We start from the raw sequence: 54993 nt of genomic DNA on the forward strand, positions 1-54993 counted from the left end.
CGGGTCAACTACGTGAAGGGCGCGAATATCGCAGGCTTCGTGAAAGTCGCGGACGCAATGCTGGCTCAAGGCATCGTCTAAGCCTCGGGCTCGATGCGCAGGATCTCGATCAACTGATCGCCGACGGGGCGCTTCCACAGCACCTCGTCACCCACCTGAGCACCCAGCAGCGCCCGGCCCAGGGGCGAACCCCAGTTGATCAGGCCTACCGTGGCGTCGGCCTGGTCTTCGCCCACCAGTTGAATCCGCTGCTCTTCGTCCTGTTCATTGGCAAACGTTACCCAACTGCCGATCTGCACCTTCTCCGTGGAGGTCGCTGGCGCCACCACCTGAGCGCTTTGCAGGCGCTGGTTGAAGTAACGCAAATCCCGCTCAAGGTCGGCCTGGCGCTGTTTATCGGCCTGCTCACCCTTGGCGGACTCTCCGCTGTGTTCGCTTTGCAACTGCGCCACCTTGGCCTGCAACTGCGCAAGCCCGCGGGCAGTGAGGTGATTGGGTTGCTCGCTGACCTGGCGTTCCACCGGTTGGCTGGCCTGGGCAGCGGCGCTGTCTTCGTTGACGAAAGCTCGACTCATGGCGTTCTCCTGCTATGGAGTTTGGGCCATGGTCGCAGGGGTTAAGTTTCGCTGGATGTCTGAAAGCGACCTATGGCGAGCGATAGGCTCGTGCGGCGTCGCGGTCCTTTTCCTGCTGCCAGGCGCGTTCGCGGTCGTCCCAGTGACGGTTCTTGTAGTCGTTCAGGTCTTCGTTCTCGCGCATGGCCTTGCACTGGCGGAAGCCATCTTCCCAGCCTTCGGCGTAGGTGCGGTCTTTCAGGTAGCGGGGGACATTCTTGCGAAATTCCCCAGTGATCACCCCGGCGGCTTGGCGGCCGCTGCTGCAACCATCGTCGTAGCCGTCGGCGAACGCGGGCGGGTAACCCTTGGCCAGCAAGTCTTCATGGGTTGATTGGCAACCCGACAGCAGGGCCAACAGGCCCAGCATTACAGCGTACCGCCACATCTCTTGCTCCCTGGCCGTTGAACGGCTGATAGGGGAAGTGTAGGAGTGGATTCGTTCGGGGTATGTGAAACGGATGTGAGAAATCTGTGTGACGCTGCTTCTTCGGGCGATCACGCATCCCCTGTGGCGAGGGAGCTTGCTCCCGTTGGGGCGCGAAGCGGCCCCTGTTCAGGGTATTGAGATATTCCAGAAAGGGTGAGGTGTCTGGTTTTGGGGCTGCTGCGCAGCCCAGCGGGAGCAAGCTCCCTCGCCACAAGGTTATTTTGTGTGGTTCAGTCTGGTGTCAGCGCGGCGTGCTCTGCGAGTTCTTGCTGGATGAACGCTGCAATCATCGCCCGATAGACGTGCTCCGTGACGTCCGGGTTTGCGCCTACGGTGTGAGAGAGATCACGAACCTTGGCAATCACCTGCTCAACCCGCTGCGGGGCTTTCACGCCGTCACTGTCTTTTTTGAAGCGCGCAGCCTGTGAGACAAAGCCGCCCCGTTCGGCCAGCAGCGTAACGATCTGGTGATCAAGGCGGTCGATGTTTTCCCGGACTTGCTCGAGGCTGGTGCAATTAACGGCCATGTTGGTTGAAGCTCCTTTTAGTGATCGTTCCCACGCTCTGCGTGGGCATGCCGCCCTGGACGCTCTGCGTCCGCTTTTAAAGGTCGTGACGCGGAGCGTCACAGGATGCATTCCCACGCGGAGCGTGGGAATGATCTACGGCTCAGGGATTAATAGTGATACCACTTCACCTCTAGCATCACCTCATTCACCGGTGTCGCCAAGTGGCTGTATTCCCGCTGCGCACTCAGCCTCAAGCCCAGGTTGCGCGACAGTTCCCACTGTTGATTCAGACTGATACTGCGCCGTACTTCGCCATTGGTGAAGAAATCACCCTTGGCTTCCAGGCTCAGGTTGCCCAGCGGGTTTCGCCACAGCACGCCGGTGTTGAAGCCGGCCGCCGGGGAGATGGCTTCGCCAAAGTCGCTGTTGTGTTCCACGCGCACGGTGCCAAGGGCGAAGCCGAGCATGTCGTCACGCAGTTGCCAAGTGCCGCCGGCGCCGCCATTGACGTGGCTGACCAACGTCTCGTCGTCATGCTTGCCCGGTACGCGTTCAAGGCCACCGGTCACTTGCCACGACCAGGGTTGCAGCAGCTCGTTACGCGGGGTCAGTGAGCGAATGGTCGCAAGATCCAGTTGCTGCAACTGCCAGTGGTTGCCTTCGTACTGGCGCAGTTTCATTTGCAGGATTTCGATCTGCGCGCCCAAGGGGAAGCCTTCGGCGTTGTCATTCAGGTCGTGGTAGGCCATGCGCAGGCCGTATTCGCCGAAGGCCTTGTCGCCCCGGGTGCCGATGCCGGCTTGCCAGGTGCGGGATTCGTGGCCGTCTTCGGGCAGGCCGGGGCGTTCGATTTTCAGGTCTGGTGCCGGGTTCTGGTTGATCGCCCGCAGCAGTTCGAAGCTGCGCTGGGAGCGTTCGGTGTCGCGCTCCAGGCCGTTGGCGCGGTAGCGGCCAAGGCGATAGGCGGCATCGATGATCAGGGCCTGGCGGTCTTTGGCGATGGCCTTGAAGGTCGGCACTTGCAGTTGTTTCTGGTCGTCGCTGATCTTCAGCACCCATTGCTGCTCGTCACTGTCCAGCGGTTTGGCGCGCTCCAGCAGTTCCCGTTCACGGGACGGGCGATAGTCGATTTTTTCTACCAGGCCGGCTTCTTTCACGGCTTTTACCGTGTCGGTAGGAATGGCGGTCAGCGGGAACTGTTCGGTCAGCCGCAGGCTTGGGCGGGCCACTTGCAGCAATTCCAGCAGACGATAAGAGCAGTTTTCGTCGAAGAAGAAGTAGTCGAACTGGATCTGCTTGAGCTCCCACACGTGCTCAACCATGCGCTCGGTCTCGACCTGGGTCAGGTTCAGGCGGTATTCCCACAGGTCGCGGTTCTCCAGGCTACGGTATTCCGAGAGCTTTTCCTGGTAGGGCACCAGTGCAAACAGGCCGGGATAACCGCCCATCAGGCCTTTCCAGGCGTAGAGGATGCTGTTGTCCGAGCCTTCGATATAGGCGCCAAAGTTGATCGCGTAGCTGAGCAGGGCGGTGTTGTTGCTCTGCACGTCAGCCTGGTCGATGCGCAGCAGGGTGTGGCCGAACATTGACGACGGGCTGTTGAGGTAAGCCGCCGGGAAGATCATCACCGCACTGTGGGGTGCAACGTCCTTGAACCATTGCTTGAATTCCTTGCAGTCCAGCGTTGGCAAGTCAGTCAGGTGCAACTGGTCCTTGAGCCAACGGGTACGTGCGGGATAAACGCATTGGACGTGTTTTTCGCCGAGGCTGACCGGGGCATACAGTGCCTCCACCGTGGCCTTCAGCTCCTGGTCCGGATGGTGGGCGCCATCGGGGGCGAGGAAGAATTTCTTGTCGCTGACATAACTGCGCCAGCCTTCGAATTTGCCGGATTCGTAATGCCCCAGCGAGAGCCAGAACGGGTCGTTGGCCAACTGCTGCAAACGTTGATCATCAAGGTGCGGCGCCGCATACAGCGGGGCGCAGGCGAAGAGTGCCAGGTAGGCAAGGCGTTTGAGCATGTGGGCAACTTAAGTCGAGATAAAAAGACCCAAAGGGGAGGCAGGTCCAAAAATAATAAAACCCGTGCCTCGAAAGGCACGGGCGGGTCGAGCTTAAGCCTGGGTAGCGTATTTCGCCAGACGGGTGTCGCTTTTCAGTACAGCCAGGGTGTTGTTGTGCACGTCATCAGCGGTTACGTCAGCCTTGCTGAAGATTTGCTGGAAGTGCTCGTGAGTCACAGCGGCAAAGTGCTCGCGGTCTTCAGGAGCAACGCCCAGTACTACAGCGTAGGTAGTCAGCGCTTCGCCGTTACCCTTGGCCATGTCTTCGGACAGCTCGTTCATCATGCCATTCATGGCAATCCACGATTTGCCACCGTAGGTCAGTGCGCTGTTGGTGCTACAGCCGTTGGTGCCCGAGGTCATGCCGAATGTGGCGTTACCGGAGGTACCGTTGGTGGTGGAGGCCAGGAAGTGAGCCGGAGTGCCGCGTTGGCCTTCGAACAACATGTTGCCCCAACCGCAGTTCGGGCCACCTGGCGCTTCAGCCATTGCATTGAGGGAGACGACGGTGAAGAGAGTACCGAGAAGGATCCGTTTCATAGCTTTGTTCTCTTTGTGTGCAAACCAATGGACAAGGGTTCAGGTGCCTGACAGCACCCTAGGGGTCGGTTATTAGTCCAACCCGCAGCAGGTTGGAGTTTAGGCATGATCCAAGGGTTCCGTGACTTTTTATGAAACAAGCCGGAAACACTCGGTTTTTTTACAGCCTCAAACCTGGGTCTATGCTTTCCCTAAGCCGTCCTTGCCAGCCGGCCCAACCCGGCGCCAGAATGCCGTCATCTGCCCCGCCTGATGTAAGGAAGCCCGATGCCTGATCCTGTTGCTGCCAGCTTGCGTCTAGCGCCCGAAGCGCTGACTCGTCCTTTTTCCGCTGAACAGTTCAGCTTCTCGACCACCAATGATTTGGAGCCCTTTCGCGGTGTGCTTGGCCAGGAACGTGCGGTCGAAGCCTTGCAGTTCGGTGTGGCCATGCCACGCCCCGGTTACAACGTGTTTGTCATGGGCGAGCCCGGTACCGGCCGCTTTTCGTTCGTCAAACGTTACCTCAAGGCCGAAGGCAAGCGCCTGCAGACCCCGGCCGACTGGGTCTACGTCAATAATTTCGATGAGCCTCGCGAACCCCGCGCGCTGGAGCTGCCCGCGGGCGGTGCTGCCGCGTTCATCTCCGATATCAACGGCCTGATCGACAACCTGGTCGCGACCTTTCCGGCCGTGTTTGAACACCCGACTTATCAACAGCGCAAAAGCGCCATCGACCGCGCCTTCAACCAGCGCTACGACCGTGCGCTGGACGTCATCGAGCGCCTGGCCCTGGAAAAGGACGTGGCGCTGTACCGTGACAGCACCAACATTGCGTTCACCCCGATGCTCGACGGCAAGGCTCTGGACGAGGCTGAATTCTCGCAGTTGCCGGAAGCTGACCGCGAGCGTTTCCACACTGATATTTCCGAACTGGAAGAACGCCTCAACGAAGAACTCGCCAGCCTGCCCCAGTGGAAGCGCGAGTCCAACAACCAGATGCGCCAGTTCAACGAAGAAACCATCACGTTGGCCTTGCAGCCACTGCTGTCGCCGCTGTCCGAGAAGTATGCGGAGAACGCGGCAGTCTGCGGCTACCTGCAGGCAATGCAGGTCTACCTGCTGAAAACCGTGGTCGAGCAACTGGTGGACGACGCGAAAACCGATGCCCAGGCCCGCAAGTTGCTGGAGGAGCAGTACTGCCCGAGTCTGGTGGTAGGCCATCCGGTCAACGGTGGCGCGCCGGTGGTATTCGAGCCGCATCCGACCTACGACAACCTGTTCGGCCGTATTGAATACAGCACCGACCAGGGCGCGCTTTACACGACTTACCGCCAGTTGCGGCCGGGTGCGCTGCACCGTGCCAATGGCGGTTTTCTGATCCTCGAAGCCGAGAAAATGCTCAGCGAGCCGTTTGTGTGGGACGCCCTCAAGCGTGCCCTGCAATCGCGCAAGCTGAAAATGGAGTCACCGTTGGGCGAACTGGGCCGCCTGGCCACGGTGACCCTCAACCCGCAAGTGATCCCGTTGCAGCTCAAGGTCATCATCATTGGCTCCCGCCAGCTGTACTACGCGTTGCAGGACGCAGATCCGGACTTCCAGGAGATGTTCCGGGTGCTGGTGGACTTTGACGAAGACATTCCGATGGTGGATGAAAGCCTGGAGCAGTTCGCCCAGTTGCTGAAAACCCGCACCTCGGAAGAAGGCATGGCGCCGTTGACCTCGGATGCCGTGGCACGGCTGGCGACCTACAGCGCGCGGCTGGCGGAGAACCAGGGGCGCTTGTCGGCGCGTATCGGTGATTTGTTCCAGTTGGTCAGCGAGGCGGACTTCATTCGTCACCTGGCGGGTGATGAGCGCACCGACGCTGGGCACATCGAGCGTGCGCTCAAGGCCAAGGCCACGCGCACCGGGCGGGTGTCGGCGCGGATTCTCGACGACATGCTCGCCGGGGTGATCCTGATCGACACCGCCGGTGCAGCGGTGGGCAAGTGCAACGGGCTGACGGTGCTGGAGGTGGGTGACTCGGCGTTTGGTGTACCGGCGCGGATCTCTGCCTCGGTGTACCCGGGCGGCAGCGGCATCGTGGATATCGAGCGTGAAGTTAACCTCGGCCAGCCGATCCACTCCAAGGGCGTGATGATCCTCACCGGTTACCTGGGCAGCCGTTATGCCCAGGAATTCCCGTTGGCGATCTCGGCGAGTATCGCCCTGGAGCAGTCCTACGGTTATGTCGACGGCGACAGCGCCTCCCTGGGCGAGGCCTGCACCTTGATCTCGGCTTTGTCGAAGACGCCGCTCAAGCAGTGCTTTGCCATCACCGGCTCCATCAACCAGTTTGGTGAAGTGCAGGCGGTGGGCGGGGTCAACGAGAAGATCGAAGGCTTCTTCCGCCTCTGTGAAGCCCGCGGGCTGACCGGCGAGCAGGGGGCGATCATTCCCCAGGCCAACGTTGCGACGCTGATGCTCGATGAGAAGGTGCTGCAGGCTGTGCGCGACGGGCAATTCCATGTCTATGCCGTGCGTCAGGCCGACGAAGCTTTGAGCCTGCTGGTGGGTGAGCCTGCGGGTTCGCCCGACGAGGAGGGGCAATTCCCGGAAGGCAGCGTCAATGCACGGGTGGTGGAGCGTTTGCGGGCGATTGCCGAGATGATCAGTGAAGATGATTTGAAGGAAGCCGAGAAGGAGCTGGCGCAGGAGGCGTTGGCAGAAGCCAAACCGGTGTAATAACTACCGAAGGGGCCTGTTTTCAGGCCCCTTCGGCATATTTTTGACGCCGTCGTGACGGCAGTCGTCCGTTGGTCCCCCGGCCTTGGTTTGTACCGGGTTTCTTCTATTCTCAGCTCAAGGGATATCCACAGGAGTCGCTGGATAGAAACAGTCTTGCCCTGCGAGGCTGAATACCGGATCTACCGAGGGTCGCCGCCATGTCGCGCAACCTCTGCCTCACCCGCCAGTGCCTGGGCCTGGTTACTCGTATCGAATGTTCCATTCGCCCTCTCGCCGGGGATACCGGGATGTGGACCTTGTTGTTTGCCGCCGGAATGACGGGTGAACAGCCTTCCACCATCAAATCCCAAGGCCCGTTTCATGGACCTTTCGTGGCACAAACCATCCTTGATTCGATTGTCGAAAGCCTGACCCTGCACGGGTACGAGCTGGCCGACGACCCGCAAATCTGGTGCCTGCACCTGCAGGCGCACTTGCGACAGCTCAATGGCGGGCGGCAGACCGCGCTGAGCGATATCCGCTAAGCACGGAAAGCCAAATGTGGGAGCGGGCTTGCTCGCGAATGCGCTGTGTCAGTCAATATATCTGTGACTGATGCACTGCATTCGCGAGCAAGCCCGCTCCCACATTCGATCTTCAGCGCCAGTGGAGCTTATATTATGGCTTGGGCGCTGGGGTCGCCTCGGGTTTGTCCAGCTTCACCTCAAACCCATACTGCACCGTGTCCAGACCGGTGCGCTGGTAAGTCTCCAATGTAGTCGGCTGGCCGTAGAAGTAATGCACGTCGAACAGCGCCGTGCCGTATTCCTCGGCACGGTGGCTGACCCCGAGAATTTCCTTCAGGTAGTTGCCGCTGGCGTCCTTGGTATAGAACCGCCAGCTGTCGGACGGGAAAAGTTTCTGGTCGACAATCAGCGCGTTGTCTTTCAACTCCAGGCCTTTGGGCAACTGCCCGGCCGTGAGGCTGCCTTTTTCGATGGTGGCCAGGAACAGTGGCATTGATCCCACGGCAAAACCCGGATTCTCGGGGAACAGGTTCAGGTCATAGGTGATGGTGCCGCGCCCTGGGTCGACTTCGTAGGCTTCGGCGGGCAGTTCGATCGGCTCGCCGAGCTTGCCTTCGTCGTTGGCAGTGAGGAAGGTCACGGGAGCATCGCCACCGCCGCGGTCGTCGCCCAGCAGGTCGTCGTTGAAGGTGTAGGGGTGATCGAACTCGACGTGCGCCGCACTGGCGTCATCCACCGATTGGTTGATGGTGACACTTTTCTTTAGCTGGTCTTCGGACAGGGTGGCGTCCTTGAGCCAGTCCGCGGCTTGGTCGTCATACACGGTGACCGGCATCGGCAGGGGCTGTACGGTTTTCTCCAGGCTGTTTTTGTCGAAGCGCCTTACGGGCAGGTCCAGGTCCTTGCGGGTCACGGTGGCCTGGGAAAAGTCGAGCACGCTGACTTGCACATTGTCGATCAAGCCATTGAAGTACACCTTGGTGTAGTGGCTGCCCTGCTTGAGTTCGAAGGCTTTCTGCTCGTCTTCCATCTGCTTCTCGAAGGCGTCGGACCAGGCCGTCTGCTTTTGCATCTCCGCCAGTTGCTTCTCGTAGAACGCCAGTTGCGCGGCGTTCTCGTTGATTGAGCCTGAGCGCGAGAGAAATTGCCCGGTGGTGTCGCGAGCCTGCACCAGCAGCGGGTTCGGCGATTCGTCCGCAACTTCCGGCGCCAGCGGGGCGCTGTTGGTCAGTTCGATCTCGGCGTAGTTCTTTTCCAGGGTCAGCAGGGTGACCGTGACGTTTTCTTCGGTGCGTTTGCGGCCCACGTCCTTTTTCGACAGGTCGAAGGTGAAGACTTTACGCGGCGCGATCACTTCCACCTTGCCCTTGAGGGTGACGGGCTGCGGCTGGCTTTTGTTTTCAGTCTCGATGCCTTCGACGAACGGGTAAGTCACCGTCAGGTCATCGGGGTTGGTCAGATTGGAGCTGGTAGGGCTCAACTGGATGCCCGGGTCGGTTTCCGACCACTCCGGCTGGAAGGGGATGACCTTGTTGTTGCTCAAGGTGACCGACTGCCATTCCAGGCCATGGGGGAAGGGGAACTGGTCGGGCATGTTGAAGTTGAACGGGAAGATCGGTTGCAGGTCCGTCAGGTAGTCCGAATGGGATGCCTTGCGCAGGACAAACAGGCCGTTGATGTAGGTATCAACCAACGCCTGGGGCGTGGGGTAGTGCTTGAGCAGTGCCAGGGCGTCTTCGCTGTACTCGGCCTCGATAGGCTTGCTGGCCAGCTTGGCCCGTGCCCGTTCCAGCAGCAACAGCGAGCCACCGAGCTCGGATACGGCGTCCTTGAGCTTGGGATCCTGGATGGCGTCCAGGGACTGTTCGAACTTGGCGGTTTTCTCTTCGAGGCTGGCTTGCTTGTGTTCATCGCTTGGGGAGCAACCGCTGCCCATCAGCAACGCCGCGCACAGGCCAATGCTGGCCAAAGGGGATCGCACATCCATTATCTGAGTTTTCCTGTCCGACATCATCGAGCCGAGTTGATGAGCCCGACACTAGCAGAAAAATTCTTTTACAGATGCCGTACAGATCAGTTTTCTCGACGGTTTCTGGCGTTTGTGTGCGGCTGATATACTCGGCGCCATTTTTAGCCACGCTGTGTGAGATTCAATGGAACGCTTTATCGAAAATGCAATGTATGCCTCACGCTGGCTGTTGGCACCGATCTATTTCGGGTTGTCCCTTGGGCTCTTGGCGCTGGGGCTGAAGTTCTTCCAGGAAGTGTTCCATGTGATTCCCATGGTGTTTTCCATGAGCGAGTCGGATGTGATCCTGGTGCTGCTGTCGTTGATCGACATGGCACTGGTGGGCGGCTTGCTGGTGATGGTGATGATCAGCGGCTACGAGAACTTCGTTTCCCAGCTGGACATCGACGAAAGCAAAGAGAAGCTCAACTGGCTGGGGACCATGGATTCCTCGTCGCTGAAGATGAAGGTCGCGGCGTCCATCGTGGCGATTTCGTCGATCCATTTGCTGCGGGTGTTCATGGACGCCAAGAACGTCGATCCCGAGCATTTGAAGTGGTACGTGATCATTCACATGACCTTCGTGGTGTCTGCGTTTGCCATGGGTTATCTGGACAAGTTGACCAAACATTGATCAGCGCCCGGCGGGTGTGCGCCTGAGGCTCCAGGGCTCATCAAGAGCGGGGCTTGTGTGCTAGTCTGCTCGCCCTTTTAGTTTGGACGACACGTGTGTCGTCCTACAGCGGAGCCTTTCCATGTCCGAAGTTAATCTGTCCACCGACGAAACCCGCGTGAGCTACGGCATTGGCCGTCAGTTGGGCGACCAACTGCGCGACAACCCGCCACCGGGCGTGAGCCTGGACGCGATCCTGGCTGGCCTGACCGACGCTTTCGCCGGCAAGCCTAGCCGTGTGGACCAAGAGCAAATGGCCGTCAGCTTCAAGGTCATCCGCGAAATCATGCAAGCCGAAGCCGCTGCAAAGGCTGAAGCTGCTGCTGGCGAAGGCCTGGCTTTCCTGGCTGAAAACGCCAAGCGTGACGGCATCACCACCCTGGCTTCCGGCCTGCAATTTGAAGTGCTGACTGCCGGTACCGGCGCCAAGCCGACCCGTGAAGACCAAGTGCGTACTCACTACCACGGCACCCTGATCGACGGCACTGTGTTCGACAGCTCCTACGAGCGCGGTCAGCCTGCAGAGTTTCCGGTTGGTGGCGTAATTGCCGGCTGGACCGAAGCCCTGCAACTGATGAATGCCGGCAGCAAATGGCGCCTGTACGTGCCGAGCGAACTGGCTTACGGCGCTCAAGGCGTTGGCAGCATCCCGCCGCACAGCGTTCTGGTGTTCGACGTCGAGCTGCTCGACGTTCTGTAAGACCGCTGACTAGGTTGTAGGAGCGAGCTTGCTCGCGATGAACGTCAACGATGACGCGCCCATGCTGAATGAACGCGGTGTCTTTGAGTTCTTCGCGAGCAAGCTCGCTCCTACACGGTTTTGCAGGTTGCTCATGGATGAAACTTGCCATTGAGATCCGTCACCGGGCGCAACGCCCGGGCATAGCAGAACAGAAACAGATTTCTCACCACTTCCTTCAGCACCCCAGGTTCACTGGAACTCAGGCCATTGACGTCCAGGTCGCCCTGATCCTGCAGTTCGCTTAACGCTTCTTCTTCCAGTACTGCGCAGACTTCCCCGGTTTCCCGATGGAGGATCCGCAGGTAAGGGTGTGGACGGTCCAGCCAGGCATCGATCAAATAAGTCATGGGAAGCATCTCCTTGATGGGTTTCAATGAGAATAATTCTTATTCAAGGAATAGCAAGTCCCTATTGGCGATTTCCGGACTTTTCTGTGTGGATATTGTTTTTGATCAAAAGGCCTGGCCTTTTGCCGCTAGTGCGGAAGTGACGCGGGGGAGGGTGAAGCGCCATCCCGTGCCGGGCACGAGATGGAGGCAGCCGGTTCAGACCTTGCGGACGAACTCGGACTTGAGTTTCATCGGGCCGATACCGTCGATCTTGCAGTCGATATCGTGGTCGCCATCGCACAGGCGGATGTTCTTGACCTTGGTGCCGACTTTGACCACCAGCGACGTGCCCTTGACCTTGAGGTCCTTGATCACGGTGATGGTGTCGCCGTCCTGCAGGACGTTGCCCACAGAGTCTTTCTTGACGGATTCATCGCTGGCAGCCTCGGCTTCGCCACCGACGGCCCACTCATGGGCGCATTCCGGGCAAATCAGCTGGGCGCCGTCTTCGTAGGTGTATTCGGAATTGCATTTCGGGCAGGGTGGCAACGTGCTCACTAAAGCTCCTTTGGTTTCAGGATGGCTAAAAAGCGCACATTATATAGGGTTTTAGCGGGGGGAGGGGGCACCGTCCCTTGTAGGAGCGAGCTTGCTCGCGAAAAACTCAAGGACGCCGCGTGTAATCAGGTGTACGCGTTATCGTTGTAGACCTTCGCGAGCAAGCTCGTTTCTACAGGAATTGCTTAGTGAGTGCGGGCGACCGCGAACTCACTCAGCTCAACCAGGGCGTCCCGGTATTCGCTGGCTGGAAGGGCTTCCAGGCATTGGATGGCGCGAGCGACGTAGTCACGTGCCAGTTGCGCGGTGTATTCGAGGGAGCCCGAGGCTTCCACGGCTTCGCGGATGCTTTCCAGGTCTTCGATCCCGCCTTTCTGGATCGCCTTACGCACCAGGGCGGCCTGTTCAGGCGTGCCTTCGCGCATGGTGTAGATCAGCGGCAAGGTCGGCTTGCCCTCGGCCAGGTCGTCACCGACGTTCTTGCCCAGGGTTTCGGCGTCGCCGCGATAATCCAGCAGGTCGTCCACCAACTGGAAGGCTACGCCCAGGTGATCGCCGAAGGTGCGCAGGGCTTCGCTCTGCTCGGGCGTCGCTTCGCACAAGGCGGCAGCGCTGTGGGTCGAGGCTTCGAAGAGCATCGCGGTTTTGCCGCGAATCACTTCCATGTAGGTTTCTTCGGTAGTGCTGGCGTCGCGAACCTTCGACAGTTGCAACACTTCGCCTTCGGCGATGATGCGCGTGGCCTGTGAAAGAATCTTCATCACCGGCATCGAGCCCAGCTCGACCATCATTTCGAACGAGCGCGAATAAAGGAAGTCGCCCACCAGCACGCTCGGCGCGTTGCCCCACATCGCGTTGGCCGTCTCGCGACCACGGCGCATGCCGGACATATCGACCACGTCGTCATGCAGCAGGGTGGCGGTGTGCAGGAACTCGATGGTCGCGGCCAGCAGGCGCAGGTCATCGCCTTCGCGGCCGAGGGCCTTGCCACACAGCAACACTAATAAAGGACGCAGGCGTTTACCGCCGGCCGACGTAATGTAGTCGCCAATTTTGGAGACCAGCGGCACTTTAGAAGTCAGCTGCTTCTTGATGATGCCGTCGACGGCGCTAAAATCGTCCGCCACCGCGCGGTAGAAAGCTTGGGGTTGCATCAGCGACAGTCGCTCCAGAAGGGTTGCGCGGCATGCTAGGACCCACGCCCCGTAGTGTCAAGGCGCGATAGACGGCCACTTGCAACGCCTCCTTAGCTTGCGTACAATCGCGCACCCTGAACTTCCTGGGCAGCACCTGCCTTACGCAATTGCATTCGGGACGTCCATCCCATGCAGCCATGCCAGCCAATACCTCTTCTTATAAAGCGCTGGGTGAGCAGGATTATCGGAGAAATACCATGTCGTACGCAGTAATTGTTACTGGTGGCAAGCAATACAAGGTCGCCCCAGGTGAATACCTGAAGATCGAGAAGCTGGAAATCGCTACTGGCGAATCCGTTACTTTTGATCGCGTTCTGTTGGTCGCCAATGGCGATGACGTGAACATCGGCGCTCCAGTTGTTGCAGGCGCTACCGTTGTGGCTGAAGTGATCTCCCAAGGTCGTCACGATAAAGTCCGCATCATCAAGTTCCGTCGTCGTAAGCACCACATGAAGCGTATGGGCCACCGCCAGTGGTACACCGAGATCAAAATCACCGGTATTCAGGCTTAATTTCAGCCTAATTCCTCACTAGGAGAATTGACTCATGGCACACAAAAAAGCTGGTGGTAGTACCCGTAACGGTCGCGACTCAGAAGCCAAACGCCTTGGCGTGAAGATGTATGGCGGCCAGGTTATCATTCCGGGCAACATCATCGTGCGTCAGCGCGGCACCCAATTCCACGCCGGTTACGGTGTTGGCATGGGTAAAGATCACACTCTGTTCGCTAAAATCGACGGCGTGATCAAGTTTGAAGTAAAAGGCGCTTTCAACCGCCGTTACGTGAGCATTGTCCCGAAGACTGAAGTCGTCGCGGCATAATTACGTAGTTGCTGGAAAAGCCCTGTCTCGCGACGGGGCTTTTTCGTTTGTGGGGTGAGTCTCTTGCAAAGCTGTTTGTGATGGGCGAAAGCAGCTGGATTTGCGGTCGTTGCTTGAGGTCGCTGCGCTCATTTTTGCAAGAGTCTTATGTCTTGGTTTCTTAAGCTCGTCCGTGTGGCGAGAGGCGTTTTGTTATGAAGTTTGTTGATGAAGTTTCGATCCGAGTAAAAGCTGGCGACGGCGGTAACGGTTGCATGAGTTTCCGTCGGGAAAAATTCATCGAAAACGGTGGTCCTAACGGCGGTGATGGCGGTGATGGCGGCTCGGTCTACATGATCGCCGACGAAAACCTCAACACCCTGGTGGACTACCGTTACACCCGGCACTTTGATGCCGAGCGTGGCTCCAACGGCGGCAGCACTGACTGCACCGGTAAAAAAGGCGAAGAGCTGGTTCTGCGGGTTCCAGTCGGCACTACCGTGATCGACTCCGCTACCCAGGAAATCATTGGCGACCTGACCAAGGCCGGTCAGCGCCTGCTGGTGGCTCATGGTGGCTGGCACGGTCTGGGTAACACCCGTTTCAAGTCCAGTACCAACCGTGCGCCACGCCAGACCACGCCGGGCAAGCCTGGCGAGCAGCGTGACCTCAAGCTGGAAATGAAGGTGCTGGCTGACGTAGGTCTGCTGGGCCTGCCGAACGCCGGCAAAAGTACGTTCATTCGCTCGGTGTCTGCTGCCAAGCCGAAAGTTGCCGATTACCCGTTCACTACCTTGGTGCCAAACCTGGGTGTGGTCAGCGTTGATCGCTGGAAGAGCTTCGTGGTTGCGGACATTCCGGGCCTGATCGAAGGGGCTTCCGACGGCGCGGGCCTGGGGATTCGTTTCCTCAAGCACTTGTCCCGTACCCGTTTGCTGTTGCACCTCGTCGACATGGCGCCGCTGGATGACACCAGCGCACCAGACGCTGCTGAAGTGATCGTCAGTGAGCTGACCAAGTTCAGCCCGTCCCTGGCTGAGCGTGATCGTTGGTTGGTACTGAACAAGTGCGACCAGATTCTCGAGGAAGAGCACGAAGAGCGCGTCAAGGAAATCGTTGATCGCCTGGAATGGACTGGTCCGGTCTACGTGATCTCGGCCATTGCCAAAGAAGGCACTGAGCGCCTGACGCGCGACATCATGCGTTACCTCGAAGATCGTGCCGACCGCCTGGCTGCCGACCCTGTCTACAAGGCAGAGCTGGCCGAGCTGGATCAGCGCATCGAAGACGAAGCTCGTGCCCAGTTGCAGGCGCTGGATGACCAGCGTGCCCTGCGTCGCAGTGGTGTCAAGTCGGTCCATGACATCGGTGACGATGATTGGGACGAAGAAGACGTGGATGATGAAGATGGTCCGGAAATCATTTACGTGCGCGACTGATTCGTTGCAGTAAACTTAAGCGCCGCTCAATCGAGCGGCGTTTTGGTATCTGGAAATCGGTAGTCACGAATAACGTTATGGGCGGCGCTGGGTCGCGCGGCCCTCTATCTAAGGTTGAAGATGATGCGGAGCAAGGTGACAGGTGCGCAGCGTTGGGTCGTTAAGATCGGTAGCGCGCTGCTGACGGCGGATGGCAAGGGGCTGGATCGTGCGGCCATGAGCGTCTGGGTGGACCAGATGGTGGCTTTGCATGAGGCCGGTGTCGAGTTGGTGCTTGTGTCGTCCGGGGCGGTTGCCGCAGGCATGAGTCGCCTTGGCTGGACCGCGCGACCCAGCGCGATGCACGAGCTGCAAGCCGCTGCCGCCATTGGTCAGATGGGGCTGGTGCAGGCTTGGGAGTCCAGCTTTGCCGAGCATGGTCGCCACACGGCGCAGATTCTGCTGACCCATGACGACTTGTCCGACCGCAAGCGCTACCTGAATGCCCGCAGCACCCTGCGTGCCCTGGTTGAACTCAAGGTGATCCCGGTGATCAACGAGAATGACACCGTGGTGACCGACGAAATTCGTTTCGGCGATAACGACACCCTGGCGGCCCTGGTGGCTAACCTGGTTGAAGCCGATTTGCTGGTGATTCTCACGGATCGCGACGGCATGTTCGACGCTGATCCGCGCAATAACCCTGAGGCGCAGCTGATTTACGAGGCGCGTGCCGATGATCCGGCGCTGGACGCGGTGGCTGGGAGTGTCGGTGGTGCCCTGGGGCGTGGCGGTATGCAGACCAAGCTACGTGCGGCGCGGCTGGCGGCGCGTTCCGGCGCGCATACCATCATCGTTGGCGGCCGGATTGAACGGGTGCTGGATCGTCTCAAGGCGGGCGAGCGCATCGGTACGCTGCTGTCGCCTGAGCGCGGCATGCTGGCGGCGCGCAAGCAGTGGCTGGCGGGGCATCTTCAGACGCGCGGTACCTTGGTGTTGGATGCTGGGGCTGTGTCGGCGTTGTCCCAGGGCAACAAAAGCCTGCTGCCGGTGGGCGTAAAATTGGTCCAGGGCAGCTTCCGCCGTGGCGAGATGGTGGTGTGCGTGGCGCCGGACGGTCGCGAGATTGCCCGTGGCCTGGCCAACTACAGTGCCCTTGAGGCGCAGAAAATCATTGGGCAATCGTCTGATGCGATTGTCGGTCTGTTGGGTTACATGGCTGAACCGGAGCTGGTTCACCGGGATAACCTGATTCTGGTTTAAGTAAAAAGGAATTCTCGATGCGCGTGATGAAGGGGTTGCTCGGTGTACTGCTGGCGATGCCGTTGCTGGCATCGGCCGAAGAGATTGGCCAGGTGTCGACGGTGTTCAAGTTTGTCGGCCCCAATGACCGGATTGTGGTCGAGGCCTTTGATGACCCGAAGGTCGATGGCGTGACCTGCTACCTGTCCCGCGCCAAGACGGGTGGGGTGAAAGGTGGTCTGGGGTTGGCTGAGGATCGCGCTGAGGCGTCTATTGCCTGTCGTCAGGTGGGCGCGATTCACTTTAAGGGTGAGCTGAAGGACGGGGATGAAGTGTTCAAGGAGCGCACGTCCCTGGTGTTCAAGACCATGCAGGTGGTGCGTTTCCTCGACAAGAAGCGCAATACCCTGGTGTATCTGGTCTACAGCGACCGCTTGATCGAAGGCAGTCCGCAGAATGCGGTGACGGCGATTCCGATCTTGCCATGGCCTGCCCAGTAGGCGCGAGCTCACTCGCGAAAAGCCAGAGGGCGCCGCGTTTATTCAGGCGGCGCACATAATCGTTAACCACCATCGCGAGCAAGCTTGCTCCAACAGGCAGGCAATAAAAAACCGACCCTAGGGTCGGTTTTTTAACAAGCTTATCGCTTAGGCTGCAGCAGCAAGGTTCAGAGCCTTGATGTGGCCATTCAGACGACCTTTATGGCGAGCAGCTTTGTTCTTGTGGATGATGCCTTTATCGGCCATACGGTCGATAACTGGCACAGCCAGAACGTAAGCAGCTTGAGCTTTTTCAGCGTCTTTTGCGTCAATGGCTTTAACTACATTCTTGATGTAGGTACGAACCATGGAACGCAGGCTGGCGTTGTGGCTGCGACGCTTCTCAGCCTGTTTTGCACGTTTTTTGGCGGAAGGTGTGTTGGCCACCGTCGAGCTCCTCGAAAGACTTTTTAGGAAATAGCAAACAAAATAGGCCGCGAATCATGCCGATGAGTTGAAGTCTTGTCAAGGGCGGGTGATGCGAACTGCTGAGTGGTCGATCTTAAGAGGCGGGTGATTTATTTCCGGCGCTTGACCTGTAAACTCGCGAGCTTTGGCTCTGTGCTTGTTGCAGGCGCGGAGTATCGCATATGTGGGCCGTTTGTTCGCCTGCTCTTTATCTATAGGCAAAAACTCTTTCAATGAATCTGCTCAAATCGTTGGCCGCCGTCAGCTCTATCACGATGATTTCCCGGGTTCTAGGGTTTGTACGTGACACGCTGCTGGCACGTATTTTTGGCGCCAGCATGGCCACGGATGCCTTCTTTATAGCCTTTAAACTGCCCAACCTGCTGCGGCGGATCTTCGCCGAAGGGGCTTTTTCCCAGGCTTTCGTACCGATTTTGGCGGAATACAAGGCCCAGCAAGGCGAGGAGGCGACCCGCACCTTTATTGCCTATGTGTCGGGCTTGCTGACGTTGGTGCTGACGTTGGTGACGATCGCCGGGATGCTCGCCGCGCCCTGGGTGATCTGGGCCACGGCCCCCGGTTTTGCCAATACGCCGGAAAAATTCGCCCTGACCACTGATCTGTTGCGGGTGACCTTTCCTTATATATTGCTGATTTCCCTGTCGTCCCTGGCCGGGGCGATCCTCAATACCTGGAACCGCTTCTCGGTGCCGGCCTTCGTGCCGACCCTGCTTAACGTCAGCATGATTATTTTTGCGCTGTTCCTGACGCCGTACTTCGATCCGCCCGTGATGGCTTTAGGCTGGGCGGTGTTGGCCGGTGGCCTGGCACAACTGCTGTACCAACTGCCGCACCTGAAGAAGATCGGTATGCTCGTGCTGCCGCGCCTGAACCTCAAGGACACCGGCGTGTGGCGCGTTATGCGCAACATGCTGCCGGCAATCCTCGGGGTTTCCGTCAGCCAGATCTCGCTGATCATCAATACCGCCTTTGCCTCGTTGCTGGTCTCGGGCTCCGTATCGTGGATGTACTACGCCGACCGTCTGATGGAGTTGCCGTCCGGCGTGCTGGGCGTGGCGCTCGGCACCATCCTGCTGCCGACGCTGTCCCGCACATACGCCAGCAAGGACCGTCACGAATACTCGCGAATCCTCGATTGGGGGCTGCGCCTGTGCTTCGTCCTGGTATTGCCGTGCTCCCTGGCGCTGGGGATCCTGGCGGAGCCATTGACCGTTTCTCTGTTTCAGTACGGCCAGTTCAGTGCGTTTGATGCCTCGATGACCCAGCGTGCGCTGATCGCCTATTCCGTCGGGCTGCTGGGCATTATCGTGATCAAGGTCCTGGCGCCCGGCTTTTATGCCCAGCAAAACATCCGTACCCCGGTGAAGATTGCGATCTTCACCCTGGTGGTCACGCAACTGCTCAACCTGGTGTTTATCGGCCCGCTGGCTCATGCCGGCCTGGCGTTGGCCATTAGTGTCGGCGCCTGCATCAACGCCGGCCTGCTGTTCTATCAACTGCGTAAACAGAAAATGTTCCAGCCGCAGCCGGGCTGGGGCATGTTCGCGCTCAAGTTGCTGGTGGCGGTGGCGATGATGTCTGCGGTGTTGCTGGGGCTGATGCACTTTATGCCTGCCTGGGATCAGGGCCATATGCTGGAGCGCTTCATGCGCCTCGGTGCGTTGGTAGTGGCTGGTGTGGTGGTGTACTTCGGCATGTTGCTGCTGATGGGCTTCCGCTTGCGGGATTTCAATCGCAAGTCGCTGAGCTAGAGACTTTTCGTCGATAAGGCGGTTGTTTTATCGATTCGCGCAAATGGCCTGCGCTGTTGCCTGTCGTCCGGGGCTGGGTGTGGTTATAATCGACCACTTTATGAGCAAGAAGCGCGTTATGCAGCTGGTTCGAGGTCTCCACAACCTGCGCCCCCAGCATCGGGGCTGCGTCGCCACTATTGGCAACTTTGACGGTGTTCACCGTGGCCACCAGGCTATCCTGGCCCGCCTGCGTGAGCGTGCGGTTGAGTTGGGCGTGCCCAGCTGTGTGGTGATTTTTGAACCACAGCCGCGCGAATTCTTTACCCCGGAGACGGCGCCGGCGCGTCTGGCCCGTCTGCGGGACAAACTGCAACTGCTGGCTGAAGAAGGCGTGGACCGCGTCCTCTGCCTGGCTTTCAACCAGCGTTTGCGCAGCCTCAGCGCCGCCGAGTTCGTCGACCGTATCCTGGTGGACGGCCTGGGCGTGCAGCACCTGGAGGTCGGCGACGACTTCCGTTTCGGTTGCGACCGGGTAGGGGATTTCGATTTCCTGCAACAGGCCGGCGTCACCCAGGGTTTTACCGTCGAAGCCGCGCAAACCGTCGAACTGGACGGCCTGCGCGTGAGCAGTACCCAGGTGCGTAACGCCTTGGCCGCTGCCGACTTCGCCTTGGCCGAGCGCTTGCTCGGTCGCCCGTTCCGGATTGCCGGGCGGGTGCTGCACGGCCAGAAGCTGGCGCGCCAACTGGGCACGCCAACCGCCAACGTGCAGCTCAAGCGCCGTCGTGTGCCACTGACCGGGGTTTACCTGGTGAGTGTCGACATCGACGGCCAATCGTGGCCCGGAGTCGCCAACATAGGCGTCAGGCCCACGGTTGCAGGTGATGGCAAAGCCCACCTGGAAGTTCACCTTTTGGATTTTGCCGGTGATTTGTATGACCGGCGTTTGACGGTGGCTTTCCACCAAAAGCTGCGTGAAGAGCAGCGTTTCGCCTCCCTGGAGGCGTTGAAAACGGCGATCAATGCGGATGTCGCCGCCGCCCGTGCACTAGCCGCACCTAGCGCCCATCGCTAATGAAGAGCCTTAAATGACCGACTATAAAGCCACGCTAAACCTTCCGGACACCGCCTTCCCAATGAAGGCCGGCCTGCCACAGCGCGAACCGCAGATCCTGCAGCGCTGGGACAGTATTGGCCTGTACGGAAAGTTGCGCGAGATTGGCAAGGATCGTCCGAAATTCGTCCTGCACGACGGCCCTCCTTATGCCAACGGCACGATTCACATCGGTCACGCACTGAACAAGATTCTCAAGGACATGATCATCCGCTCGAAAACCCTTTCGGGTTTCGACGCGCCTTATGTCCCGGGCTGGGACTGCCACGGCCTGCCGATCGAACACAAAGTCGAAGTGACCTACGGCAAGAACCTGGGCGCGGATAAAACCCGCGAACTGTGCCGTGCCTACGCCACCGAGCAGATCGAAGGGCAGAAGTCCGAATTCATCCGCCTGGGTGTATTGGGCGACTGGGCCAACCCGTACAAGACCATGGACTTCAAGAATGAGGCCGGTGAAATCCGCGCCTTGGCCGAAATCGTCAAGGGCGGTTTCGTGTTCAAGGGCCTCAAGCCCGTGAACTGGTGCTTCGATTGCGGCTCGGCCCTGGCTGAAGCAGAAGTCGAGTACGAAGACAAAAAGTCCTCGACCATCGACGTCGCCTTCCCGATCGCCGACGAAGCCAAACTGGCTGAAGCCTTCGGTCTGGCGAGCCTGGCCAAGCCAGCCTCCATCGTGATCTGGACCACCACCCCGTGGACCATCCCGGCCAACCAGGCGCTGAACGTGCACCCGGAATTCACCTACGCCCTGGTGGACGTCGGTGACAAGCTGCTGGTGCTGGCTGAAGAGCTGGTCGAGGCGTGCCTTGCCCGCTACAACCTGCAAGGCTCGGTAATCGCGACCACCACCGGCTCCGCGCTGGAGCTGATCAACTTCCGTCACCCGTTCTACGACCGCCTGTCGCCAATCTACCTGGCCGAGTACGTTGAACTGGGCGCCGGCACCGGCGTGGTTCACTGCTCGCCTGCCTATGGCGTAGACGACTTCGTGATCTGCAAGCAGTACGGCCTGGTCAACGACGACATCATTAATCCAGTGCAAAGCAACGGCGTGTACGTGCCGTCCCTGGAATTCTTCGGCGGCCAGTTCATCTTCAAGGCCAACCCGGCGATCGTCGACAAGCTGGCTGAAGTCGGTGCGCTGCTGCACACCGAAACCATCACCCACAGCTACATGCACTGCTGGCGTCACAAGACCCCGCTGATCTACCGCGCCACCGCGCAGTGGTTTATCGGCATGGACAAAGAGCCGACCAGCGGCGACACCCTGCGTAACCGCGCGATCAAGGCGATCGAAGACACCAAGTTCGTTCCGGCCTGGGGTCAGGCGCGCCTGCACTCGATGATCGCCAACCGTCCGGACTGGTGCATCTCCCGCCAGCGCAACTGGGGCGTGCCGATCCCGTTCTTCCTGAACAAGGAAAGCGGCGAGCTGCACCCACGTACCGTCGAACTGATGGAAGTGGTTGCCCAGCGTGTTGAGCAAGAAGGCATCGAAGCCTGGTTCAAGCTGGACTCCGCCGAGCTGCTGGGCGAAGAAGCGCCGCTGTACGACAAGATCAGCGACACCCTCGACGTCTGGTTCGACTCCGGTACCACTCACTGGCATGTATTGCGCGGTTCGCACCCGATGGGTCACGAGACTGGCCCGCGTGCCGATCTGTACCTGGAAGGTTCCGACCAACACCGTGGCTGGTTCCACTCCTCGTTGCTGACCGGCTGCGCGATCGACGATCACGCCCCGTACCGCGAGCTGCTGACCCACGGCTTCACTGTCGACGAGAACGGTCGCAAGATGTCCAAGTCCCTGGGCAACGTGATCGCGCCGCAAAAGGTCAACGACACCCTGGGCGCCGACATCATGCGCCTGTGGGTTGCCTCTACCGATTATTCGGGCGAGATGGCCGTGTCCGAGCAGATCCTGCAGCGCAGTGCCGATGCCTACCGCCGGATCCGTAATACCGCACGCTTCATGCTATCGAACCTGACCGGTTTCAACCCGGCCACCGACATCCTGCCGGCCGAGGAAATGCTCGCCCTGGACCGTTGGGCCGTGGACCGTACCCTGTTGCTGCAGCGCGAGCTGCAAGAGCACTACGGCGAATACCGCTTCTGGAACGTCTACTCGAAGATCCACAACTTCTGCGTGCAGGAGCTGGGTGGTTTCTACCTCGACATCATCAAGGACCGCCAGTACACCACCGGTGCCAACAGCAAGGCCCGCCGTTCGGCGCAGACCGCGCTGTACCATATCTCTGAAGCGCTGGTGCGCTGGATCGCCCCGATCCTGGCTTTCACCGCCGACGAGTTCTGGGAATACCTGCCGGGCGAGCGTAACGAGTCCGTCATGCTCAACACCTGGTACGAAGGCCTGACCGAATTGCCGGCCGACTTCGAGCTGGGCCGCGAGTACTGGGAAGGCGTGATGGCCGTCAAGGTTGCCGTGAACAAGGAACTGGAAGTGCAGCGCGCGGCGAAGGCCGTTGGCGGCAACTTGCAGGCCGAAGTCACGCTGTTTGCCGAGGAAGGCCTGACCGCTGACCTGGCGAAGCTGAGCAACGAACTGCGCTTCGTCTTGATCACCTCGACCGCCAGCCTGGCGCCGGTTGCCCAGGCACCTGCGGATGCCGTCGCGACCGAAGTCCCGGGCCTCAAGCTCAAAGTGGTCAAGTCGTCCTTCGCCAAGTGCGCCCGTTGCTGGCACTGCCGTGAAGATGTCGGCGTGAATCCTGAGCATCCGGAAATCTGCGGTCGTTGCGTCGACAACATCTCTGGCGCTGGCGAGGTCCGTCACTATGCCTGAAGCCAGTCGTTTTGGACGCCTGGGCTTGCTCGTATTGAGCGTGCTGGTGCTGGTCATTGACCAGCTCAGCAAGGCTCACTTCGAAGGCGCCCTGGAGATGTACCAGCAGATCGTGGTGATTCCCGACTACTTCAGCTGGACCCTGGCCTATAACACCGGTGCTGCGTTCAGCTTCCTGGCTGACAGCTCCGGCTGGCAGCGCTGGCTGTTTGCCCTGATCGCCGTGGTGGTCAGTGCCGTGCTGGTGGTCTGGCTCAAACGCCTGGGGCGCGATGACACCTGGCTGGCCGTGGCACTTGCCCTGGTGCTCGGTGGTGCATTGGGCAACTTGTACGACCGCATTGCCCTGGGCCATGTGATCGACTTTATTCTGGTGCATTGGCAGAACCGCTGGTACTTCCCGGCGTTCAACTTTGCCGACAGCGCCATCACCGTCGGTGCAATCATGCTGGCGTTGGATATGTTTAAAAGTAAGAAAACCGGAGAGACCGTTCATGACTGAACAGGTATTGGCTGAGCAACGCATCGGCCAGAACACGGAAGTCACCTTGCATTTCGCATTGCGCCTGGAGAATGGCGACACGGTCGACAGCACGTTCGACAAGGCCCCGGCGACCTTTAAGGTCGGCGACGGCAACCTGCTGCCGGGTTTCGAAGCGGCACTGTTCGGCTTCAAGGCCGGCGACAAGCGCAACCTGCAGATCCTGCCGGAAAACGCCTTTGGCCAGCCCAACCCGCAAAACGTACAGATCATCCCGCGTTCGCAGTTCCAGGACATGGAACTGTCGGAAGGCTTGCTGGTGATCTTCAATGATGCGGCGAACACCGAACTGCCGGGTGTGGTGAAAGCTTTTGATGACGCGCAAGTGACCATCGACTTCAACCACCCGTTGGCCGGGAAAACCTTGACCTTTGATGTCGAAATCATCGACGTTAAAGCGCTGTAACTAACGAAATCGGCCTACTGTAGGAGCGAGCTTGTTGTGGCGAGGGAGCTTGCTCCCGTTGGAGTGCGTAGCACTCCCAAACTGTTCTTCGAGATACACCTGATGTGTCTCGATTGCCCAGGTTGGGGCTGCTTCGCAGCCCAGCGGGAGCAAGCTCCCTCGCCACACAAGCTCGCTCCTCAGGGCAAGACACGAGGCACAGCATGCAAATCAAACTCGCCAACCCCCGTGGCTTCTGCGCCGGCGTGGACCGGGCGATTGAAATCGTCAACCGCGCCCTGGAAGTCTTCGGGCCGCCGATTTACGTGCGCCATGAAGTCGTCCACAACAAATTCGTGGTCGAAGACCTGCGCAGCCGCGGGGCCATCTTCGTTGAAGAACTGGACCAGGTGCCGGACGACGTTATCGTTATCTTCAGCGCCCACGGCGTTTCCCAGGCCGTGCGCACTGAAGCAGCAGGCCGTGGCCTGAAAGTGTTCGACGCCACCTGCCCGCTGGTGACCAAGGTGCACATCGAGGTCGCGCGCTACAGCCGTGATGGTCGTGAATGCATCCTGATTGGCCACGCCGGTCACCCGGAAGTCGAAGGCACCATGGGCCAGTACGACGCCAGCAATGGCGGCGCGATCTACCTGGTGGAAGACGAAAAAGACGTCGCCGCGTTGCAGGTGCACAACCCTGAAAAGCTGGCCTTCGTTACCCAGACCACCCTCTCCATGGACGACACCAGCCGCGTCATCGATGCGTTGCGTACGCGCTTCCCCGCGATTGGCGGGCCACGCAAGGACGACATCTGCTACGCCACGCAAAACCGTCAGGATGCGGTCAAGCAATTGGCCGACGAATGCGACGTGGTGCTGGTGGTGGGTAGCCCTAACAGCTCCAACTCCAACCGTTTGCGTGAACTGGCCGAGCGCATGGCCACTCCGGCCTATTTGATCGATGGTGCCGAAGACATGCAGCGCAGCTGGTTCGATGGCGTCGAGCGCATCGGCATCACGGCGGGTGCCTCGGCCCCGGAAGTGCTGGTTCGCGGCGTTATTCAGCAACTGCAGGCCTGGGGCGCCACAGGCGCTGATGAGCTGGCTGGCCGTGAAGAGAACATCACTTTCTCCATGCCCAAGGAGCTGCGGGTTCGCTCGCTGCTCTGAGTCCCAAGGTGCCGGCGTAGCCCCGGCACAGCGCCTGCTCGGTTTTGTTACTGCGCAGGCTGATGCGCCCGCTGGCTGCCAGCACCACTTGATACAGGCTCAGTTGCTGGTCCGTCGCGCACACGTGAACGGTGCCGGCGCTGAAAGCCCCTGCTGACAGCAGCGGTTCGCCCAAGCCGCTGAAGCGTATCTGGGTTCGCACTGGCGTATTGCCCACAATGGGTATCTGGCCACTGTCCTGGCGCTCCAGCAGCACCGGGTTTTTGTCGTCCAGATGGCCGCGGCCGTTCAGGTCCAGTACCACCCTCCATCCCCGGCTCCAGTCATCCTCCAGTGCATGGATAACCACCGTGCGATTACGCGCGATGGCTTCCGTGCGGGCGTAACGCACCCCGCTGGCGAGTGATTCTGCGGCGCTCTGGCGACGTTGCGATTCAAGCAGCCCCTTGAGACTCGGCACTGCCAGATTGGCCAGGATGCCGCTCAGGAACAGACCCAGAACTAGCTCAATCAGAGAGAAACCTCGTTGTTTCATGTGCCGTCCCTCCGTGGACGCGGTGTGCTTTTTCAGTGGATGCCGAATGGCAGACTTAGTTATAGCGGCCAGTCCGGCGTGGCGAATGATGGCCATCCTGTCCAAAGTATTTCGCTTTGTTCCGGGGTGCAGCGCTCAGGCAAGACCGGCGCTAGTCTTGCATCGCACGGCAGATTTTCCGCTGCTTTTTGATGACCTTCGACATGGATGACGATGGTAATGATCGCTTTCCCCGTAACGAATCACCCTCAATTGACCCAGGCCGGGATGACCCTGATCGAGGTCCTGGTATCTGTGTTGATCCTCGCCGTCGGCCTGCTGGGGGCTGCGGTGATTCAGCTCAATGCCTTGAAGTACACCGACAGTTCCAGGATGACCAGCCAGGCCAGTTTTATTGCGTACGACATGCTTGACCGCATCCGCGCCAACTCGGGCGCTGATTACTCATGGGGGCAGAGCGAGCGCGCGCCCTCCAGCACTTCGGTCGCGAGTGTCCGTGATCTGGACCTGCACGATTTCGAAGCCAACATCGCGGGATTTGCGGGGGAGAGCGCCAAGGGTTCGGTTGCGGTCAATCAGCGAGAGGTGACCATCAGCATCAGTTGGGATGACTCCCGTGGGGCGAAGGCTCAAGGCGCCCGGGAAACGTTCACCCTGACCAGCCGGGTTGCTGTTGACCCGAGGGGGTTGCCATGAGCGGCCCCGCTCGCGGTTTTAGCCTGGTGGAGCTGTTGCTGGCGTTGGCGCTAGGATTGTTGTTGATCATGGGTGTGACCCAGATCGCCCTCAGCTCCCGAGCCACCCGTGACAACCAAAGTGCAGCTTCGCTGTTGCAGGATGATGCACGGTTCGTCTTGGGCAAGCTGGTTCAGGAAATACGCCAGGCGGGCATGTTTGGTTGCCTTTCCACCGCATCAATCAGCAACGCTCCCGTAGGGTTCGACCGCCCCATCGGTTGGAGCTCTACCGGCAATTCTCGGTCCCTGACACTGGTGACCGCTGACGTCGGAGAGGGCGGCAGCAAGCCTGACTGGACGGTGCTTTCCGATTGCACCGGTTCTGCCCAGGCCTATGGAGGAAGCCCGCCGGCAGGGGCGCCCGGGCAGATTCGCTTTCCACTGCGCAAGCTGACTTACACCTTCGAAGGCGGGCAATTGAAGCTCAGCACACTGGCAGCCCCGAGCAAGGCGGTACTGGTGGATAACGTGCGTGCTTTCGATATCAGTTTCGGGGTGGCCGGGAAGGCGGGCTCGACAGGTGTCAGCCGATACGACCCTAGCCCCGGCGAAGAGTCGCTTATACGCAGTGTGCGGATTCTGCTGACACTTCAGGATCCAAATGGGCGGGTGAAAGACCAGACCTACAGCGTTGTAGCCGCGCTACGTAATCGTCTGGAGTAGCTTGCCCATGGGTTATTACCGTTCTTGTTCGAGGCAGGCAGGTATGGTTTTGCTGATCAGCCTGGTATTCCTGCTGTTGTTGGCGCTCCTCGGGTTGTCTTCGATGCAGGGGGCAATCTCGCAAGAAAAAATGACCGGCAGCGTTCGGCAGCGCAACCAGTCGTTTCAGCTGGCTGAAAGCGGCCTCAGGCTTGGAGAGTCTGTGGTGCAGGCACCTGGTTTTGGCTTGCGTCCTTGTCAATCGACTGTTGCGTGTGCGCCACCTCCCGAGTCGGTTTCGGTAGTAGGGCCTGGGACGAACCCTGTGTCGGCTGTCACTTGGGTGGGGATGAAAGATGGCGTCTACGGTATTCAGAATCTTGGGCCGGGAATGGGCTTGGCTCACCTTCCGGCAGAGACCCAAGCCACCCTCTATCGAGTGACTTCGGTGGGAATCAGCGGTCATTCGCGTTCCGTCCTGGAGACGGTGTATGCGCGCGTGGGCAGCGGCGCCGGTGAGCGTTTTCGACGAATCATGTGGCGACAACTTCAATAGGTAAGCGGCACGATGAGCAAGGATTGCACTGGTTTCACCCTGATCGAATTATTGATCGCCGTGGCGATCATCGGCCTTCTGGTTGGCGTCGCCTATCCCGGCTATACGAGCCATATGAAAAAGGTCTATCGCGGCGAAATTGCCGGGTTGCTGACCGAGCAAGCTCAGCACCTGGAGCGTTATTACGCGAGGAACGGCACTTTTATTGATGCGACTGGCGTCATCGCCGGCAATGATCGCTATAGAATCACCCCTGCATTGAACCCTCAGGATTTCGTTCTGCTTGCCACGCCCGCAACTGATTCGGTGATGGCGGGCGATCCCTGTGCAGCCTTCAGCCTGACCAGTGCCGGTGCGCGAAGCAATCCGGGCGCCGTGCCTGACATGACGCGCAAGGCGTGCTGGGGGCAATGATGAGGAAGCTGGACGATTGGGCGCCGGGCGTGCCTTTTTCTTTTTATCGGCTGGATCGAACAATGGCTAAGCAACAGCAAGTAGTGGTTGTGGGTGGCGGGGTAATTGGCTTGTTGACGGCGTTCAACCTGGCGACCCAGGGGCAGACGGTGGTGTTGCTGGATCGCTCGGCGGTCGGGCAGGAGTCTTCCTGGGCTGGTGGCGGCATTGTTTCCCCGCTGTACCCATGGCGCTATAGCCCGGCGGTGACGGCACTGGCGCACTGGTCCCAGGATTTTTACCCGCAACTGGCAGAGCGTTTGTTCGCCGCTACAGGCGTTGACCCGGAAGTTCACACCACGGGCCTGTATTGGCTGGACCTTGACGATGAGGCCGAGGCGCTTGCCTGGGCGGCGCGCGAAGGGCGCCCGCTGAGCAAGGTGGATGTTTCAGCGGCCCATGACGCTGTGCCGGTGCTGGGTGCCGGGTTTTCCCAGGCGATCTATATGGCGGATGTGGCCAATGTGCGTAATCCGCGGTTGGTCAAATCCCTCAAGGCAGCCTTGTTGGCCCTGCCGGGCGTGACGATTCACGAGCAGTGCGCGGTTGAAGGGTTTATTCAGGAGGGCGGTAAGGTTGTCGGGGTGAATACAGCTCTTGGGCCGATCCGTGGCGATCAGGTAGTGCTCGCTGCCGGGGCCTGGAGCGGTGAGTTGCTGGGTAGCCTGGGGCTGGCATTGCCTGTTGAGCCGGTCAAGGGGCAGATGATCTTGTACAAATGCGCGTCGGACTTCCTATCGTGCATGGTCCTGGCCAAGGGGCGTTATGCGATTCCGCGGCGAGACGGTCACATCCTGATCGGCAGTACGCTGGAGCATGAGGGGTTCGACAAGACGCCCACCGATTCCGCCCTGGAAAGCCTGAAAGCCTCTGCCGTCGAGTTGATTCCGGCACTGGCTGATGCCGAGGTGGTGGGGCATTGGGCCGGCTTGCGGCCCGGATCGCCGGAAGGCATTCCCTATATCGGCAAGGTGCCAGGGTTTGACGGGCTATGGCTCAATTGCGGGCATTACCGCAATGGCCTGGTGCTGGCGCCGGCTTCCTGTCAGTTGTTTGCCGATTTGTTGCTGGAGCATAAGCCGATCATTGATCCGACGCCCTACGCGCCGGCAGGCCGGATCAACGCTGGATAGCCTTCGGACCCTGCTCCAGATGCGCCTGGGTGCAATACCACTCCTGGCGCAGGCTCAAGGCTCGATCCTGCGGCAGATGAAGGCCGCAGTGAGCGCAACGAACCATCTGGATCGTGCCTTGCTCGCTGGGCCGCTGCTGTTTGGCGGCCGGGCTTTTGAATTTGCGCCAAATCCATACCGCGGCAGCAATAACGGCAATCCAGAACAGTAGACGAACCATGGTGGGCAGCTTCTCGACAAGTAATGCGCCAGTTTAGCCAAGGACGTGATGGGCGCACAGCGCAATTATGCAGCGCAATAAAAAAGGGAGCTCAAGAGCTCCCTTTTTGCATCGCGGCGAACAATCAGTCAAAGACACCGAAGGTCATGTAGCTGAACCACGAGCGATCTTCGTTGTTGCCCAGGGCTTGAGGCCCTTGCTCTTCGATGATGTCGCCGTTTTCGTCACGCGGCTTGAGGTCCGACGGGATCGAATCCTTGGCGTCCTGGTATTGCTTGATGATGTCCTGGTTGGCGCGGGTTTCACCCGGCGGCAGCGGTGGACGGGACTCGATCAGGCCCAGGGTGTATTTGCTCAACCACGAACGGTTGTCGGCTTCGGCAACCTGCGGTACGAACTGGCCGTCCTTCAGGCTTGGGTGGTCCGGGTAGTTGAGCTTCAGGGTTTCCAGGCTGGTGGCCGCCAGGGCGTCCAGGTGCAGGCGCTGGTAAGCCTCGGTCATCACGGCCAGGCCGTCACCCACGGATGGGGTTTCCTGGAAGTTTTCCACTACATAGCGGCCACGGTTCGCGGCAGCAACGTACGCCTGACGGGTCAGGTAGTAGTGGGCTACGTGGATCTCGTAGGAGGCCAGCAGGTTGCGCAGGTAGATCATGCGCTGCTTGGCGTCCGGCGCGTAGCGGCTGTTCGGGTAGCGACTGGTCAGCTGGGCGAACTCGTTGTAGGAGTCGCGGGCAGCACCCGGGTCACGCTGGGTCATGTCCAGCGGCAGGAAGCGCGCCAGCAGGCCAACGTCCTGGTCAAACGAGGTCAGGCCCTTGAGGTAGTAGGCGTAGTCCACGTTCGGATGTTGTGGGTGCAGGCGAATAAAACGCTCGGCGGCGGACTTGGCAGCTTCCGGCTCGGCGTTCTTGTAGTTGGCGTAGATCAGCTCGAGCTGGGCCTGGTCGGCGTAGCGCCCGAACGGATACCGCGACTCCAGTGCCTTCAGCTTTGCCGTGGCGCTGGTGTAGCTGTGGTTGTTCAGGTCGGTCTGAGCTTGTTGGTACAGCTCGACCTCGCTCAGGTTTTCGTCGACGACTTCCTTTGTTGACGAGCAAGCAGCAGTCATGGCGAGGATGGCGATCAGCAGCAGGTGTTTCACTTGCATGGCGGCTTGCGTCCCTATGACGGCCGCTGTCTTGGGCGGGGCCGTCCTGTTATGATGAGCGCCCCTTGGAAAGCCTCGGGGCAAAAGACGCCGTATTTAACCACAAGCGCGCAGCCGAAACCAAAGGCTGTGCCACGCCTAGTCTGAGCATGTCCGATAAAATTGAACTTCGCGCAGAGGTGCCGTCCGAATTGGGCGGCCAACGCCTCGATCAAGTCGCCGCACAATTATTCGCTGAGCACTCGCGCTCGCGCCTTTCCGCCTGGATCAAAGACGGCCGCCTGACTGTGGATGGGGCGGTTATCCGCCCGCGAGACATAGTCCATGGTGGTGCGATTCTTGAGCTGACTGCCGAGCAGGAAGCCCAGGGAGAATGGATCGCCCAGGACATTGAACTGGACATCGTCTATGAAGACGACGACATCCTGGTGATCAATAAACCCGCAGGTCTGGTGGTTCACCCGGCTGCCGGGCACGCTGATGGCACCCTGCTCAATGCCTTGCTGCACCACGTGCCGGACATCATCAATGTTCCGCGCTGCGGCATCGTGCACCGTCTGGACAAGGACACCACCGGCCTTATGGTGGTGGCCAAGACCATTCAGGCGCAGACGCAGCTGGTCACACAACTGCAGAGCCGCAGCGTCAGCCGCATCTATGAATGCATCGTGATCGGCGTGGTAACCGCAGGTGGCAAAATCAATGCCCCGATCGGTCGCCACGGCCAGCAGCGCCAGCGCATGGCGGTAATGGAAGGTGGCAAACAAGCTGTCAGCCACTACCGCGTGCTCGAGCGTTTCCGCTCCCACACCCACGTGCGGGTCAAGCTGGAAACCGGTCGTACCCACCAGATTCGGGTGCACATGGCGCACATCAACTTCCCGTTGGTCGGAGATCCGGCCTACGGTGGCCGCTTCCGTATTCCGCCTGCGGCCAGTGCAACCATGGTTGATTCGTTGAAAACCTTCCCGCGCCAGGCACTGCATGCACGCTTCCTGGAACTGGATCATCCGACGAGCGGTAAGCGGATGAGCTGGGAATCGCCACTTCCAGACGATTTTGTCTGGTTGTTGTCGCTGCTCAAGCAGGATCGCGAGGCGTTCATCGGATGAGTGACTGGCTGATTCCTGACTGGCCTGCGCCGGCCGGGGTGAAAGCCTGCGTTACCACCCGTGCGGGCGGCGTCAGTCTGGCGCCGTTCGACAGCCTCAATCTCGGCGATCACGTTGAGGATAGCCTCGAAGCCGTCCTCGAAAATCGTCGCCGCCTCACCGATGCCCTCAATATTCAGCCAGCCTGGCTGCGTCAGGTTCACGGTGTGGTTGTGGTTGAGGCGGACCCCGGTCGTACTGCCGAGGCAGATGGCAGTTGGACCAGCACCCCAGGCGTCGCCTGCACATCGATGACGGCTGACTGCTTGCCTGCCTTGTTTTGCAATCGCGCCGGCACCCGCGTCGCTGCTGCCCATGCCGGTTGGCGTGGCCTGGCTGCGGGAGTTCTGGAAGCCGCTTTCGAAAGCCTGGACGCCGAACCTGGCGAAGTGCTGGTTTGGCTGGGCCCGGCCATCGGCCCGCAAGCCTTCGAAGTGGGGCCGGAAGTGCGTGAAGCCTTTATGCAGCAACTTCCGGAAACGATTGAGGCGTTCGTCCCCAGTCAGAACCCGGGCAAGTTCATGGCGGACATTTACCAACTGGCCCGCCTGCGGCTCGCAGCCCGCGGCGTCACGGCTGTGTACGGTGGCGGCGTGTGTACCGTGACCGATCCCCGCTTCTATTCCTACCGTCGCAGCCCGCGCACCGGTCGGTTTGCCTCCCTTATCTGGCTTGAACGCTAGACTCTCCTGACCTGCGTCAACTATTGGCAGCTTGAATCTCCCAGAATCGACCACATCTATAGGGGTATCTGGCAGGTTTCTTCATTCAGGATGTGTTTATAGCTCCGGCCTGCTCAAAAGGAAGGTGACTAATGCGTATTGATCGTTTAACCAGCAAATTGCAGTTGGCATTATCTGATTCTCAATCCCTGGCGGTTGGCCTTGACCATCCGGCCATCGAGCCTGCGCACTTGATGCAAGCGCTCCTGGAGCAACAAGGCGGTTCCATCAAGCCGTTGCTGATGCAGGTGGGCTTCGACGTCAACAGCCTGCGCAAGGAGTTGAGCAAAGAGCTCGACCAACTGCCGAAAATCCAAAATCCCACTGGCGACGTGAACATGTCCCAGGACTTGGCGCGCCTGCTTAACCAGGCCGATCGCCTGGCCCAGCAGAAGGGTGACCAGTTCATCTCCAGCGAACTGGTGCTGCTCGCCGCCATGGACGACAACAGCAAACTTGGCAAATTGTTGCTGGGCCAGGGTGTGAGCAAAAAAGCCCTGGAAAACGCCATCAACAACCTGCGTGGCGGCGAAGCGGTAAATGATCCTAACCACGAGGAGTCGCGCCAAGCCCTGGACAAATACACCGTCGACCTGACCAAGCGCGCCGAAGAAGGCAAGCTCGATCCGGTGATCGGTCGTGACGATGAGATTCGTCGCACCATCCAGGTCCTGCAGCGTCGCACCAAGAACAACCCGGTGCTGATCGGCGAACCTGGCGTGGGTAAAACTGCGATTGCCGAAGGCCTGGCCCAGCGCATCATTAATGGCGAAGTGCCGGACGGCCTTAAAGGCAAGCGCCTGCTGTCCCTGGACATGGGGTCGCTGATTGCCGGCGCCAAGTTCCGCGGCGAGTTCGAAGAGCGCCTGAAGTCCCTGCTGAATGAACTGTCGAAGCAGGAAGGGCAGATCATTCTGTTTATCGACGAACTGCATACCATGGTCGGCGCCGGTAAAGGCGAAGGTTCGATGGATGCGGGCAACATGCTCAAGCCAGCCCTGGCGCGTGGTGAGTTGCATTGCGTCGGTGCAACCACGCTGAACGAATATCGCCAGTACATCGAGAAGGATGCGGCCCTTGAGCGTCGCTTCCAGAAAGTACTGGTGGAAGAACCGAGCGAAGAAGACACCATCGCGATCCTGCGGGGCCTGAAAGAGCGGTATGAGGTCCACCATAAAGTCGCGATCACCGACGGCGCGATCATTGCGGCGGCGAAGTTGAGCCATCGCTACATCACTGACCGTCAGTTGCCGGACAAGGCCATCGACCTGATCGACGAAGCGGCCAGCCGTATTCGGATGGAGATCGATTCGAAGCCTGAAGTGCTGGACCGTCTGGATCGGCGCCTGATTCAGCTGAAAGTTGAATCTCAGGCCCTGAAGAAAGAAGAGGACGAGCCGGCGAAGAAACGCCTGGAAAAACTCCAGGAAGAAATTGTTCGCCTTGAGCGCGAGTATTCGGACCTCGAAGAAATCTGGACCTCGGAAAAAGCCGAAGTGCAGGGTTCTGCGCAGATCCAGCAAAAGATCGAACAGTCCCGCCAGGAGCTGGAAGCAGCGCGCCGTAAAGGCGACCTGAACCGCATGGCCGAGTTGCAGTACGGGGTGATCCCGGACCTGGAGCGCAGCCTGCAGATGGTCGACCAGCACGGCAAGCCTGAGAACCAGTTGCTGCGCAGCAAGGTGACCGAGGAAGAAATCGCCGAAGTTGTCTCGAAGTGGACCGGTATTCCTGTGTCGAAAATGCTCGAAGGCGAGCGCGACAAGCTGCTGAAGATGGAAAGCCTGTTGCACCAGCGCGTTATCGGCCAGGACGAGGCGGTGATTGCGGTGTCCAACGCGGTGCGGCGTTCCCGGGCCGGGTTGTCCGACCCGAACCGTCCGAGCGGCTCGTTCATGTTCCTCGGCCCGACCGGCGTGGGTAAGACCGAGCTGTGCAAGGCTTTGGCCGCGTTCCTCTTTGATACCGAAGAGGCCATGGTGCGGATCGATATGTCCGAGTTCATGGAGAAACATTCCGTGGCTCGCCTGATCGGGGCGCCACCTGGCTATGTAGGGTACGAGGAGGGCGGTTACCTGACCGAGGCCGTACGGCGCAAGCCTTACTCGGTGATCCTTCTGGACGAGGTCGAGAAGGCCCACCCGGATGTGTTCAACGTGTTGCTGCAAGTGCTGGAAGATGGCCGCCTGACGGACAGTCACGGACGTACCGTGGATTTCCGCAATACGGTGATCGTGATGACCTCCAACCTGGGTTCGGTACAGATCCAGGAACTGGTGGGTGATCGTGAAGCCCAGCGCGCAGCCGTGATGGACGCGCTGACCAGCCACTTCCGGCCGGAGTTCATCAACCGGGTCGATGAAGTAGTGATCTTCGAGCCTCTGGCACGAGATCAGATCGCGGGCATCACCGAGATCCAGTTGGGCCGCCTGCGTAGCCGTCTGGCGGAACGTGAGTTGTCCCTGGACCTGAGCCGCGAGGCGTTGGACAAGCTGATCGCTGTCGGTTACGACCCGGTGTATGGCGCACGGCCGTTGAAGCGTGCGATCCAGCGCTGGATCGAGAACCCGTTGGCACAGTTGATCCTGTCGGGCAGCTTTATGCCGGGCACCAGCGTCGAGGCGACGGTGGAGAACGACGAAATCGTCTTCCACTAAGCTCGAGTGGTACTGCTATAAGAAGAGGCCCCGCATTGCGGGGCCTTTTTTTTCGATAGGGCGTTGAACTGTAAGGCAAAGGCTTGTAAAGTGCGCCCCGCAGCAACGTCAGCCCAACGGTTTCTTCTCCCCAAGGAGAAATCAGAAAGAAGCGCAAATCATTGTCTTAAAAGCAATTTAAAGGGTTGACAGGGGTTTTTAAGATTGTAGAATAGCGCGCCTCAGAGACACTAACGTAGCGATACGGAAGCATCGAAGAGAAGGTAACAAGCAACAACGTAACACTTTGAAATATGTAGTTCCGTGATAGCTCAGTCGGTAGAGCAAATGACTGTTAATCATTGGGTCCCAGGTTCGAGTCCTGGTCACGGAGCCAATTTCAAAACCGGGGTATAGCGCAGTCCGGTAGCGCGCCTGCTTTGGGAGCAGGATGTCAGGAGTTCGAATCCCCTTACCCCGACCATATTTGGGTCGTTAGCTCAGTTGGTAGAGCAGTTGGCTTTTAACCAATTGGTCGTAGGTTCGAATCCCACACGACCCACCATTTTTGAGACCAGTTAACGCTGGAATCGAATCTTAAGATCAGAGGCCAAAAGCGCTGATCGAAGAAGGCGACTGAGAGGTCGCCTTTTTTTTACCGGGGTATAGCGCAGTCCGGTAGCGCGCCTGCTTTGGGAGCAGGATGTCAGGAGTTCGAATCCCCTTACCCCGACCATATTAAAAATCCTCGTATCGAAAGATACGGGGATTTTTTTTGTGCGCGGAATCCTGGCCACACCACAAAACAAATGTGGGAGCGGGCTTGCTCGCGAAAGCGGTGTGTCAGTCAGTACATCTGGCACTGAACCACCGCTTTCGCGAGCAAGCCCGCTCCCACACTAATCGAGTTCTATCCGGGAACGTGCTGTCAGTGCAGTTTTAGACGCGGCTCAGTGCCTCGCCCAATCTTGCTCCCCAGCATCAGCATCGCCGTGCGGAAGAAGCCATACAGCGCCATCTGGTGCATGCGGTACAGCGACACATAAAACATCCGCGCCAGCCATCCTTCCAGCATCACGCTGCCCGTCAGGTTACCCATCAAGTTACCCACAGCCGAAAAACGCGACAGCGAAATCAGCGAGCCGTAGTCGGTGTACTTATACGACGGCAGGTCCTTGCCCTCGATCCGCAGTTTCAGCGATTTGGCCAGCAACGACGCCTGCTGGTGAGCCGCCTGGGCCCGTGGCGGCACATTGCGGTCGGTGCCGGGTTGCGGGCAGGCCGCGCAGTCACCAAAGGCAAAAATATTCTCGTCACGGGTGGTTTGCAGGGTCGGCAGCACTTGCAATTGGTTGATGCGGTTGGTTTCCAGGCCATCAATGTCCTTTAGGAACCCTGGCGCGCGAATCCCGGCAGCCCAGACCTTCAGGCTGGCCGGAATCACCTGGCCGCTGCTGGTGATAAGGGCATCGGCCGTCACTTCACTCACGGCGGAGTTGGTCAGTACCGTCACTCCGAGTTTTTCCAGGGTTTTATGCACAGGCCCGCCAATACGCTCCGGCAGGGCAGGCAACACCCGTGGGCCGGCTTCGATCAGGGTGATGTGCATGTTTTCCGGCTTGATCTTGTCCAGGCCATAGGCAGCGAGTTCGTGTGCGGCGTTGTGCAGTTCGGCGGCCAGCTCGACCCCCGTGGCACCGGCGCCGACGATGGCGACGCTGATCTGCTCTACCACGTCCGTCTGTCCGGCGTGGGCGCGCAGATAGTGGTTGAGCAATTGCTGATGGAAGCGCTCGGCCTGTTTGCGGGTGTCAAGGAACAGGCAGTGTTGCGCTGCACCCTCGGTGCCGAAGTCATTGGTGGTGCTGCCGACGGCGATCACCAGGCTGTCGTAGTCCAGCACGCGCGCGGGCACCAGTTCACGGCCTTCTTCGTCGAGGGTGGCGGCCAGCTGGATTTTTTTCTGCTCGCGATCAAGCCCGCTCATGCGCCCCAGCTGGAACTCGAAGTGGTTCCATTTTGCCTGGGCAACATAATTGAGTTCGTCTTCCGAAGAGTTCAGCGAGCCCGCCGCCACTTCGTGGAGCAGGGGTTTCCAGATGTGGGTGAGGTTGGCGTCCACCAGCGTGATGCTGGCGGTGCCGCGCTTGCCCAGAGTCTTACCCAGGCGGGTAGCCAACTCCAGGCCGCCGGCGCCGCCGCCGACGATAATAATACGATGGGTCATGGGGATATCTCGCAAGGCTAAAAGAAATCGGTGCGGTTACCCGAGCGAGCGCAAGGCAGCTCATAGCGTCAGGTAACTCAGAAGGCGGCTCAGCAAACCCAGGCCGATCACGGCAACCACCACCACGGCAAGGAGCAGCCATGGCCGGAAAGGCTTGCGCTCGACTTGGTTCTGGGACAGTTGCAGGTACTCTTCGACATGCTGTTGGTCGTCGGGGTTCAGGCGGCTGGTCATAAAGGCCTCGTCAGGTAGACGTTGCTAAAGGGCGCCACGTTACAGTCGGGTGATTGGCGGCATTGACAGAAGCATAGTCGTTGACCCGATCACAGGCTGATGCCCACATCAAACACTATGCTGCGGCCCAGATTGTTGCGCAAGAAGTCCGGCGCGTCCGGATGCGCGAACAATACGCGGGCAAACGTCGGGCCCACCAGGGACAGCGAACGCCAGCCCTGGCGCAGGTACTCGGTGGGCGGCGGGAAATGACTGTTGAGGTCGAGTACTTCGCGCTTAAGGCTGGCGAAGGCGATGAGGTCGAGCTCCCCCAGGTCCATCCCGCGTTCTTTATAGTTGTGGGCCTTCTTGCGTAGGGTCGGCGCCAGGCGTAGCAGGAATTCGTGGGCGGGAATGCGCCGAGGCTTGGCTTCTCGCCGAACCAACTGGCTCAGGGAGAACGCGCTGCGCCGCCGCAACAGTTCGTCGCGCCACTCATCGTTCAGGCGCCGGCCTTCGTCGAGAACGAAAAACACCTCGAAACTGGCGTCGCGAAACAACACATCCGGCGGCTCCTGCCCGGCAGCATGGAACTCTTCGGCGCGGTAGGGCACGTTCAAGCCTTGCAACAGGCGCTGGCAGACCCAACGCTCACGCTCCCATTTGCGGGCATTGGACAGGAACGCGTTGGCTTGTTCGGCCGCTACGGTGAGCAGGCGCAAATAATCTGAGTCATCCATGTCACCAGCTTAGCGTCCAAATGATGACCGCAGGAAGTCCCGCGTCAAAAGGTCGGTGTAGACTGGCCACTCGACAGTTTCCCGTGGCATGAGGAGTATGCAGTGAAGTTTTTTGTGGTGCTGTTCTTGAGTCTTTTGCCCGTGTGGGCCCAAGCCGTCGAAGTGGGTGAGCGTGTTGCACCCTGGACCTTGCTTGACCAGTTCGACCAGGCCTACACCCTGGATGACCAGGCGCAGACCTTGCTGGTCGCTCGCAGCATGGACGCCGCCAAAATCGTCGACGCGGCGCTGCAAGGCCAGCCCAAGGGTTATCTGGAGGCACGGCATGCGGTGTTTCTCGCCGATATCCAGCTAATGCCCCGGCTGATTGCGAAGATGTTCGCGGTGCCGGCCATGCAGGCCTACAACTATCGCGTCATGCTCGACCGTGATGCCCGTGTAACCCCGCGCTATCCGGCACCTGTGGATAAAGTGCTGTGGCTGCAACTGGATCACGGGAAGTTGGTGGCGCAGCACGAGTACGACTCCGCCGCTGAACTGCGCCAGGCCCTGGAGCAGGTGCAGCCGTGATCAGTGCCGCGGTGCTGGCGCCGGAAACCCTCAGCATCGGCTGGTTGCTGTATGCGCCGGTGGTGATGTGGGCGCTCCTGCGTTCGCCGTGGGTCGAGCTGTTTGCCGACCGGCGGCGCCAGCATTTGCTGTTTGGCACGGTGTTCGCGCTGTTCATGTTGTGGTTGGTACGTCGGGATTTCGATACAGGGGTGTCCTACCACTTCATCGGCATGACCGCCGTGACCTTGCTGCTTGATTGGCCCCTGGCGATCGTCGGCGGGTTTGCCGCACAGCTCGGCCTGGTATTGCTCGGTCGCCAGGACCTGGCGGCCGTGGGCATCAACGGCATGCTGCTGGTCGTGTTGCCGGTACTGGTCACTGAAGGCTGTGCGCTGCTGGTGGAGCGGGCGAAGCCACGTAATCCCTTTGTGTATATCTTCTGTTCGGGCTTTTTCGCAGCAGCGCTGTCGGCCTTGATGTGCCTGCTGGTGGGCCTGGGCTTGTTGTGGTTCGACGGTCGTTTCGCGATGCCGGAGTGGATCGAGGATTTCGTCGGGTACCTGTGGCTGATCATTTTTCCCGAGGCCTTTATCAACGGCATGGTGATCAGCGCCCTGGTGGTGTTTTGTCCGGAGTGGCTGGAGACGTTCAACCGTACCCGCTACCTCTCGGCGCCCTGGAAGGATGACGATACCGGGCCTTGATCCAGGTCAAATCCCGCACACGCGAGTGGTCTCATGCTCTGCAAAATTTCCAGGAGCACGGAATCATGAGTGTGTACGAATGGGCACGGCAAGAGTTACGCAGAAGCCAGGACGCGGCGCAGGAAATCGGCTTTGACCCGGGCTTGACCCTGCGCGCCATGCTCAGTGCGGTGGTGCAGCAGAGCAAGGGCGTGCGCAGTTTTGAAGACCTGGCCGACGAGCTGCAATACCTCGCAGAGAATCTCGACGACCAGCAGGACTATGGCTTTATGCGGCCTTAGTGTTTGGGCTGAAAGTCTTCTGAGAACAGTTCGTCCTCGGCGTCCGGGCTGACCGGGATCTTGTGTTCTTCCGACGCCCAGGCGCCCAGGTCGATCAGTTTGCAACGGTCCGAGCAGAACGGGCGGTTGGGGTTTTCCGCTTTCCATTCCACGGGTGCGCCGCAGGTTGGGCATTCGACGGTCAAGGGTTGGCTCATGATCGGCCTCCACGCAAAGTAAGGTAAAAGTGGTGCAGTCGCTCGACCTCGGCATGCAGCCGGGCCAGGTCCTGGTCATTGACCAGCACGTCATCGGCATGGCGCAGGCGGTCTTCACGGGTGGCCTGGGCCTTGAGAATCGCCTGCACCTGCGCTTCGCTGATGCCATCGCGCTGCAGGGTACGCTCAATCTGCAACGATTGCGGCACGTCGATCACCAACACCCGTTGGGTCATGGTGTACTGGCCGGACTCGATCAGTAACGGCGACACCAGAATTGCGTAAGGCGATTTGGCACGCGCCAGATGGCTGCGAATCTCCTCGGCGATCAGCGGGTGCAGCAACGCTTCCAGCCAGAGGCGTTCCTCGGGCACTTCGAAGATCAGCTTGCGCAGCGCCCCACGGTCCAACTGCCCGTCAGGCTGCAGCACGCTTGCACCGAAATGCTCGGCAATTTGCGCAAGGGCAGGACGCCCGGGTTCGACTACCCAACGCGCAGCGTGGTCGGCGTCAATCAGGTCCACGCCTAGCCGTACGAAGTGTTCGGCTGCCGCGCTTTTGCCACTGCCGATGCCGCCAGTGAGGCCAAGAATCCAGGGTGTTGCAACAGGAGTGGTCATCTGAAACCGACAGACTGCAAATAGAAGTCGGTTATTTGACCACCCCAGAGCAATGCAATCCAGCCGGCAATTGCCAGATACGGACCAAAAGGCATTGGAACCGACACTTGGGCTTTGCGCAGGCGCAATAGAATCAGGCCACCCATCACGCCCACCAGGGACGACAGCAGCAGCGTCATCGGCAGGATCTGCCAGCCGCCCCAGGCGCCGAGCATTGCCAGTAGCTTGAAATCACCGTAACCCATCCCGTCCTTGCCGGTGATCAGCTTGAACAGCCAGAACACCGACCACAGGCTCATGTAGCCGGCTACCGCGCCCCACAGCGCATCGGGCAATGACACAAAAACGCCAAAGCTGTTGAGGATCAGGCCCAGCCACAGCAACGGCAGCACCAGTGCATCTGGCAGCAGTTGATGGTCTACGTCGATCAGGCTCATCGCCAGCAAGCCCCAACTCAACACCATCACCGCGCCGGCTGCCCAGCCGAAACCGAAATTCCAGGCGACAACCGCCGAGATCAGCCCGCACGCCAACTCGGTGAAGGGGTAACGCGCGCCGATAGGTGAATGGCAACTTGAGCAGCGCCCTCTGAGCAGGAGGTAACTGAGCAGCGGAATATTCTCCCAGGGGCGAATCGGGTGGTTGCAGTGTGGGCAACAGGAGTTGGGGCGCATCAAGTTATAGGGCGCCGCGATGGGCTCGGCGGGAAGGCCAAGGACTTCATGGGCCTGGGCTCGCCATTCACGCTCCAGCATCTTCGGCAGGCGCCATACCAGCACGTTGATAAAGCTGCCGACAATCAAGCCCAGCAGCAATGCGCCTGATACAAATACCCATGGCTGATAAACAAGGATCTCAGTCAGTGACGTGCTCAAAAGGCGGTACCGAGTTGAAAGATCGGCAGGTACATGGCGAGCACCAATGCCCCGACGATGCCCCCGAGTACCACCATGATCAGCGGTTCCATCAGACTGGTGAGGTTGTCCACCAGGTTATCGACGTCGGCCTCGTAGTGGTTGGCGACTTTTTCCAGCATGGTGTCGAGGGTGCCCGACTCCTCGCCGATAGCGGTCATCTGGATCGCCATGCCTGGAAACAGGCCGCTCACGGCCATGGATTCATTCAACTGGGTTCCGGTTGATACGTCGTGCCGCATACGATTGATTGCCTGTTTGAACAGTCCATTACCCGTAGCACTGGCCACGGAATCCAATGCTTGCACCAGGGGGACGCCAGCCGCAAAGGTGGTCGAGAGCGTGCGGGCGTAGCGCGCTACCGCCGATTTTTTCAGCAGTGTGCCTGCCACCGGTGCTTTCAACAAACTGGCATCGAGCCAGTGGCGAAAGCCTGTGGACGAGCGATAGGCTTTGCGCAGTCCCGCGAAACCGGTGCCCGCGACCAAAATCAGTACCCACCAGTGGTGTTGCATGAACTCCGACAGACTGATGACCGCCAAGGTAAAACCCGGCAGCTGCGCATCGACGCCGGCAAACAGGCCCTGGAACTGTGGCACAACGTGAATCAGCAAGATCGCACTGACAAGGGTGGCGACGGCCAGCACCGTCATGGGATAGGTCATCGCCTTCTTGATTCTGGCTTTTAGTTGCTCGCTTTTTTCAAGGTGGGTCGCGACGCGTTCCAGCAGCGCTTCTAGCGCGCCCGCCTGCTCCCCTGCCGCAATCAGGTTGCAGTACAGTTCATCGAAGTAGCGCGGCTGTTTCTGCAAGGCGACAGACAGGCTGCTGCCGGCGGCGATCTCCTGTTTCAAGCCTTGTACGAGGCTGCGCATATGCCGGTTGTCGAAGCCTTCGGCGATGATATCCAGTGCTTGCAGAAGCGCGATGCCAGCCTTCAATAGCGTCGCCAACTGGCGAGTGAAGAGGGCGATTTCCGCTGGTTTGACCGACGGAGCGAGGCCCGGCCAGCCCGCGGATTTTTTGCGTACGCGGCCAGGGTTGATGCCTTGCTGGCGCAACAGTGCTTTGACCAGTGCAGGGTTGTGACCGCTGGTTTCTCCCGAGACCTTGCGCCCTTTGCGGTTGATGCCTTCCCAGGCATAGATCGCTGAAACATCATTCATTTCGCAGTTCCGCACACAGACAGTGGAAGATTTATAGCTTAGTCAGGTGACGGATTCGGGCAGGGTCGCCTTGAACGAAAAAATGTCAGTTTGTGCGTCTTGTTCAGCATTGGCCGCGCAGGGGTGAGTACACTGGCGCGGTTGCCGAGCGGGGTGCAGGAAGCGCCTCGCGATAGGTTTTATTCTGGAGAGTGAATGTGATGCGTCAGAAAGGTTTTACCTTGATCGAATTGTTGATCGTCGTGGCAATCATCGGCATTTTGGCCACCATCGGCCTGCCCATGTACACCAAGCACCAGGCCAAGGCCAAGTTCACCGCTGGGCTGGCCGAGGTCTCCGCATTGAAGGCCGGCTTTGAAGACACGCTGAACCAGGGTACTGCGCCAACCCTGGCGTTGATTGGCGGGACCAGCCCAACGGCCAACTGCAGGATTGACGTGACCGGCGACATCGCCACCGGTGCTGGCACGATTGCCTGTGAAATCCTCGACGCACCCGCGCCGGTCCTGGGCAAAATCATCACCTTGACCCGTAATGCCACGACTGGCTGGAAGTGCACCACCACGGCAGAAGACCTTTACGCTGCCAAGGGTTGTACTTCCGGCGGCGCCTGATCCGAAGGTCGGCTACTGTTTACGCAACAATCGAGAGCGTGTGCGTAAACCGCTCCATACCTGCCACAAGGAAGTAGAGGGTGCCGATGACGTTGTCTGTTCAGCAGCGGGGAAATACATTCCTCATTGTGGTCATGTGTCTGCTGACGCTGGCTGTCTGCGCGCCGTTCAGCAGCCACGACTGGCAACGTGTGGTGCAGATATCGGTGGCGATATGTGCGGTGTTGTATGGGCTGTGTTTGCCGCAGGCCGGGCGATGCGTTGATAGGCCGACAGCGCTCGGGGTGTCGCTGATTGGGGCAGCGGGGCTGGTTTCGGCCCTGTTGGCCCATCAGCCACTCTGGGCGTTGACCGAGCTGGCGCTGCTCATCAGTTGTGGCGCCATTGCGGTTGCTTTCAGCCAGGTCAGGCGCGATGGGGCCGAGTCACTGGATCGCGTACTGATCCTGTTCGTATTGTTGTTGTGCCTGTTTAAAAGTGCTCAATATCTGCACGCTGGCATCCTCGCCTTTACCAGCGGTGAAACGGTCGTAAACCCCGATTTGCTGTTGTCCGGATTTTCCAACAAGCGCTTCTACGGGCAGTTCCAGACCTTCACCCTGCCACTGCTGGCACTTCCCTTGCTGCTTTCAAGCGTCGCTCGTCCAGCGCGGGGCGCGGTGTTTGCACTGCTCTGTATCTGGTGGCTGATCGCGATCAGTGGTGGTACCCGCGGCACGTGGCTCGGTATGGGTATTGCGGGCTTCGTACTGGTGTTTTTGGGGCAGCATGGTCGCCGCTGGGTAGCCTGGCAGTTGGCGGCACTGGCCGGCGGGTTGTTGCTGTACTGGCTGGTGTTCAGCGTGCTGGCAAAGTACCTGGGGATTGAAATTTCCAACGCCGCTGCAGACCGTCTGACGACCAGTTTGTCCGGGCGTGGGCCTATCTGGTCGCAGGCCTGGAATATGATTCTTGAGCGTCCTTGGCTGGGTTTCGGGCCGATGCATTTTGCCGACATCGCCAACGACATTGCTGCTCACCCTCATCAGGCGATTCTGCAATGGGCCAGCGAGTGGGGCGTGCCGTCAACGCTAGGTGTGATCGTGTTGGTTACGTGGGCCGGGTGGGCAACCATCGGTGTGTTACGCGATCGTGGGTTGTCGTGGACGCCCGTGGACCTGCTGCGCCTGTGCCTGTTTGCCTCGCTGGTCGGTGCACTGACCCAGGCCATGGTGGATGGCGTGATCGTGATGCCGGTTTCGCAACTCTGGCTGGCGTTGGTGGCCGGGTGGCTGATGGCATTGCATGTGTGGCGAACTCCACCGGTCGCCCCGGCGCCATTGCTTTACAAAATGTGGATGATGGCGAGTGTCGTGGCCGTCGGCTTGTTGGTGTTCGTCGCGATTCGTGATGTGCCTGGCCTCACGGCGCGTAGCGAGCACTACATGGGCCTGAGTAACGGTCACCTGCAGCCGCGCTTTTGGGTGCAAGGTGTGATTGCCCTCGAAAAGCAGTGAGTTGCCGGACGCCCAAGGCAGTGCTAGCTTTAGCCCACCGCCCGTGTAGCTCAGCCGGTAGAGCAGCGCACTCGTAACGCGAAGGTCGCAGGTTCGATTCCTGTCTCGGGCAAAAAGGCAACACAGTTTTCAGATGATCCCAGAATGGTTCTGAAGGCCAGACGAACCGGTATTCATGCCTGTTCTTTTGTATCTGCGCAACCTTGATGACCCAGATGCATCCCCATTCCTCGATCTAAGAGAACGACATGACCATACAAGAAATGACCCAGGAAGCGCGGCACGAAGCAGCCCTCAAAAAGTACGTTGCGGAGTCGCCGGAACTGCTGGATGAGATCAAGGACCTGAGCGCCGATGATCAAAGGGACCAGATCCAATGGTCATTTGAAGATGAGGCCGAGGCCCAGGGCCTGCAGCCGTGGGAACTGACCCTGAAGTACACCACCACCCCGGAAGAGTTCGAGGCGGCACGCCTGGCTTTGCACAAGGAGGCTGCCGAGGTGCTGGGTGTGGACTGGAACGAGTATTGCGGGATGAACAATCTCGCGATCTGACACGAGTTTACTGTGGCGAGGGAGCTTGCTCCCGCTGGAGTGCGCAGCGCTCCCAAGTTTTTTGGGGTCGCTTCGCAACCCAGCGGGAGCAAGCTCCCTCGCCACAAAAGCTTGCGCTTACATTTAGGGGCGTTTCAGAGACTAAGCCGCATCGACAAATCCACCGCCTTCACATCCTTGGTCATCGCCCCGATGGAGATGTAGTCCACGCCGGTTTCAGCGATGGGCAGCAAGGTGCTTTCGTTAATCCCGCCACTGGCTTCCAGCTTGGCTTTGCCGCCGTTCAGGCGCACCGCTTCGCGCATGTCATCCAGGCTCAGCTCATCCAGCATGATGATGTCGGCGCCCGCCGCCAGTGCTTCGCGCAGTTCTTCCAGGCTTTCCACTTCGATTTCCACCGGCTTGCCCGGGGCGATCTTGTGGGCGGCGCTGATGGCCTGGGCAATGCCACCGCAGGCCGCGATATGGTTTTCCTTGATCAGGAACGCGTCATACAGGCCGATGCGGTGGTTGTGGCAACCGCCGCAGGTCACTGCATATTTTTGCGCCAGGCGCAGGCCGGGCAGGGTCTTGCGGGTATCCAGCAGCTTGACCTGGGTGGACGCGACAAAGTCCGCCAGGTATTGAGCTCGAGTGGCAACGCCTGACAGCAATTGCAGGAAATTCAGCGCGCAACGCTCACCACTGAGTAGCGAACGGGCTGGCCCTTCGAGGTGAAACAGCACCTGGTTCGGGCTGACACGTTCGCCGTCACGCACCTGCCAATGCACCGCGACACGCGGGTCCAACTGGCGAAACACCGCCTCCACCCAAGCCGTGCCGCTGATAACGGCGGCATCCCTGGTGATGATCGTGGCCTTGGCCAGGCGTTCGGCCGGGATCAGCTGCGCGGTGATATCGCCGCTGCCGATGTCTTCCAGCAGTGCGCGACGCACGTTGGCTTCGATTTCAGCGGTCAGGTCGGCTAGACGAAGATTGGGCATAACAGGCTCCACAAACAAAGTGCCTGGATTATAGGGGCAGGGCGGGCCCGAACCCAAGACGACAGGCGCCACTGGCGCGGCTTGAGGTGCTCATTTACACAGCGATCACAGAGTTTGCTGGCGCAACAACCTCCATTTGCAAGATAATCTCGCGCCTTGCAATTGGCGTCATAGCTTTGACGTTACAGTGATAGCCCGATTTTCGCAGTGCTCCGGGGTACTTTGCCCCGTCGCCGTCCGATCTTTCACAAAATCGAATACCGCCGTTTCAGGAGGCCAGGATGCACAAAGACGGGAAGGTGGTGCCGATCAATAAGGCACGGGCGACGCCGTCGCCGCTCGCCCGCCTGCCGGTGGTGTTGCTCCAGGTCCGTGACAAGGCGGCGCAGCAGCTTAAACAGGGGCTGCAGGAGCTGTTCGATAACGCCGACGACACCCTGTTCGAAATGGCCGACAAGTCCCGCAGTAACGTCGACCACGGTATTTTCTTTGAAGCCATGCGCGACTTGCGCCTCAAGCGCAAGAATTTCGAGCGCGGCTTCATGGAGCAGCTCTACGAGGCGTTTGCCAATCTTGGCAACGTGGAGCGCGGTGAGCTGCAACTGATTCCGGTGGTGTCCTACGCGGCGGTGCCCGGCGCCTCAAGCGACGAGCTGGAAAAAGCCGTCGCCCTCGAGGCCATGCTGGGCAAGGTGCTGCGCCGTGATGGCCTGGCCCTTGCGCAGTTGACGGCACGCCTGAACGCCTTGCTCGACAAACGCCTGGATGATCGCGATAACCCACTGGGCCCGGCAATGCTCTGCGCGTTCTTTCTGCAAGCGGGACGCAGCCTTGGCGTGGAGATTCGGGTCAAGCTGATCATCCTCAAACTGTTTGAAAAATACGTCCTCAGTGACGCCGACTTGTTGTACGGCGAAGCCAACCAGTTGCTGATCGCCACCGGCGTATTGCCCGAACTCAAGGCGGTGCCATCGCGGCGTGCGGTCGCCACCGCCGATTTGCCTGAGGACACCCCACCGACTACCGGCCATCCCGCAGACGATAGCGGGCAGGAAGTCTTCGCGGCGTTGCAGGAATTGCTGACTGCGGTGCGCGGCAGTGTGGCCCCCACCCTTGAAGCCAGCGCCGAGACCCAGCCAATCTCCACCCGTGACTTGCTGCGCCTGCTCTCCCATTTGCAGCAATACGTGCCTGCGCCCGAGGTCGAGGATGACTTCGACCTGCGCAACCAGCTGGAACAATTGCTGACCCGGGTCAGCGTAAAGAGCGGCAAGTCACGGGTGGTTGAGGACGCCGACGAGGACGTAATCAACCTGATCGCCATGCTCTTCGAGTTCATTCTCGATGACAGCACGGTGCCTGAGTCCCTCAAGGCCCTGATCGCCCGCCTGCAGATTCCGATGTTGAAAGTGGCGGTGCTCGACAAGAGTTTTTTCAGTCACGCCAACCACCCGGCGCGACGCCTGCTCAATGAAATCGCTGCGGCAGCCATGGGCTGGAGCCAGCGCGACGATTATCAGCGCGACAGCTTGTACGTGCACATCGAGCAGGTAGTGCAGCGCTTGCTGAACGATTTTGTCGATGACCCGGCGATTTTTTCCCAGTTGCTGGCAGAGTTCACCGCGTTTACCCATGACGAGCGGCGCCGCAGCGAGTTACTGGAGCAACGCACCCGTGACGCGGAAGAAGGACGGGCCCGTACCGAAATCGCCCGCCAGCGGGTGGCCGAGGCCCTCAATCTGCGGCTGTTGGGCAAAGTCTTGCCCGAGTTCGTGGTGCAGTTCCTGCAGCAGGCCTGGAGCCAGGTACTGTTGTTGGCCTGCCTGAAGCACGGCGAACACTCCCCACAATGGGCGGCCGGGTTGCGCACCATGGATGAGTTGATCTGGAGTGTCGGCCTGAGTGAAGACACCGAAGCGGGGCGGCACTTGCTGGAGCAGTTGCCTGAATTGCTCAAGGCGCTGCGGGACGGGTTGAGCGGCGCCGCGTTTGATCCTTTCATAACGCGGGAATTTTTCACGCAATTGCAGACGCTGCATGTCCTGTCTTTCCGGGGCAATGCCGACGGAAAGTCTTCGTTGTCGCAAGTTGAGGTGCGCGAGGCATTCGTCCTCAGTCCCGCCGCACTGGCCGTTTCGGTGAGCCTGCCGGACGATGACCCCGACCTGCTCAAGGTTCGCCAACTGCGAGTCGGTTGCTGGGTCGAATTCCAGGAAGACCCTGAAAACACCCTGCGCTGCAAGTTGACGGCGATTATTGCGCCGGCCAATACCTGTATTTTTGTCAACCGCACCGGCCTCAAGGTATTGGAAAAAAGCCCGGTAGAACTGGCATTGGAGTTCAAGCGCGGCGCGGTGCGAACCCTCGATGATGCGTTGCTGTTCGACCGCGCACTGGCCTCGGTGATTGGCAACCTGCGCCAACTTCATTGCGCCAAGTGATCGCAACCGGATAGCGGAACGCGGCATACTGAGTCACTCGAGCCTCGTTCAAGGAACCTGTATGCAGTTGGACCCCGCCAGCGGTTGGTGCCAGGGCATTCGTCATTGCCCTTCACCCAACTTCAACGAGCGCCCTGGTGGCGAGATTTCCCTGTTGGTGGTGCACAACATCAGCCTGCCACCGGCGCAATTCGCCACCGGCAAGGTGCATGAATTTTTCCAGAATCGTCTGGATGTCACGGAACATCCCTACTTTGAAGGTATTGCCGACCTACGGGTTTCTGCGCATTTTCTGATTGAGCGTGATGGCGCGGTGACGCAATTTGTTTCGTGCCTGGACAGGGCTTGGCATGCCGGCGTATCGAGCTTCGAGGGCCGTGAAACCTGTAACGACTTTTCCCTGGGAATCGAGCTGGAAGGTACCGATGACCTGCCTTTCACCGATGCCCAGTATCAATCCCTGATTGCCCTGACGCGCCAGTTGTTGGCGGCGTACCCGGGCATTACCCGCCAGCGCATTTGTGGCCATAGCGATATCGCCCCGGGACGCAAGACCGATCCCGGACCCGCTTTTGATTGGGCGCGCTTTCGCAGCGCCTTGCAGGATGGAGGACACGCACAATGAGTTTTCTGGTGTTGGTGTTGGCGGTATGGATCGAGAAATTCTCGGCCCTGCGCCAGCGTATACAACGTGATGGGGGTTGGCTGCGGGAGCTGGCCAAGCTGGAAGCGAGCGCCAGCCTGGGCAAACGGCCGTGGCTGATCCTCGCGCTGCTGGTGCTGCTGCCGGTGGCTTTGCTCGCGCTGTTGCTGCTGGTGCTGGAACCAGTGGCTTATGGCCTGTTGGCGCTGCCGGTGCATCTGCTGGTGGTGATCTACAGCCTGGGCCGTGGCGATCTATTGGCCGGGTTGGGACCGTTTCGTGATGCCTGGCGCCGGGGTGACCTGCAAGCGGCCGAGCATGTGGCCGAGCGTGACTTGAGCATCAGCGCTGACAGTGGCGAGCAACTGCTGGAGCGGGTCCAGGGCCATCTGTTGTGGCAGGCTTACCAAAGCTTCTTTGCGGTGATTTTCTGGTACTTCCTCCTCGGGCCAGTGGCCGCCTTGGCCTACCGGCTGCTGGCGCTGGCGACCGAGAACAGCAAGAACCCACTGGTGGCCGAGCGTGCGGGGCAATTGCGCCATGCATTCGACTGGTTGCCCGTGCGCCTGCTGGCGGCAAGTTTTGCCTTGGTAGGCAACTTCGTGGCGGTTGGCCGGGTGATGTTGCATGAGCTGCTGAGCTGGGACATCAGCGCGGCACAACTGGTAGAAAAAGTGGGCCTGGTGGCCGCTGAAATCCCGCCGCCGGTGGTGGGCGCCGAAGGTATCAACAGCCTCGATCGAATCTGGGAACTGCTGCTGCGCGCCGCCGTGCTGTGGTATGCCGGCTTCGCCATCTGGACCGTGTTGCCCTGATCCACGCCTCTCTGTAGGAGCGAGCTTGCTCGCGAAAAACGTCAAGACACCGCGCGCGTCCAGATAGCGCGCGTTCTCGTTGACGTTCTTCGCGAGCCAGCTCGCTCCTACCTCGTTAACCTTAAGTTACAAACCTCCTTTTCGAATTGAGCTATACAGACAGAGCGCCAAATAGTGGCTATCTGCCGCCGCCCTGCGCCCTCAATAAAAATAAAAGAAAAGGGAGTTCACCTGTGAAGAGCTTGCTCTATCCCGCCGTCGCGTTCATGAACCGCCTGACCTTCGGCATGAAGTTCAGCCTTATCAGCGTGCTGTTCCTGTTGCCCATGCTGGCCACCAACTATTACCTGGTGCGCGACTCCTGGCGTGAGTTCCAGGGCACCCGCATTGAGCTGCAAAGCCTCGACCTGCTGGGTAGCAGCCTGGCCCTGCGGCGCGACCTGGAAACCCTGAACAACCAAGTGCAGATCAACGCAACCCTCGGCCAGTCAGGCAAGGCCGGCGATATTGAAAGCAAGATCGTCGCCCTGGAAGAGAGCCTGCTGCAGCGCTTGCAAAGCTTCCACGCTCTGTCCGCCGACCCCGAGCAAGCCGCCGCCTTCGAAGCCAAGCGCGATGAAATGATCGCCGCCTTCAAGGCCCAGCAACAGGAAACCTCGCTGCTGAGCAAAAGCGCGCTGATCGGCAAACTCCTCAACAAGGCGCAGATGCTCAGCCAGATCATCGCCAGCCAGTCGGGCTTGAGCCGCGATCCACAAGGCGACCTGCGCCAACTCAGCGAACTGATCACCAGCGTCACCCCGCAAGTCACCCAAACCCTGGGCGAAGGCCGGGCAATGGGCGCTTATTCGTTGGGCCAGGGCTTTCTCAACTCGTCCTCCAGCACCCGTTTTGATGAATTGTTGCAGCAACTGGAAAAACTCCAGGCCGAATACGGCCTGAAACTGCAGGACGCCCTCGGCTCCAGCAAACCTGCCCACGCCGCGTTGGCGAGCCTGGCCGACGCGAGCAAGGCCAGCCTCAAGCAAGGCAGCGAGTTGTTCGAAGAGCAGGTTGTCATGGCCGAAACCCTCGACGCCCCATGGCAAGGCTTCTACGACGAAGTCAGCACGTTGATGGCCAAGACCTATCAACTCGACGAAGCCACCCTGACCTTTCTCGAGCAGCAACTGGAGCAACGCCTGTCAGAAAACCGCACGCACATGATCGGATTGGTAGCGGCCCTGGCCTCGGTGTTTTTGCTGATCTTCTATCTGTACGCCGGGTTCTATGCCTCGACCCGCACCACCCTGCGCCACCTCGGGGCGATGATGGACAAGGTGGCGGCGGGTGACATGACTGTCACCTTCATCGCCCAAAGCCGCGACGAACTGGGGGATTTGGGCCAGGTGTTCAACGCCACCGTGGCAAAAATCCATGACCTGATCGAGCGGGTAGGGCACACCGTCAACCAGGTCGAGCACCAGGCCGGCCAAGTGGAGTCGGTCTCGGCCAGCAGCAACCAGGCCGTCTCCGGCCAGCGCAGCCAGATCGAGCAAGTGGCGACCGCCATGAACCAGATGTCATCCACTGCCCAGGAAGTCGCCCGCAGTGCAGCGGCGGCGGTCAGCAGCGCCCACAGCGTCAACGAGGAAACCGTCAGTGGTCGCGGCCTGGTGCAGTCACAGCAAGGCAGCATCGCGGCGTTGGCCTCGGAGATCGATCAATCGGTGCGTGTGATCAACCAGTTGGCCATCGACAGCCAATCCATCAGCCGCGTGCTGGATGTGATCAAGAGCATCGCCGAACAGACCAACCTACTGGCGCTGAACGCCGCCATCGAGGCCGCGCGTGCCGGTGAACAAGGGCGCGGTTTCGCCGTGGTGGCCGATGAGGTGCGCACCCTGGCCCGGCGGACCCAGCAGTCCACCGAGGAAATCGAGCAGATGATTGCCAAGCTCCACAGCGGCGTCGGCGCAGCAGTGAAGGCCATGGGTACCAGCCACGAGATGGCCAATGGCACGGTAGGGCAGTCGGAAAAGGTCCAGCAGGCTCTGGAAAATATCCTCGGCGCCGTGGGAATGATCGTCGACCAGAACCAGCAGATTGCCGCTGCCGTCGAGCAACAGACTGCCGTGGCACACGACATCGATCAGAACATCGTCGAGATCAACCGTGCGGGTGAGCATGCGGCGCAGGGCGCGCACCAGACCGAAGCAGCCAGCCGGCAGTTGTCCTTGCAAGTGATCGAGCTGAAGCAGTTGATCGGCGCCTTTCGGGTGTGAGGCGTCGCTGTAGGAATAATCCGCGAGGCGCGTGGCGCCTGTCTCATTTTTGACGTTGATCTTTTTCCACTGCCAAAATGGGTGAGAATTGTTTCACCTATTTTCGCGGAGGTTCGGTCATGACCAACGCAGTCGTCGGCGTTAGAGGGCATTGCACCCATTGCGATATGTCCTTTGAACTCAAGCCTTGGCAACTCAATGCCATTGCCATGGACGTGCCTTTTGATTGCTCGTATTGCCATAAAGGCGTGCAGCCGAGTTGCCCCAAGCAGCTGAAGCAGTTCAAGTCCCTGGACAACCTTGGGCTGTTGCGTCCGAGCATGATCGTACTCACCAGCGCGGCATTGCTGGTGGCGCTGGTGGCGGAGTGGATAGGGCTGATCAGTGTGATCGGGCAGCTCAATGTCTCGCTGATGGCCGTGCTGATCTACTTCATGACGTTGCGTTATGCCCGTCACCGGCAGCGGATGACGCTGACATTGCGTGAGGTAAAACCCCTACCAGTTGAACAGCTCGCAGGCATTGCGGCTGCTCGCCTCAGCCAACGCTGAAGGGCTGATGCCCATGCGCTCCGCCAGGGCGCCACAGATGTCCGGCAGATGTTCGGGGCTGTTGCGCTGGCCCGCGTACATGACGGGCGCCATGTCCGGCGAATCGGTCTCCAGCACCACCGCTTCCAGCGGCAGCCGGGCGATCGCTTTGTGCATGCGCAGGGCTTGCGGCCACGTCGCCGCGCCGCCCAGGCCGAGTTTGAAACCGAGCTTGATGTATTCACGGGCCTCTTCCTGGCTGCCGGCAAACGCGTGAATGATGCCGCCCCGTGGCAGGCGAATGCGCTTGAGGGTGGCGATCACGGCGGCGTGGCTGCGGCGCACATGCAGCAGCGCCGGTAGCTGGAAATCCACCGCTAGTTTCAGTTGGGCTTCAAACAGGCTTTGCTGGCGTTCGCGGTTCAGCTGTTCGAGGAAGTAATCCAGGCCGATTTCGCCCACCGCGCACAGTTGCCGGTGGCCATTCAGGCGGGTCAGCCAGTCGCCCAGTTCGGTCAGGTCGGCGGGGCGATGGTCGTCGAGATACACCGGGTGCAGGCCGAAGGCGGCGAATAAATCCGCGTCGGTTTGCACCAGGTCCCACAGCCGTTGCCAATTCTGCTGATAGACCCCCAGCACCACCATCCTGCGCACGCCCAACTGGCGACTGCGGCTCAGGACTTCAGCGCGATCAGCGTCGAAGTCCGGGAAGTCCAGGTGGGTGTGGCTGTCGATCAGCTCCACACCGCTTACTCCGAATGAATCCGTTGTTTGAACGTGCGGCCGATGGCGTGCACGCCCGGCGCGTAGTGCTGCTCTTCAATGGCCGCCAGCGCCAGGCGCAGCGCGGTGTCGGCGATCAATTGATGCTGCTGGGCCATGGCATTCACCGGCAACGGCAGGAAATCCAGCAATTGCGTGTCGCCAAATGTCCCCAGACGCAGCGGGCGGGATTTGAGCGGGAAGTCATGCAGCGCATCAAACACCCCTTGCAGCAGGACGTAGGACGTCGTCACCAGCGCGTCAGGCAAATGCCCCAGGCTTTGCAGCAATTGCTCCATCAGCTGTCGGCCACAATCGCGGCTGAACGACTCACCCTGTTCGATCAGCACTTCACCATTGAAGTCTTTCAGCGCTTCCTTGAAGCCAGCGGCACGCTCCTGGCTGATGCTCAGCTCTGGCCGCGCGCCGATCAACACGATCTGCTTGGGCAGCGGTTGCAGCAGGCTGCTGGTCAATTGCTGGCAGGCCTGGCGATCATCACTGACCACCGAGCAGAACTGCGTAGACTCCATCACCCGGTCAATGGCGATCACCGGCAAACCCTTGGCTTGCAGCTCGCGGTAGCTGTCGTCATTGGCCGGCAGACAGCTGGCGACAAACAACGCATCACAGCGGCGGGCGCGGAACAATTGCAGCAATTGCCGTTCACTGTTGGCGTCGTCATCGGAACTGGCGATCAGTAGTTGATAGCCTCGCGCCCGGGCACCTTGCTCCAGCAGCTTGGCGATGCGTGCGTAACTCGGGTTTTCCAGATCCGGCAGGATAAACCCCAGGGTACGGGTATGCCGGCTGCGCAGCCCGGCGGCCTGGGGGTTGGGCGTAAAGCCATGTTGTTCAACCACGGCGCGCACCCGTTCGACGGTTGCGCTGCTGATCCGTTGCTGTTCGGCCTTGCCATTGATGACGTAGCTGGCGGTGGTCACAGACACACCGGCAATGCGCGCGATATCACTGAGTTTCAAACCGGGATTTCCTTGTTTTTTAGAGCTTGCCCCGACACTTTGTCCAATCGTAACCGATTACTGCAGGCGACCATTGTCGTAACTCAACAGCCGAGTGGCTCTTCAATCATGGGAAATTAACGCGTAATCTGCCATAAATTCTAGATTAAACGTTTCAGCAAGCGTATTTTTACGATTATCGCGACGATCGTGGTCCTGCCAACTGACCACTCAGTCAATTTTTTCGAACGCCTTTGCACTGATTTATTCAAAATAATACCTAGTGCGCACGCCGCACTAACTAGGAGAACGGCATGCTTGAG

The 54993-nt window shown here is 59.7% G+C and carries 59 protein-coding genes and 5 tRNA genes (2 of these 64 only partly in view); 41 read left to right on the forward strand and 23 right to left on the reverse strand.

Going from position 1 to position 54993, the window contains the following annotated elements; genetic code table 11:
* On the forward strand, positions 1–81 hold the 3' portion of the coding sequence (gene gdhA, locus HBJ59_RS26220) for an NADP-specific glutamate dehydrogenase (RefSeq protein WP_167665238.1). It extends 1257 nt beyond the left edge of the window; the window shows 81 of its 1338 coding nt (coding positions 1258–1338); its start codon lies off the left edge, out of view; it ends in the stop codon at positions 79–81.
* On the opposite strand, the gene HBJ59_RS26225 is transcribed toward gdhA, so the two are convergent.
* From HBJ59_RS26225 to HBJ59_RS26245, 5 genes are all read right to left on the reverse strand, one after another.
* Positions 78–575, reverse strand: coding sequence for a GreA/GreB family elongation factor (locus tag HBJ59_RS26225; RefSeq protein WP_167665239.1), 498 nt, complete (start codon positions 573–575; stop codon positions 78–80). The two genes, gdhA and HBJ59_RS26225, sit on opposite strands and share 4 nt — an antisense overlap.
* Before the next feature lie 70 nt (positions 576–645).
* Positions 646–1002 (reverse strand): hypothetical protein, encoded by a 357-nt coding sequence (locus HBJ59_RS26230; RefSeq protein WP_167665240.1) that lies wholly within the window; start codon positions 1000–1002, stop codon positions 646–648.
* 272 nt (positions 1003–1274) lie between these two features.
* Positions 1275–1571 carry a chorismate mutase gene (locus HBJ59_RS26235; RefSeq protein WP_017477817.1) on the reverse strand — a complete coding sequence of 99 codons (297 nt, stop codon included), beginning with the start codon at positions 1569–1571 and terminating at the stop codon, positions 1275–1277.
* A gap of 149 nt (positions 1572–1720) precedes the next feature.
* Positions 1721–3574, reverse strand: coding sequence for a DUF4105 domain-containing protein (locus HBJ59_RS26240; protein WP_167665241.1), 1854 nt, complete (start codon positions 3572–3574; stop codon positions 1721–1723).
* Between the two features lie 93 nt (positions 3575–3667).
* The gene (locus HBJ59_RS26245; protein ID WP_003215845.1) at positions 3668–4156 is read right to left on the reverse strand and encodes a DUF3015 domain-containing protein; all 489 of its coding nucleotides are present in this window, start codon (positions 4154–4156) and stop codon (positions 3668–3670) included.
* Positions 4157–4423: 267 nt separating this feature from the next.
* On the opposite strand from HBJ59_RS26245, the gene HBJ59_RS26250 reads away from it, so the two are divergent.
* Positions 4424–6862 (forward strand): Lon protease family protein, encoded by a 2439-nt coding sequence (locus HBJ59_RS26250; protein WP_076014018.1) that lies wholly within the window; start codon positions 4424–4426, stop codon positions 6860–6862.
* Between the two features lie 200 nt (positions 6863–7062).
* Positions 7063–7389 carry a hypothetical protein gene (locus HBJ59_RS26255; protein WP_076014017.1) on the forward strand — a complete coding sequence of 109 codons (327 nt, stop codon included), beginning with the start codon at positions 7063–7065 and terminating at the stop codon, positions 7387–7389.
* 133 nt (positions 7390–7522) lie between these two features.
* On the opposite strand, the gene HBJ59_RS26260 is transcribed toward HBJ59_RS26255, so the two are convergent.
* Positions 7523–9358, reverse strand: a complete 1836-nt coding sequence (locus HBJ59_RS26260) for a hypothetical protein (RefSeq protein ID WP_167665242.1) — start codon at positions 9356–9358, stop codon at positions 7523–7525.
* Between the two features lie 166 nt (positions 9359–9524).
* Here HBJ59_RS26260 and HBJ59_RS26265 point away from each other — a divergent pair, with 166 nt between their 5' ends.
* Positions 9525–10013, forward strand: coding sequence for a TIGR00645 family protein (locus tag HBJ59_RS26265; protein WP_076014015.1), 489 nt, complete (start codon positions 9525–9527; stop codon positions 10011–10013).
* Between the two features lie 121 nt (positions 10014–10134).
* Positions 10135–10752: an FKBP-type peptidyl-prolyl cis-trans isomerase gene (locus tag HBJ59_RS26270; protein ID WP_167665243.1), complete on the forward strand. Its 618-nt coding sequence runs from the start codon at positions 10135–10137 to the stop codon at positions 10750–10752.
* A gap of 131 nt (positions 10753–10883) precedes the next feature.
* Here the strand turns inward: HBJ59_RS26270 and HBJ59_RS26275 are convergent, their stop codons facing one another.
* From HBJ59_RS26275 to HBJ59_RS26285, 3 genes are all read right to left on the reverse strand, one after another.
* Entirely contained in the window at positions 10884–11141 is a 258-nt protein-coding gene (locus tag HBJ59_RS26275) for a hypothetical protein (RefSeq protein WP_003215856.1), read from the reverse strand.
* A 198-nt stretch (positions 11142–11339) separates the two neighbouring features.
* Positions 11340–11681, reverse strand: a complete 342-nt coding sequence (locus HBJ59_RS26280) for a zinc ribbon domain-containing protein YjdM (protein WP_003215858.1) — start codon at positions 11679–11681, stop codon at positions 11340–11342.
* Positions 11682–11866: 185 nt separating this feature from the next.
* Entirely contained in the window at positions 11867–12835 is a 969-nt protein-coding gene (locus HBJ59_RS26285) for a polyprenyl synthetase family protein (RefSeq protein WP_003215860.1), read from the reverse strand.
* Between the two features lie 239 nt (positions 12836–13074).
* On the opposite strand from HBJ59_RS26285, the gene rplU reads away from it, so the two are divergent.
* From rplU to HBJ59_RS26310, 5 genes are all read left to right on the forward strand, one after another.
* On the forward strand, positions 13075–13389 hold the full coding sequence (gene rplU / locus HBJ59_RS26290) for a 50S ribosomal protein L21 (protein WP_003176051.1): 315 nt from the start codon (positions 13075–13077) through the stop codon (positions 13387–13389).
* A gap of 34 nt (positions 13390–13423) precedes the next feature.
* On the forward strand, positions 13424–13699 hold the full coding sequence (gene rpmA / locus HBJ59_RS26295; RefSeq protein ID WP_003215862.1) for a 50S ribosomal protein L27: 276 nt from the start codon (positions 13424–13426) through the stop codon (positions 13697–13699).
* A gap of 194 nt (positions 13700–13893) precedes the next feature.
* Complete coding sequence (cgtA, locus tag HBJ59_RS26300; protein ID WP_076014014.1) at positions 13894–15117, forward strand: Obg family GTPase CgtA; 1224 nt, start codon at positions 13894–13896, stop codon at positions 15115–15117.
* Positions 15118–15240: 123 nt separating this feature from the next.
* A complete protein-coding gene (gene proB, locus HBJ59_RS26305; protein WP_017477809.1) occupies positions 15241–16359 on the forward strand; it encodes a glutamate 5-kinase in 1119 nt (372 codons plus the stop codon).
* A 17-nt stretch (positions 16360–16376) separates the two neighbouring features.
* Positions 16377–16838, forward strand: a complete 462-nt coding sequence (locus tag HBJ59_RS26310; RefSeq protein WP_076014013.1) for a CreA family protein — start codon at positions 16377–16379, stop codon at positions 16836–16838.
* 147 nt (positions 16839–16985) lie between these two features.
* Here HBJ59_RS26310 and rpsT read toward each other — a convergent pair whose 3' ends face one another.
* Positions 16986–17264: a 30S ribosomal protein S20 gene (rpsT, locus tag HBJ59_RS26315; RefSeq protein ID WP_003215870.1), complete on the reverse strand. Its 279-nt coding sequence runs from the start codon at positions 17262–17264 to the stop codon at positions 16986–16988.
* Between the two features lie 254 nt (positions 17265–17518).
* Between rpsT and murJ the strand changes: the two genes are divergently transcribed.
* The 6 genes from murJ (at position 17519) to ispH (ending at position 25057) form a co-directional block, all read left to right on the forward strand.
* Positions 17519–19057: a murein biosynthesis integral membrane protein MurJ gene (gene murJ, locus HBJ59_RS26320; RefSeq protein ID WP_076014012.1), complete on the forward strand. Its 1539-nt coding sequence runs from the start codon at positions 17519–17521 to the stop codon at positions 19055–19057.
* Between the two features lie 118 nt (positions 19058–19175).
* Positions 19176–20114, forward strand: a complete 939-nt coding sequence (gene ribF, locus HBJ59_RS26325; protein ID WP_076014011.1) for a bifunctional riboflavin kinase/FAD synthetase — start codon at positions 19176–19178, stop codon at positions 20112–20114.
* Between the two features lie 13 nt (positions 20115–20127).
* Complete coding sequence (gene ileS / locus HBJ59_RS26330) at positions 20128–22959, forward strand: isoleucine--tRNA ligase (RefSeq protein ID WP_167665244.1); 2832 nt, start codon at positions 20128–20130, stop codon at positions 22957–22959.
* Positions 22952–23461: a signal peptidase II gene (gene lspA, locus HBJ59_RS26335; protein ID WP_076014009.1), complete on the forward strand. Its 510-nt coding sequence runs from the start codon at positions 22952–22954 to the stop codon at positions 23459–23461. The genes ileS and lspA overlap by 8 nt, the downstream gene beginning before the upstream one ends.
* A gap of 7 nt (positions 23462–23468) precedes the next feature.
* The gene (gene fkpB / locus HBJ59_RS26340; protein WP_003215879.1) at positions 23469–23906 is read left to right on the forward strand and encodes an FKBP-type peptidyl-prolyl cis-trans isomerase; all 438 of its coding nucleotides are present in this window, start codon (positions 23469–23471) and stop codon (positions 23904–23906) included.
* 203 nt (positions 23907–24109) lie between these two features.
* The gene (gene ispH, locus HBJ59_RS26345) at positions 24110–25057 is read left to right on the forward strand and encodes a 4-hydroxy-3-methylbut-2-enyl diphosphate reductase (RefSeq protein WP_048724209.1); all 948 of its coding nucleotides are present in this window, start codon (positions 24110–24112) and stop codon (positions 25055–25057) included.
* Here the strand turns inward: ispH and HBJ59_RS26350 are convergent.
* Positions 25011–25592 (reverse strand): GspH/FimT family pseudopilin, encoded by a 582-nt coding sequence (locus HBJ59_RS26350; protein WP_167665245.1) that lies wholly within the window; start codon positions 25590–25592, stop codon positions 25011–25013. The two genes, ispH and HBJ59_RS26350, sit on opposite strands and share 47 nt — an antisense overlap.
* Before the next feature lie 219 nt (positions 25593–25811).
* Here HBJ59_RS26350 and pilV point away from each other — a divergent pair, with 219 nt between their 5' ends.
* The 5 genes from pilV to thiO all read left to right on the forward strand — a co-directional run bounded on the left by pilV (position 25812) and on the right by thiO (position 29113).
* Positions 25812–26288: a type IV pilus modification protein PilV gene (pilV, locus tag HBJ59_RS26355; protein ID WP_076014122.1), complete on the forward strand. Its 477-nt coding sequence runs from the start codon at positions 25812–25814 to the stop codon at positions 26286–26288.
* The gene (locus HBJ59_RS26360; protein ID WP_167665246.1) at positions 26285–26992 is read left to right on the forward strand and encodes a PilW family protein; all 708 of its coding nucleotides are present in this window, start codon (positions 26285–26287) and stop codon (positions 26990–26992) included. Before pilV ends, HBJ59_RS26360 begins: the two co-directional genes overlap by 4 nt.
* Positions 26993–26999: 7 nt before the next feature.
* Positions 27000–27527, forward strand: coding sequence for a PilX N-terminal domain-containing pilus assembly protein (locus HBJ59_RS26365; RefSeq protein WP_167665247.1), 528 nt, complete (start codon positions 27000–27002; stop codon positions 27525–27527).
* 12 nt (positions 27528–27539) lie between these two features.
* Positions 27540–27941: a type IV pilin protein gene (locus HBJ59_RS26370; RefSeq protein WP_167665248.1), complete on the forward strand. Its 402-nt coding sequence runs from the start codon at positions 27540–27542 to the stop codon at positions 27939–27941.
* A 62-nt stretch (positions 27942–28003) separates the two neighbouring features.
* Complete coding sequence (gene thiO / locus HBJ59_RS26375; protein ID WP_076014004.1) at positions 28004–29113, forward strand: glycine oxidase ThiO; 1110 nt, start codon at positions 28004–28006, stop codon at positions 29111–29113.
* Here thiO and HBJ59_RS26380 read toward each other — a convergent pair.
* The gene (locus HBJ59_RS26380) at positions 29100–29333 is read right to left on the reverse strand and encodes a PP0621 family protein (protein ID WP_076014003.1); all 234 of its coding nucleotides are present in this window, start codon (positions 29331–29333) and stop codon (positions 29100–29102) included. The genes thiO and HBJ59_RS26380 overlap by 14 nt on opposite strands.
* A 124-nt stretch (positions 29334–29457) precedes the next feature.
* Entirely contained in the window at positions 29458–30483 is a 1026-nt protein-coding gene (locus HBJ59_RS26385; RefSeq protein ID WP_076014002.1) for an outer membrane protein assembly factor BamD, read from the reverse strand.
* A 149-nt stretch (positions 30484–30632) separates the two neighbouring features.
* On the opposite strand from HBJ59_RS26385, the gene rluD reads away from it, so the two are divergent.
* The 7 genes from rluD to HBJ59_RS26420 all read left to right on the forward strand — a co-directional run bounded on the left by rluD (position 30633) and on the right by HBJ59_RS26420 (position 35728).
* A complete protein-coding gene (gene rluD / locus HBJ59_RS26390) occupies positions 30633–31595 on the forward strand; it encodes a 23S rRNA pseudouridine(1911/1915/1917) synthase RluD (RefSeq protein WP_003215899.1) in 963 nt (320 codons plus the stop codon).
* Positions 31592–32317 (forward strand): peptidoglycan editing factor PgeF, encoded by a 726-nt coding sequence (gene pgeF, locus HBJ59_RS26395; RefSeq protein WP_167665249.1) that lies wholly within the window; start codon positions 31592–31594, stop codon positions 32315–32317. The genes rluD and pgeF overlap by 4 nt, the downstream gene beginning before the upstream one ends.
* 131 nt (positions 32318–32448) lie before the next feature.
* Entirely contained in the window at positions 32449–35013 is a 2565-nt protein-coding gene (gene clpB, locus HBJ59_RS26400) for an ATP-dependent chaperone ClpB (protein WP_167665250.1), read from the forward strand.
* A gap of 300 nt (positions 35014–35313) precedes the next feature.
* Positions 35314–35389 (forward strand) — tRNA-Asn (locus HBJ59_RS26405).
* A 10-nt stretch (positions 35390–35399) separates the two neighbouring features.
* A tRNA-Pro gene (locus HBJ59_RS26410) sits at positions 35400–35476 on the forward strand.
* 5 nt (positions 35477–35481) lie between these two features.
* Positions 35482–35557: transfer RNA gene (locus HBJ59_RS26415), tRNA-Lys, on the forward strand.
* A gap of 94 nt (positions 35558–35651) precedes the next feature.
* Positions 35652–35728, forward strand: a tRNA-Pro gene (locus HBJ59_RS26420).
* A gap of 192 nt (positions 35729–35920) precedes the next feature.
* Here the strand turns inward: HBJ59_RS26420 and HBJ59_RS26425 are convergent.
* From HBJ59_RS26425 to HBJ59_RS26435, 3 genes are all read right to left on the reverse strand, one after another.
* Positions 35921–37219: an NAD(P)/FAD-dependent oxidoreductase gene (locus tag HBJ59_RS26425; protein WP_167665251.1), complete on the reverse strand. Its 1299-nt coding sequence runs from the start codon at positions 37217–37219 to the stop codon at positions 35921–35923.
* A gap of 60 nt (positions 37220–37279) precedes the next feature.
* Positions 37280–37453, reverse strand: a complete 174-nt coding sequence (locus tag HBJ59_RS26430) for a DUF3094 family protein (protein ID WP_076016477.1) — start codon at positions 37451–37453, stop codon at positions 37280–37282.
* Positions 37454–37542: 89 nt separating this feature from the next.
* Positions 37543–38172 (reverse strand): DUF1780 domain-containing protein, encoded by a 630-nt coding sequence (locus HBJ59_RS26435; protein ID WP_008437312.1) that lies wholly within the window; start codon positions 38170–38172, stop codon positions 37543–37545.
* 102 nt (positions 38173–38274) lie between these two features.
* Here HBJ59_RS26435 and HBJ59_RS26440 point away from each other — a divergent pair, with 102 nt between their 5' ends.
* The 3 genes from HBJ59_RS26440 (at position 38275) to HBJ59_RS26450 (ending at position 39709) form a co-directional block, all read left to right on the forward strand.
* The gene (locus HBJ59_RS26440; RefSeq protein ID WP_167665252.1) at positions 38275–38742 is read left to right on the forward strand and encodes an FAD/FMN-containing dehydrogenase; all 468 of its coding nucleotides are present in this window, start codon (positions 38275–38277) and stop codon (positions 38740–38742) included.
* Entirely contained in the window at positions 38739–39428 is a 690-nt protein-coding gene (locus tag HBJ59_RS26445; protein ID WP_076016480.1) for an energy-coupling factor ABC transporter permease, read from the forward strand. Before HBJ59_RS26440 ends, HBJ59_RS26445 begins: the two co-directional genes overlap by 4 nt.
* A 65-nt stretch (positions 39429–39493) precedes the next feature.
* Positions 39494–39709 (forward strand): hypothetical protein, encoded by a 216-nt coding sequence (locus tag HBJ59_RS26450; protein ID WP_003215917.1) that lies wholly within the window; start codon positions 39494–39496, stop codon positions 39707–39709.
* Here HBJ59_RS26450 and yacG read toward each other — a convergent pair.
* The 4 genes from yacG to HBJ59_RS26470 are packed head-to-tail and all read right to left on the reverse strand — an operon-like array spanning position 39706 to position 42606.
* Positions 39706–39906, reverse strand: a complete 201-nt coding sequence (gene yacG / locus HBJ59_RS26455) for a DNA gyrase inhibitor YacG (protein WP_063027056.1) — start codon at positions 39904–39906, stop codon at positions 39706–39708. The two genes, HBJ59_RS26450 and yacG, sit on opposite strands and share 4 nt — an antisense overlap.
* Entirely contained in the window at positions 39903–40526 is a 624-nt protein-coding gene (coaE, locus tag HBJ59_RS26460) for a dephospho-CoA kinase (protein ID WP_167665253.1), read from the reverse strand. Before coaE ends, yacG begins: the two co-directional genes overlap by 4 nt.
* A complete protein-coding gene (locus HBJ59_RS26465; protein WP_372241507.1) occupies positions 40523–41401 on the reverse strand; it encodes an A24 family peptidase in 879 nt (292 codons plus the stop codon). The genes coaE and HBJ59_RS26465 overlap by 4 nt, the downstream gene beginning before the upstream one ends.
* Positions 41398–42606 (reverse strand): type II secretion system F family protein, encoded by a 1209-nt coding sequence (locus HBJ59_RS26470; RefSeq protein ID WP_167665272.1) that lies wholly within the window; start codon positions 42604–42606, stop codon positions 41398–41400. Before HBJ59_RS26470 ends, HBJ59_RS26465 begins: the two co-directional genes overlap by 4 nt.
* Before the next feature lie 200 nt (positions 42607–42806).
* Between HBJ59_RS26470 and HBJ59_RS26475 the strand changes: the two genes are divergently transcribed.
* The 4 genes from HBJ59_RS26475 to HBJ59_RS26490 all read left to right on the forward strand — a co-directional run bounded on the left by HBJ59_RS26475 (position 42807) and on the right by HBJ59_RS26490 (position 45270).
* Positions 42807–43220 carry a pilin gene (locus HBJ59_RS26475; RefSeq protein ID WP_167665254.1) on the forward strand — a complete coding sequence of 138 codons (414 nt, stop codon included), beginning with the start codon at positions 42807–42809 and terminating at the stop codon, positions 43218–43220.
* 86 nt (positions 43221–43306) lie between these two features.
* Entirely contained in the window at positions 43307–44716 is a 1410-nt protein-coding gene (locus tag HBJ59_RS26480) for an O-antigen ligase (protein WP_167665255.1), read from the forward strand.
* Positions 44717–44755: 39 nt separating this feature from the next.
* Positions 44756–44828: transfer RNA gene (locus HBJ59_RS26485), tRNA-Thr, on the forward strand.
* Between the two features lie 136 nt (positions 44829–44964).
* Positions 44965–45270, forward strand: a complete 306-nt coding sequence (locus HBJ59_RS26490) for a DUF6388 family protein (protein WP_076016485.1) — start codon at positions 44965–44967, stop codon at positions 45268–45270.
* A 134-nt stretch (positions 45271–45404) separates the two neighbouring features.
* Here HBJ59_RS26490 and nadC read toward each other — a convergent pair whose 3' ends face one another.
* Complete coding sequence (nadC, locus tag HBJ59_RS26495; RefSeq protein ID WP_010175009.1) at positions 45405–46253, reverse strand: carboxylating nicotinate-nucleotide diphosphorylase; 849 nt, start codon at positions 46251–46253, stop codon at positions 45405–45407.
* A 281-nt stretch (positions 46254–46534) separates the two neighbouring features.
* Between nadC and HBJ59_RS26500 the strand changes: the two genes are divergently transcribed.
* The 5 genes from HBJ59_RS26500 to HBJ59_RS26520 all read left to right on the forward strand — a co-directional run bounded on the left by HBJ59_RS26500 (position 46535) and on the right by HBJ59_RS26520 (position 52967).
* Positions 46535–48694 (forward strand): DUF1631 domain-containing protein, encoded by a 2160-nt coding sequence (locus HBJ59_RS26500; protein ID WP_167665256.1) that lies wholly within the window; start codon positions 46535–46537, stop codon positions 48692–48694.
* A gap of 61 nt (positions 48695–48755) precedes the next feature.
* Complete coding sequence (ampD, locus tag HBJ59_RS26505) at positions 48756–49319, forward strand: 1,6-anhydro-N-acetylmuramyl-L-alanine amidase AmpD (RefSeq protein ID WP_076016488.1); 564 nt, start codon at positions 48756–48758, stop codon at positions 49317–49319.
* A complete protein-coding gene (gene ampE / locus HBJ59_RS26510; RefSeq protein ID WP_076016489.1) occupies positions 49316–50152 on the forward strand; it encodes a regulatory signaling modulator protein AmpE in 837 nt (278 codons plus the stop codon). The genes ampD and ampE overlap by 4 nt, the downstream gene beginning before the upstream one ends.
* A gap of 1559 nt (positions 50153–51711) precedes the next feature.
* Positions 51712–52416, forward strand: a complete 705-nt coding sequence (locus HBJ59_RS32095; RefSeq protein ID WP_372241508.1) for a methyl-accepting chemotaxis protein — start codon at positions 51712–51714, stop codon at positions 52414–52416.
* 119 nt (positions 52417–52535) lie between these two features.
* Complete coding sequence (locus tag HBJ59_RS26520; RefSeq protein WP_256670902.1) at positions 52536–52967, forward strand: hypothetical protein; 432 nt, start codon at positions 52536–52538, stop codon at positions 52965–52967.
* On the opposite strand, the gene HBJ59_RS26525 is transcribed toward HBJ59_RS26520, so the two are convergent.
* Together HBJ59_RS26525 and cra are read right to left on the reverse strand one after the other, a co-directional pair.
* Positions 52914–53690: a TatD family hydrolase gene (locus HBJ59_RS26525; protein WP_167665258.1), complete on the reverse strand. Its 777-nt coding sequence runs from the start codon at positions 53688–53690 to the stop codon at positions 52914–52916. The genes HBJ59_RS26520 and HBJ59_RS26525 overlap by 54 nt on opposite strands.
* A gap of 5 nt (positions 53691–53695) precedes the next feature.
* Entirely contained in the window at positions 53696–54691 is a 996-nt protein-coding gene (gene cra / locus HBJ59_RS26530; protein ID WP_167665259.1) for a catabolite repressor/activator, read from the reverse strand.
* 293 nt (positions 54692–54984) lie between these two features.
* Here cra and ptsP point away from each other — a divergent pair, with 293 nt between their 5' ends.
* Positions 54985–54993, forward strand: partial view of a phosphoenolpyruvate--protein phosphotransferase gene (gene ptsP, locus HBJ59_RS26535; RefSeq protein ID WP_167665260.1) — the beginning only. It continues 2850 nt past the right edge of the window; only the first 9 of its 2859 coding nucleotides appear in the window; the start codon lies at positions 54985–54987; its stop codon lies off the right edge, out of view.

Origin of the sequence: Pseudomonas sp. AN3A02 (assembly GCF_011765255.1) — a bacterium.
GTDB lineage: Bacteria > Pseudomonadota > Gammaproteobacteria > Pseudomonadales > Pseudomonadaceae > Aquipseudomonas.

Coding starts and splice junctions, on each gene's coding strand:
- HBJ59_RS26225 (WP_167665239.1), bottom strand. CDS start 575: ATGAGTCGAGCTTTCGTCAACGAAGACAGCGCCGCTGCCCAGGCCAGC.
- HBJ59_RS26370 (WP_167665248.1), top strand. CDS start 27,540: ATGAGCAAGGATTGCACTGGTTTCACCCTGATCGAATTATTGATCGCC.
- pilV (WP_076014122.1), top strand. CDS start 25,812: ATGATCGCTTTCCCCGTAACGAATCACCCTCAATTGACCCAGGCCGGG.
- HBJ59_RS26270 (WP_167665243.1), top strand. CDS start 10,135: ATGTCCGAAGTTAATCTGTCCACCGACGAAACCCGCGTGAGCTACGGC.
- yacG (WP_063027056.1), bottom strand. CDS start 39,906: ATGAGCCAACCCTTGACCGTCGAATGCCCAACCTGCGGCGCACCCGTG.
- HBJ59_RS26250 (WP_076014018.1), top strand. CDS start 4,424: ATGCCTGATCCTGTTGCTGCCAGCTTGCGTCTAGCGCCCGAAGCGCTG.
- nadC (WP_010175009.1), bottom strand. CDS start 46,253: ATGCCCAATCTTCGTCTAGCCGACCTGACCGCTGAAATCGAAGCCAAC.
- rplU (WP_003176051.1), top strand. CDS start 13,075: ATGTCGTACGCAGTAATTGTTACTGGTGGCAAGCAATACAAGGTCGCC.
- ampD (WP_076016488.1), top strand. CDS start 48,756: ATGCAGTTGGACCCCGCCAGCGGTTGGTGCCAGGGCATTCGTCATTGC.
- rluD (WP_003215899.1), top strand. CDS start 30,633: ATGTCCGATAAAATTGAACTTCGCGCAGAGGTGCCGTCCGAATTGGGC.
- cgtA (WP_076014014.1), top strand. CDS start 13,894: ATGAAGTTTGTTGATGAAGTTTCGATCCGAGTAAAAGCTGGCGACGGC.
- HBJ59_RS26435 (WP_008437312.1), bottom strand. CDS start 38,172: ATGGATGACTCAGATTATTTGCGCCTGCTCACCGTAGCGGCCGAACAA.
- ispH (WP_048724209.1), top strand. CDS start 24,110: ATGCAAATCAAACTCGCCAACCCCCGTGGCTTCTGCGCCGGCGTGGAC.
- ampE (WP_076016489.1), top strand. CDS start 49,316: ATGAGTTTTCTGGTGTTGGTGTTGGCGGTATGGATCGAGAAATTCTCG.
- HBJ59_RS26265 (WP_076014015.1), top strand. CDS start 9,525: ATGGAACGCTTTATCGAAAATGCAATGTATGCCTCACGCTGGCTGTTG.
- HBJ59_RS26425 (WP_167665251.1), bottom strand. CDS start 37,219: ATGACCCATCGTATTATTATCGTCGGCGGCGGCGCCGGCGGCCTGGAG.
- HBJ59_RS26310 (WP_076014013.1), top strand. CDS start 16,377: ATGCGCGTGATGAAGGGGTTGCTCGGTGTACTGCTGGCGATGCCGTTG.
- HBJ59_RS26475 (WP_167665254.1), top strand. CDS start 42,807: ATGCGTCAGAAAGGTTTTACCTTGATCGAATTGTTGATCGTCGTGGCA.
- lspA (WP_076014009.1), top strand. CDS start 22,952: ATGCCTGAAGCCAGTCGTTTTGGACGCCTGGGCTTGCTCGTATTGAGC.
- HBJ59_RS26230 (WP_167665240.1), bottom strand. CDS start 1,002: ATGTGGCGGTACGCTGTAATGCTGGGCCTGTTGGCCCTGCTGTCGGGT.
- HBJ59_RS32095 (WP_372241508.1), top strand. CDS start 51,712: ATGTCATCCACTGCCCAGGAAGTCGCCCGCAGTGCAGCGGCGGCGGTC.
- thiO (WP_076014004.1), top strand. CDS start 28,004: ATGGCTAAGCAACAGCAAGTAGTGGTTGTGGGTGGCGGGGTAATTGGC.
- rpmA (WP_003215862.1), top strand. CDS start 13,424: ATGGCACACAAAAAAGCTGGTGGTAGTACCCGTAACGGTCGCGACTCA.
- HBJ59_RS26490 (WP_076016485.1), top strand. CDS start 44,965: ATGACCATACAAGAAATGACCCAGGAAGCGCGGCACGAAGCAGCCCTC.
- HBJ59_RS26385 (WP_076014002.1), bottom strand. CDS start 30,483: ATGCAAGTGAAACACCTGCTGCTGATCGCCATCCTCGCCATGACTGCT.
- HBJ59_RS26275 (WP_003215856.1), bottom strand. CDS start 11,141: ATGACTTATTTGATCGATGCCTGGCTGGACCGTCCACACCCTTACCTG.
- HBJ59_RS26430 (WP_076016477.1), bottom strand. CDS start 37,453: ATGACCAGCCGCCTGAACCCCGACGACCAACAGCATGTCGAAGAGTAC.
- murJ (WP_076014012.1), top strand. CDS start 17,519: ATGAATCTGCTCAAATCGTTGGCCGCCGTCAGCTCTATCACGATGATT.
- ileS (WP_167665244.1), top strand. CDS start 20,128: ATGACCGACTATAAAGCCACGCTAAACCTTCCGGACACCGCCTTCCCA.
- HBJ59_RS26365 (WP_167665247.1), top strand. CDS start 27,000: ATGGGTTATTACCGTTCTTGTTCGAGGCAGGCAGGTATGGTTTTGCTG.
- HBJ59_RS26255 (WP_076014017.1), top strand. CDS start 7,063: ATGTCGCGCAACCTCTGCCTCACCCGCCAGTGCCTGGGCCTGGTTACT.
- pgeF (WP_167665249.1), top strand. CDS start 31,592: ATGAGTGACTGGCTGATTCCTGACTGGCCTGCGCCGGCCGGGGTGAAA.
- HBJ59_RS26350 (WP_167665245.1), bottom strand. CDS start 25,592: ATGAAACAACGAGGTTTCTCTCTGATTGAGCTAGTTCTGGGTCTGTTC.
- HBJ59_RS26450 (WP_003215917.1), top strand. CDS start 39,494: ATGAGTGTGTACGAATGGGCACGGCAAGAGTTACGCAGAAGCCAGGAC.
- proB (WP_017477809.1), top strand. CDS start 15,241: ATGCGGAGCAAGGTGACAGGTGCGCAGCGTTGGGTCGTTAAGATCGGT.
- HBJ59_RS26470 (WP_167665272.1), bottom strand. CDS start 42,606: ATGAATGATGTTTCAGCGATCTATGCCTGGGAAGGCATCAACCGCAAA.
- HBJ59_RS26245 (WP_003215845.1), bottom strand. CDS start 4,156: ATGAAACGGATCCTTCTCGGTACTCTCTTCACCGTCGTCTCCCTCAAT.
- HBJ59_RS26260 (WP_167665242.1), bottom strand. CDS start 9,358: ATGGATGTGCGATCCCCTTTGGCCAGCATTGGCCTGTGCGCGGCGTTG.
- HBJ59_RS26240 (WP_167665241.1), bottom strand. CDS start 3,574: ATGCTCAAACGCCTTGCCTACCTGGCACTCTTCGCCTGCGCCCCGCTG.
- clpB (WP_167665250.1), top strand. CDS start 32,449: ATGCGTATTGATCGTTTAACCAGCAAATTGCAGTTGGCATTATCTGAT.
- HBJ59_RS26480 (WP_167665255.1), top strand. CDS start 43,307: ATGACGTTGTCTGTTCAGCAGCGGGGAAATACATTCCTCATTGTGGTC.
- HBJ59_RS26520 (WP_256670902.1), top strand. CDS start 52,536: ATGACCAACGCAGTCGTCGGCGTTAGAGGGCATTGCACCCATTGCGAT.
- HBJ59_RS26500 (WP_167665256.1), top strand. CDS start 46,535: ATGCACAAAGACGGGAAGGTGGTGCCGATCAATAAGGCACGGGCGACG.
- HBJ59_RS26285 (WP_003215860.1), bottom strand. CDS start 12,835: ATGCAACCCCAAGCTTTCTACCGCGCGGTGGCGGACGATTTTAGCGCC.
- coaE (WP_167665253.1), bottom strand. CDS start 40,526: ATGACCACTCCTGTTGCAACACCCTGGATTCTTGGCCTCACTGGCGGC.
- ribF (WP_076014011.1), top strand. CDS start 19,176: ATGCAGCTGGTTCGAGGTCTCCACAACCTGCGCCCCCAGCATCGGGGC.
- HBJ59_RS26235 (WP_017477817.1), bottom strand. CDS start 1,571: ATGGCCGTTAATTGCACCAGCCTCGAGCAAGTCCGGGAAAACATCGAC.
- HBJ59_RS26380 (WP_076014003.1), bottom strand. CDS start 29,333: ATGGTTCGTCTACTGTTCTGGATTGCCGTTATTGCTGCCGCGGTATGG.
- HBJ59_RS26360 (WP_167665246.1), top strand. CDS start 26,285: ATGAGCGGCCCCGCTCGCGGTTTTAGCCTGGTGGAGCTGTTGCTGGCG.